We start from the raw sequence: 57,671 nt of genomic DNA on the forward strand, positions 1-57,671 counted from the left end.
CGCGATATCCAAAAGACGCTTGATATGTCGCCGATACATCGTCTCCTCCTATCCTTTCGCCCTGCTCCCGGCGGTCCGCTTTTTCGACAGGAATGATGCGGACATCTCCACCAAAACATGATTTCCTGGTATATCGAACATCTAACTCAACTAGAAGAAGCAGGGGCCTACGATAAACATATCCCCTTTTAAGATGTTCCACAACTCTAGAATCTCATCTAAGCTTGTAGACTGCAGGGCCCGTTCAAACTTCGTTGGGCGCATCGTGTTTAGACGTAACTCGCAATTTTTGCCCCGTGTTTCTTTTACTAAAAGGAATTTATAAAGCTTGAAAATCCTCCGATTCCCTTTAAATCGCTACTGGCAGGATATATAGGGTCCACAGTTTCACTCGGACCAACACCACGACAATCAGCAGAATTAGGACAACACTATCAATACATAGGCGGACAAAACAATATCAAAAAGCCCTTGTAAAAATTTCTAGTGCATTTTGACATACGTAAACTAGTACCAAGCTTTTTTAATCGCCTCCCCGTCGTCGCTGAGGAGCATCCCTCCGCCGGAAGAGGTGATGATCTTGTTCCCATTGAAGGAGACCGCGTTATAGGCCCCAAAGGTCCCCGTCATGCGGCCTCGATACGACGCGCCCAAGCTCTCGGCGGCGTCTTCGATCAGCACCGCGCCGTGTGCATCGCAGATCTCTCGGATCTCATCCAGCTTCGCCGGCGTGCCGTACAGGTTCGCGGCTATGACGCACCTGCAGTCCGGATATTTCCCGAAGGCCCGCTCCAGGGCCCGGGGGTCCATGTTCCAGGTCTCCCGCTCGCTCTCGATGAAGACCTGTTCCCCGCCCTCGTAGCTCACCGGGTTCACCGTCGCCGAGAAGGTCAGGTCCGAGCAGAACACCCGGTCCCCCCGGCCTACGCCCGCCAGCTTCACCGCCAGGTGCAATGCCGCCGTCCCTGCCGTCAGCGCCGCCGCGTGGCCTACGCCGATATACGCCGCCATCTCCTTTTCGAACTCATTGACGTTCTTCCCCAGGGGCGCTACCCAGTTGGTGTCGAACGCCTCCTTCACATACATCTGCTCCTCGCCGTGGATCGTCGGCGAGGACAAAAAGATCCTCCCGCTCATCAGAACGGCCTCCCTCCTCGATCAAGGTCTCTTCCGTGTCCTCATGCTCCCTCCAGGTCCTTCACCACGGCTTGTCCACAGGACAGATGGGTCCCCGCCGGGAGGACGACCCCCCGGTCGATGGTACAGCCGCTGCTGATGATGCTGCCGCAGCCCACGCTCACCCCGCTGCCCACGGTGGCCCGGGCACAGATCACGGTGCCATAGCCCAGCTTGGCACTGGGCGAGACCACGGCCGTGGGATGGACCAGCACCGGGAGCACGAACCCCGCCTGGGCCAGCTCCTCCAGCCAGCGCATACGCAGGGCCCGATCCCCGACGGCGGGGATGGCGGCCGGGTAAGTCTCCCTGTATTGGGCATACCCTTCACAGGGGCCGATCGCCAAGGGGTTCGACGGGTCGTCATCCAAGAACGCGACCTCCTGGAAGATCCGGAGGCACTCGGCCAGCTCCCGGACCTCTCGTCCGTGGCTCCCCGCACCCAGGATCAAGAGCCGCATCTCCCGGACCACGACGGAACGGCGGCGGGCTTCCTGCCTCTTCGCCGCGGCTTCCTCATAGGTCTTGCCGTAGCAATAGCCATAGACGATCCGCCCCCGGCTGTCCCGGCTCTTGGCATAACGCGCTTCGTAACGCCCGTCCGCCCGCAGCCGCACATTGTCCCCGGTCCGCATACCTGCCGCTCCTTCCTTTCGTGGTCAGTCGTGGTCGATTTGACTTGGTACTTGCCTGAAACTTTTGTTATATTAGCACGATCCCTATGCCGCCGCAAGAGTTTTTGCGAAATTCCAGAAACTTTTTTGCCGATCCTCCGGCATCCTACCACGATCGTCGTGGTCAAACTGGCAAAAAGAGGACGGAGGGGGGAGCCCCTTCCGTCCTCTCCTTGTTTATCCTGCTATCTGCGCGCTCCCGAAGACCGTGATGAAAAGCAGCGCCGCCGCACCCGTCAGGCCCTGCTCCCGGGCCGAGGCCACCTGATCTACGAACGCCTGGTTCGCTTCCGTCAGCCGGATCTCCTCATAACGGCCCTCGCTGAAGGACTCCAGGTCCGCCCGGAGGGCCAGGACGCCGTCCATGAAGACCTCCATGTCGTCCGCGGTCATCTTCGCCAGCACTTCCATCCGGTAGAAGTCGAACTGCTGGTTCCACGCGTCGGCGACGGACGCCTCCTGGAACACGCCCTCCCGGGAACAGGCGAACATCTCTTCATACTCGCCCTGGGGCAGGTAGTAATACTCCGCGAGGCCCGAGCAGGCGGTATAGGTGCCGGAGGCCCGCAGCTGCCCGGCGTAGAGCTCCATGTCCTGCGTATAGCGGCCATCATCCAGCAGCACCGCGTTGCCGACGAAATTCAGCTGCTCCTGCTCGTGGTCGAAGACGTCCATCTTCACCCATTTCCGGGTCTGCTCCATGAAGGTCGCCACGCTGTCCGTGGAAAAGCCCTCCATCTCCCGGGCGGCCATCCGGCGGCACTCCAGCAGCCCGCCGAAGACCAGCAGGTACATCCACATGAACAGCGCCGCGAAGAAGCCGCCCATCTGCACCAGCCGCTCCGAGGAGAGCGGCTTCGTATACAGCACCACCGGCAGCAGCAGCAGCAGCCACGCCATGCACTGGAAGGCCCGGATCGAGAAGTTGATCTCCATCAGGCCGTGGATCACCATCAGCGACCAGCAGCCCAGCAGCACCGACGCCAGGGGGTCCTTCGCCCGCAAGATCTGCCGGATCAGCAGCCACAACGATCCGCCCAGGAACGCCAGCCAAAACACCAGCCCGATCACGCCCATGTCGCACAGGACCTGGAGGATGTGGTTATGGAGGTAGAGGGACTCGTAGAAACAGGGCTGGAGCGAGGTCAGCCACGTCTCCGAGCTGCCCAGGCCGAAGCCGATCAAGGGACTGCGCTGGAAGAGCTTCCAACCGTCGATGTCATACTGCGCACGGAGGAGATAGCTGCTCCCGTAGAACAGGCCGTCCTGAAGACGGGAGGAGATCATCCCGGGGAGCAGCCGGTATTTCAGCGGGATCTTCGTCCCGTCCGAGAAGGACGCGGAACGGATCTCCTTGCCGGCCTCGCCGGAGAAGGAGACGTACAGCCGGAACGCATCCTCAGGGACCACGAAGGACGCCCCGTCCACCGGGCCGTTATACAGGCCGATGTTCGCGTCCGCGCGGATGGCCTGGACCCACGTGCGGTAATAGACGTCGACCTTGACGCCCTCGTCCCAATCCCCCTCGATCGTATGCTCCCCAGGGACCGGGGCCATGCCCCGGGTGATGCCGCCCTCCGAAAACGGATGGGGCACCGTCCAGGTCAGCGCCAGGACCACCACGCCGCACAACACCAGCACCAGCACCCCGCAGCCCGCCACGACCGCTTTCCCGTGGCCCCGCAGGACGCCGACCAGGCGCGTGTTCACCCCCTGCTCCAGCAGGAAGATCGCCGCGCCGCAGAGCACGCACATCACGTCCGGCAGGAAGGAGCCTTCCTCCATGTGGAGCAGGGCCACCGCACTGCACAGGACCATCCCTACCGCCGTGGCGCACAGCGTGAAGAACAGGCCCAGCCGGTCCTCCCGCTCCGCCGCCAGGTAGATCAGCGCCGCCAGGGCGAAGCACAAGATCGCGCCCCGGCTCACCGCCGTCAGGAACGCCACCGAGCAGATCCCCAGCAGGACACTCCCCAGCGCCTTCTCCCACAGCTTCTTCGACGTGCGCAGGAGATAGACGCAGACGAAGACCGCCACACCCATCATCACACCGGTGATGTTCGCGTCGTTATAGATGCCGTTGAGCCGCGCGCCCTGGCTGGCCTCCAGCGTTTCGGTGAAGTCCATCCCAAGGAGCTGCATCCCGCCGTTGAACGCCCCGAAGAGCTTCGCCGAACAGCCCATGTCCACGCAGATCAGGCCGATCAGCGCCAGCACCGCCGCAAGCCCCCAGAGCAGGCCCCGGACGTGCTTACGGTCGAAGCGGGCCAGGAAGATCACGGCCAGGGAAAAGGACGCGATGAACTTATTGAACTCCGCCACCGCGTACGCCCCCTGGGACGCGTAGACCGCCGCGAAGCCGTACATCAAGGCGAAGAGCAAAAAGCCCAGCAGAGGCACGCTCAGCCGCTCCCGGATCCGCCGGAGGGGCTCCCGCCCGATGGTCAAAACCACCGCCAGGAAGGGCAGGAGCACCGACATCCGCCCCGTCTGCACGGTCATGGCCAGAAAGAGCAGGACCGAATATAAGCACACCGCCGCGATGTCCCGGGGCCCCAGAGCGGGGGCCAGGGAGGCGGTCTCGATCTTTTCTTCACTCACGCTGTGTTCCTCCTGAAAATGTGACCCGAAAGGGCCGGATATGACCGATATTATACATCATATCCCCCGGGAAGGCAAGGCTTATCCTATGAATTTTCTGAGACGGACGAAGAAAGGAGGGCGCTTTCGCGCCCCCCTTTCAGGAGTCTTCGCTTAGGTCTTTGCCGCTGTCAGACTGATAAATCAGTCGTCGCGCTCGTTGACCTCGATCACGAACAGGTTGGTCACCAGGCCGTCGTCCAGGGTGTAGTAGACCTTGTTGACCTTGCTGGTCTTGATGTCGCTCAGCTCGACCGCCTCGATGCTGCCGCCGTCATCAGCCAGGAAGATGTTGACGTTGGAAGCAAGGGTCAGAGTCCGGCCATAGGTGTCGCCATTGGCGCCGACCTTGATCTCATCGGTAGAACCGGAGATCTTCTTGATGCCGGTCACAGGACCATAAGCGTGGACAGAGCTGTCAGCATACTCGAGCTTGGTGATGACATCATCGGTGTCGCTGATGTAGTTGTTGATGATCATCACGGCGCCCTGCTTACCCTTGGTCTTCTCACCAATGGTGAAGTTGAAGCCCTCGACAGAGGCGTGCATCGGGTTGCCGTCCTTGTCCGTCTTCTCCTCAATCTCAGCGTCGATCATGATGCTGGTGATCTCGCCGCGGACAACAGCGTCGTAAGTGTAATACTTGCGGCCGTCGGTCTCGAGGACAGTCTTGCTCACGGAAGCGCCGGTGATGAAGGTCACGTCACGGCTGACGTTCTTCACAACGCCGTCGGTGATGAAGACGATCTTGGCCACACCGCCGCGGATGTAAGCGAAGCCAACACCCTTTTCAACGGTGGGAGCGTTCTTGATGCCGGTGTAGACCTTCCAGTCGTAGGAGCTGCGGCCGTTGTCGACCTTCACGACGAAGATGGTGTTGCTGTCGGTGTAGACATCCGCGTCGTTGAACTCCAGAGAACGGCTGGTGATGGTAGCAAAGCCCTTCTTGGCATCATCAGCCTTATTAGACTTATCGCCGATCATGGAGATGAAGGTGTTGCGGACATCGCGATCAGCCACATACTCCGCCCACTCGGTCTGGCCGATACGGTTCAGGCGGACACTGCCGCTGTTGAGCTCAGAGACACGGACAACATCGCCGGCCCAGAACTCGAGGTTCATGACGTCACCATTGGCATCGGTCACGCTATTCAGCGTAGCCAGATTACCGGTAGACTTCTTGAACATCTCGCGAGAGGACGCAACGTTGGTGTAGTAGCTGCGGTCGAGGCTGACGGTGCGCTCAGAGCCGTCGGCGAACAGCAGCTGGACACGGTTGGTGGTCCAATCGAGCTGGTTAGAAGTAGAGTCATACTTCTGAGGAGCACGGGCATCCTGGTCATCCTGGCCGTCGTAGCTGCCGGTCAGGTCATCGAGGGTATGAGACACGATGGCGTTACGAGAGCCCTTGACCTCGCTGGTGATACGCTCGATCAGAGCATACTCCTTGGCGTTGAACTCGGCCTCTTCGATCCACAGAGCGTAGCCGAACTCGTCGAGGAACACGCGGTAGTTGGACTTGTTGGTCAGGCCAGTCTCGTCCAGGCCGTACTCGAAGTTGTACTCCTCGGCATACTTGTAGGTGGTGTCGCCCAGGGTCAGGTTCTTGCCAGCGGTGCGCTTGGACAGGCTGCCATCCACGGACTCGATCTTCTCCATGGTCTGGATGCTGTTGGCGCTGTTGGAGTAAGTATAGGCGACAACGTCGTCTTCCTTCAGGCCGGTGGTCTCGAACCAGTTGTTGTCGTCGTCCATGCCGACGGGGATGTGGTTATCCAGCGCGCCGTACTCGATCTCCACGAAATCGTCACGCTTAGAGGTGCCCTCGTTCACAGAGGTGACCTTGCCGCCGTAGACGGAGATGATGGCGATGATGACGTCGTTGGTCTTGTCGTTGCGATAGACCTCGGTGATGGTGCCGTTGCCGACCTTGCCCTCATCGGGCTCAGGCAGATCGCCGTCCTTGATCTTCTGCAGGGTCGCAGCAGACAGAGTGGTGGTGCCCTTCTCCAGATCCAGGTCATAAGCCATGGCGAAGTCGAAGCCCTCAGCCAGGTCGCCGGTCTCGACCTTGGTGTTGCGCTTGATGTCAACACGGCCGAAGTTGTCGCCGATCTCGATCTTGCCGGTATCCTCGTCATAGGAAATGCCGCTGTAGTTCACGCCGTTGACGAAGACGACGCCGTTGCCGTTGAAGGCCTGGTTGGTGGCAGTGTTCATCTCGAGGTCGTTGTAGATCTCGGTGATGGCGACGCCGCCCTCATAGGTCTTGATGGGATCCTCGGTGTAGGTGCCGATCTTCTCGCCGCGATAGGTCCAGGTGCTGGAGGGGCGGCCCAGATCGTCGACGCAGTACTGGCCATTCCAGCGGTCGTTCCACTTGAACTGGCCGTTGTTGCGGACCAGACGGGGGAAGTAACGCTCGCCGAACTGGATGATGGCGTAGTTGTCGTGAGAGGTAGCGCCCTGGCTGGTGGGCCGGGACTCGTTGATGATGTTCCAGTTGTTGGTGTTGGAAGCCTGGGTCTCAGACTGCACGCTCTTCGCGCCGTTGCTGCCGCCGATGGTGACCTCGACGCCGGCGACGGAAGCGGTGATCTTGCTGTCATACTCGACCAGGTCGGCCTTCAGGGTGTTGAAGGCGAACAGGCAGGCGGTCTGACGATCGACGCTGTTGGAGCCGGCAAAGCCCTCAGCGACGTCTTCCAGCAGGCCGATGCCGGTGGCGATCTTCAGGACGTTGATGGTCCAGTTCGCGCCGGTGAAGCCCTCGATCTTGCCGTCATAACCCAGGGCGCCCTCGAGCATCTTCAGGAAGGCATAGCCGGTCAGGGTGTTGCCGGGCTTGAAGGTGCCGTCGGGATAGCCGTTGATGATGCCCTGCTGCGCGCAGTAGGCGATCTGAGCGGCAAAGGTGTGGTTCGCCGGGACGTCCTTGAAGGGCGCGGCGGACGCGGTCATGTTGCTGGCAGCAGCGGGGCCGAGGATCATGTTGCAGATGATCTTGGCGGCCGCGCCGCGGGTCAGGACCGCAGTGGGCTTGAAGCTGCCGTCGGAATAACCGTCGACAACCCCGATCGCGGAGATCACGTCGATAGCTTCATTATAAGAAATGTCGCTGTCATCAGTGAAGTCCGTCGCTCCAGCGCTGAGCGTGACCAGAGACATGGTCATGATCAGAGCCAGGAGCAGAGAAAGGAACTTTCTCATGATGTGGTTTCCTCCTTTTGGATTTACCGTTCGCGAAGCCGCGGACGGCATTTTAGATTTGGAGCAGCTCCATCTTTCAGTTCGCCCGGTGCACATACCGTGGCTAGCCAATACCGTATCTGTACCGGCATCCCCTTCCGGCGGCGCTGTCCATGGATGCATCATAGCAAAGGCTCCGGCAAATTGCAAGCGTTTTTCGCGCTTGTAACAGGACTGTAACATTGCGGGAAAGACCTGGCGGGGGCCCCATCCCCTGGTATCGGGGCCTTCCCGGTGCCGATCCGGGCCCTATCCCTCCTCGAAGCAGGAGAAGGCCGGGTAGTACCGCAGGGGCACCGGCTCCCCCAGGGAGGCGGTGCGGTTCTTCAGGATCTTCAGCTCCAGCTCCCGGGGGTCCTTGCGCTTCTCCTCGTCGATGTTGAAGCTCCGGCCCCCCGCCCCCCGGGCCTGGAGGCCCAGCAGCACGTCCGCGCTGTAGTCGATGCCGCCGGACTCCTTGAACGCGGCCATGGTGGCTTCGGCGTTGTAATTCTCGCGGTTGAACGACGACACCGCCAGGATCGTCAGCTCCTCCTGGCGGCTGAGCTTCTTCAACGCGCAGACGGTCCGGTCCAGGTTCTGCTTGTCGGTGAAGTGCACGTCCGCCGGGGCCACGATCTGGAGGTAGTCCAGCAGCACCACGGGGCGGGCCCCGGTCTCGGTGATGTGCCGCCGGACCTCCCGGCGGATCTCGTCCATCCCGGTCTCGTGGTCCCCCTCCCGGAACCAGATGTGTCCGGCGTAGGCGGCGTAACGCCGCCGGGCGGCGTCCAGGTGGGCGCGCTCGTCCGGACTGTAGCGGGGATAGCGCCGCCCGTCCAGCACGCCCCGGACGGTCTTGGCCAGCCGCTTCCCCCGGCTCCGGTCCGCCAGGAAGGTCTCCCGGGAGATGGAGCGGGCCATCAGCTCGAAGGCGGACATCTCCAGGGTGAACACCAGCACGTCCCGCCCCTGCTCCGCCAGCTGGTCGGCGATCTGCATACAGAAGGCGGTCTTGCCCAGGGAGCTGATCGCCCCGATGACGTACAGCCCGTCGTACAGCCCGCCGTCCAGCGCCGCGTCCAGGCCGGGGAAGCCCGTCAGCAGGGCGGGCCGGGCCGCCCGCTCCTCGATATAGCGCCCCAGGGCCTCCAGCCGTCCGGCGGCGGACAGCTCCTCATACGGCGGGGGGCGCAGGGCCTCCCACTGGGCCAGGCAATCGTCCAGATAGCGGGCCGTCCCCTCCCGGTCCGCCAGGAGGGACTCGTTCAGGTCCTTCCCCGCCGGCACCGGCGGGCAGCGGTACAGCCAGGGGAACTCCTCCGTCAGGGCGGAGGCCCAGGCGTCCCCGGCGGCGTCCGCGTCCGTCAGGACCAGCACCGCCCCGGGCCGCTCCCGCCCGCGCAGGAGCTCCGCCGCCTTCTCCCGGTTCCCCGCGCCGTTCAGCGCGGCGGCGGGGTGGCCCAGCTCCTCGGCGCTGAGGGCGTCGAAGGTCCCCTCCGTCAGGAAGACGGGGCCCTCCCCCTCCAGCAGCTCCGGCTGGAACAGGGGCGAGGGGCGGCCCTTCTCGTTGAGGTAGCGCTTGCCCTCCACGGACCGCCGGACCACCCGCCCCCCGGCGCAGGGCAGGACCACGCAGCCCGCCTCCGGGTCGTAGCCCAGGGAGAAGCGGTCCACGGTCTGCGCCGACAGGCCCCGGCGGGCGAAGTAGTCCGTCTCCCCCCGGCGGGCGAAGCAGCGGGCGGCGTAGGACGGCGCGGACTGCTCCGAACGGAGCGGGAGGGCGGCGGGAGGCCCGCCCCGTCCGTAGAGCTGGGAGGCCCGGTCCAGCGCCTCCTTGGGCGAGGACAGCCCCTCGTCGATCGCCAGCAGGTCGAACAGGTCGTAGTCCGCCCCGCAGGCGAAGCAGTGGACTTTCTGCCGTTTGGCGTCGTATCCCATGGAGGGGTCCCGGTCCAGGTGCCGGGGGTCCAGGCAGCGGAAGCGCCGGGCGGGGTCGATGCCCTTGGCGCGGAGGTAGTCCACGATATGGGGCCGGAGGGAATCGAAGGTGTCGGACATGGCGTCACGCACTCAGGTCCATCTTCGGGACGATGGGGCGCAGGTGCTCGTCCAGGAGGAACACGCGGGAGTCCCCGTCCAGATCCGCCTGGAAGGAGGCGCCCCATTCGAGGGGGTAGACCTCCTCGATCTCACCCTCCGTGATCTGCTCCGCCGCCGCGCCGGGACCGTAGGAGACGGCGAAGACCGCCTTCGCCCTGGCCACGACCTCCCCGGGGAGGCGGACGAACCTGAGGACCGTCTTCCCGTCCGACATATCTATGATCTCTGTGCTGGGCACCAGGAGCTCGGAGGCGGGGACATAGAGCGTCAGGTACATCCCCTCGGTGCCGGGGACGTCCGTCCCTACGCCATGCGAGATCCGCTCCGGGTGCTCGATATAGTCCGGGTTCTCGGCGGGATCGTGGTAGAGGTAGACCCGGTAATCCCCGGCGGACAGGGGGTAGAGCCGGACGCTCCCGTCCTCGCCCGCGTCGCAGGGGACGAGGGCCTGGGTGGCCTTGCCGTCGGCGTCCGTGGCCAGCAGGGTCTCCGCCGCCTCCGGGTCGCAGCGCCAGCCGGCGGTGCCGGTGCTCCGGTCCACATCGAAACCGATGTTGTAGAACCAGCCGGTCGGGACGCCTCCCGGGAGGCCGTCCAGCTGGATGATCCAGTCGCCGGGACGGCCCCGCAGTTCCCCCTCCTGCGACTCGATGGGAGTGGGGGAGTACGCCAGGGGATGGTGCTCGCAGAAGATCTCCGCATCTTTGTCGAAGGTCAGGCAGTCCTTGAGGTCGTCCCCCACCAGGTAGATGGCGCCCTCCGCGGCCAGCTGGACGTCGCCTTCCGGGATGTATGCGCCGTCCTCACGGCTGTCTTCGCCCTCCCAGCGGTGGAGGACCACTTTGCCGCCGCCGTTGACGAGGAGATTGGAGGACCCCGCGTCCTTGTAGCCCCAGTCTCCGCCCGCGGTCTCCAGCCCCAGTACGGCGGTGGTCAGGGTGGCGTTGTTGGTCACGGTCAGGGACTGCCCGCCGAAGCACTGCGTGCGGCCCGTGACGAGGATGTCCCGCTGGATTTTGATCTCCTTGTTATCCGTACGGGGGGTGCCGAATTGCAGGAAGAGGATCTGGTTCTCGTCATCGGCCCCCGCGGTGGGGGTGTGCTTCCATCCTTCGGCGGTCAGGTCCGCCGCGGTCTCGATCGTGTCCTCCCAGCTGCCGCTGTATTCGATGTAGCATACGCGCTTGCCCGCGTACTCGTCCGGGGAGCCGTTGCTGTCCTTACTGTCGGCGGCGTGGTACTCGTACCAGCCCACGTAGCCCTCGGCGGCCTCCATCAGCAGGCCCATGTCGATCTCCATGCCGCTGCCGTCATAGTCCCGGCCGTAGATGTTGCGGACGCTCTGGGTGTCCGGGTTTTGGCGGTTCCCCTCGTGGACGGAGATGTGGAGCATGGTGACGCCCTGGCCGAAGATGAGCTGGTCCTCATCGGTGGTAGGGTCCGCGGGGAGGATGGTCTTCGTCCCCGCGTCCAGGGCGTCCTTCCCGCTCCCGAGGGCTTCGATGACGATCCTCCTCGAGAAGCGGATGGTCCGGACGTCTTCGTTTTCCAGTGCGGCCCGGAAGCCGGCGGCGTCCGTGACCGTCACCTCGGTCTCCGCCGCCAGGGCGGGGACGCTCAGCAGCAGGACCGCCAGCAGGGTCAGTGCGGCTTTTCGAAACAGTTTCATGCAGTTCTCCTTTTCCGTCGTCGTGTTGGAGCTTTATCTAAGGTGCCGGAGGGGGGTCGTACCCTCCGGCGCTAAGATATCTTAAGATATCATAAGGGGGGAGCGGGGCCCGGGAGCCCTAGAGAGGAGCGGCGGAGCGGCGGGGGGCTGCACGAAGCCAGGCCGCTGCCGCACGTGCTCGGGTCGGAAGGGCACGAGATGAGGTCGGACACGGCCGGGCCCTCCGGGGGATATCGCCCGTTTCGTGGAGGAGTTTTCCACGATCCCGGGGGTTTTCCGCCGGGGAGGCCCTCCGGAGGCGCGTTCCGGGGGGATCTGTGGATATTTTGCCGTCCCGCCTTCCACATCCTCCTCAAGGTTCCGATGTGTCCTCGTGCACCGCTTCCGGGAGTTCCGACTTCTTTTCGTGCTTTTTCTTCTTGGGATCCAGCTGCCGGGCGGACTTGGCCTTGTCCAGCTTCTGGACGTAATCGTGCACGGCGTCATCGATGCTGACGTTCAGCTGTCCCGCCAGGAAGGTGTTGATGTTGTTATAGTCCATGTCCACCTCCAGCGACCCGCCGGAGATGCGGTGGATCTCCTCCACGGCCTTGCGGAAGGGGCGGAGGATGGCCTCGTCGTAGTTGCGGTTCTTGACCTCCTCCTTGGTGGGCAGGCCGATGTACTGGATGACGTCCTCCACCCGCACGCGGAAGCTGCCGTCCTGGTCCATGGGGGCCTTCCGGGCCCGGTAGTAGAGGTAGAAGGCCATGCGGTAGGCGTTCTCGCCCAGCTGGCCCATCCAGTCGGGGATGAGCTGGTAATACTGGGTGAGGAAGTGGCGCACGTTCTCGGCGAAGGCGATGCGGACCTCGCCGGTGTATTTCTTGATCGCGGCCTCCGTGGCCAGGTGGGTGGTGTAGAAGGATTCGAAGTATTTCTTGAAGGACTCCGCCGTCAGCTTCATCCCGGTGATGGACTGCACGTCCTTCTTCAGCTGCCGGTAGGCGGCGTCCCGGCTCTTGAGCCCGGCCCATTCCATGTATTCGGTGATGTTGAACACGGCGGCGTTGTTCCGCCAGTTCTGGGCGTTGCCCCGCATGAGGGTGTAGATCAGCAGGCGGTGGGCGGTCCAGCTGAGGTTGCGGGTGTATTCCTGCACCGCCTCGAAGATCAGCGTCATCTCGTAATCCTTGTTGCGGTAGCGGATGTTCTGGTTGCCGTAGGCGTCGGGCTGGTCGTAGGTGACGGTGATGCCGTTGGAGGCGGGGTGGAACTCCCGGCCCCGCTTCATGTTGGCCCACACGCCGCAGATGAAGTACGTGGCGGGGCTGTTGCCCAGGATGTCGTACTCCGTGGCGTGGGCGGCGAGGGTGGTCTCGAAGATGTCCAGCAGAGCGGCGGCGAAGGCGGCGGTCTCCTCGTCGGGGTCCGCCGCGGCCTTCGCCAGGTCGGCGGGGCCGTCCAGGGGATGGCCGGCGAGGAACTCGTCCATCAGGGGATAGATCGCCTGGAAATCGAACTCCGCCAGCCGGCGCTTGAAGGTCCGGGGCTTCGTCTCCGCCAGGGGCTTGAGGCGGCGGTAGGTCTGGAGCATCTCCTGGAACTGGTCGCTCTCGAGGAAGCGGGCGGCCTCCGGGGCGGGCCGGGGCTCGAGGGCGGGCAGGTCTTGGGTCATAGCGGAGCCTCCTTATCGTGGAAGTATGATGATCCATGTTGAAGTATAGCACAAAGGGCCTGGAAAAGGAAGGGGTTTTTTCGGCGGCCTTGTGACGGCCCGGGAGATGTGATAAGATGAGGGGACTTCATTAGGAGGAGGCCGAGAGCATGATGGAGATGAGATGGATCGCGGCGGTCTGCGCGGCGATGCTGTGCCTGGCATTGGGTCCGGCGGCGGCTGCGGAGGCCGGAGGGATGCGCATCGTCGGCACGGGGATCGCGGTGGATGCCGTGTCCAATGAGGACGGGTGGGGGAGCCTGAGCCGGAGCGGCGAGGGCAGTCTTTTGGAAGGGGACTTGACCAAGATGCCCCAGGCGGCGCTGATCGGTCCGGACGGGGAGTTCCGGTTCCCCTGGCGGGAGACGTTCCTCAGTTTTTACCGCTCCGGCGGGATCGTCTCGCTGACGGAGAGCGGCCCGTATTCGGCTTGGGACTTGTATGACCCCAGCGAGTACCCGCCCCAGTATTTCAAGCTGGACGGGGCCCCGGCCTTTGCCTTCGACCCTCCGCCGGGCTTCTCGGAGACGACGGAAGAGGGCGGCATCGAGACGACGGTCACGGTGGACTGGCAGGGCGGGCCGGTGCGGGACGGGAACGTCCTGGTCCGCAAGACGATCGGCACCGAGTGGCGGGGACCGTGGTCCGGCGGGGCCGACCAGGGATATGTCTTCCAGTTCCTAGACGCTTCCGGCAAGGTGACGCATACGCTGCCGGAGCGGTTTTCGGAGATCCTCGGCGTCGGGGCGCTGGGCATAGGCACGCGGTACCGCTTCGGTTGGTTCGGCGAGGGGCTGGCCGCCTGCACAGAGGAACAGGAAGACGAGTACGGGGACTGGGGGACGGGACTGCTGGGTTACATGGACAGCCGGGGCAGGATGGAGATCCTCTTGGAGGACCGGGGCTATACGGCCGGATATCCGTTCAGCGAGGGCCTGGCCCAGGTGGCGGACGGACAGGGGAAGCGGGGCTTCATCGACCGTTCCGGCGCGCTGGTCATCCCCTGTGCCTATGATGGGGGGACCGGCTTCCATGACGGCCTCTGCGCCGTCCGGAAGGATGGGAAGTGGGGTTACATCGATGCCGGAGGCCGGGAGGTCCTCCCCTTCGTCTATGACGACGCCCCCGGCGCGGGGGACGGACTGGCCGCTGTGGGCTTGGACGGGAGATACGGCCTGATGGACTACGAGGGTGAGATCGTGGTCCCCCTGGAGTACGACGACATCACCAGCTATGAAGGCGGCGCAGCCTATGGGATACGGGACGGCCTCCTGTACATCTTCACCGGCTACGAGCCTGTTCCCGGGACGGAGGATTCTGTGAGCGCGGTCTTGGAGGGGAGCCGGGCCTTGGTGTCCGCCTCCTCCGCCGGCCCTGCCCGCCTGATGGCTGCCGCCTATGACGGAGCGGGCCGGCTGCTCGCCGTCGACGCATGGGACATCTCCGCTGGGGTGACACGGCGATCCTTTGCCCTTCCTGCGGGGACAGAGGAGATCCGGACCTTCCTCCTGGACCGGGACGCGCTGACGCCTCTGTGTTCCGCGTGGTCCGGGAGCGGCAGGCCCTCCGGCCGGACAAGACTCACGTGAGTTTTCCCCTCCCGGGGGCGGTCTCCCGCCGGGCGCAGACGGCGGGCCTTCCATCCGCCGCCCGGGCGCGGAGCCGCCGGAGGGGACGTACCGGACGCGGGAGGGCCCTCCCCGGCCCTCCTCCCAGGACGCTCCGCCTCTCCGCCCTGTTTCGACAGCCCGGCGGGCCGGAGGAAGCCCCCCCGGCCCGCTTCATGTCCTGGTCCCGCTGAGGATCTTCCGGACCTGCCGGACGCTGAGCTGATGCCGCGCGGCCAGCTCCCGGTAGTTCCCGCCGTCGAACCGGGCGCGGATGTCCCGGTCCCGGGGGCCCCGCTCCAGGGACTGGAGCTTGGGGACGTACAGCTCCTGCCCGCCCCGGAGCGCGGCCAGCCGGAGATAGGCGTCCAGCCCCAGGGCCGCGGCCAGGTCCCGCTGGTCCTCCGGGACGTCTTCCAGGCGGATGGTCTTCGTGTCGTTCATGATGCAGTCTCCTTTCGGTTTCCCGGTCCCCGGAGCCGGAGGGCGTTCCCGGCGGGCCGTCTTTCATAGGAGGGCCCCATCGCCGGGGCAGTTGCACGGGGGCGTGCTACGAGATCGTAAAGTTTTTTCCCAGGGGCGCGCCGCCTCTTGCTTTAGCGGGCGTTTTGTGTTATCTTAATGACTTGACACATTTCGGCGGATCCGACAGAGGAGGCTTTTGGAGGCAGAGATGGAAGCGTTTAGTACAGAATTTTGGCAGGCTTGCGGGAGGACCTTCCTCATGGCCATGGCGCCGGTGGTGGAGCTGCGGGGCGCGCTGCCCTTCGGCATGGCCCAGGGCCTGCCGGTGTGGGCGGCCTACGCGGCGTCGGTGCTGGGGAACCTGGTCCCGGTGCCCTTCATCCTGCTGCTGATCCGGCGGGTGTTCGCCCTGCTGCGGCGGTCCCGCTGGCTGGGGGGCAAGGTGGAGGCCCTGGAGCGCCGGGCGCACCTGAAGGGGCGCACCGTGCGGAAGTACCGTCTGCCGGGGCTGGTGCTGCTGGTGGCGGTGCCGCTTCCGGGGACGGGGGCCTGGACCGGGGCGCTGGTGGCGGACGTGCTGGATATCCGGATGCGCACGGCCCTGCCCGCGATCGTCCTGGGCGTGCTGATCGCCGGGGGCTTGGTCGCGGCGGCATCCTGCGGGGTGGCCAGCCTGCTGTGAGGCCATGACGGCATGACGAAGAGGAGAGGCTCCGCCATCCAGGCGGGGCCTCTTTTTGCAGCCCCCCGCCCTCTGCGCCCTCCCCTGCGGGCGGCGCGGGGAGCGGGGATACGACTCGTTTTCGTGCGCTCGCGCGGGAAGCGTCTCCGCGAGTTCCGACATGGAATCGTGCACCGCCGTTCCCCGTCCCGGCCCCGCCTCCCTGCGCCGGAGCGGCTCCGGAGGTGCAGACGCCCCCATCCGGTGGACAAGCCTCATGTGAGTTTTTGGACACGGAGCGCGGGACCGGCGGAGAGGGACAGCGGTCCGCCCGGACACTAAATCTAGCCCGGATGGTGCAAAAGCGACTACCATATGTTGCGGTCCGCCGGAGGGATCCGTCCGAAACGTCCGCTCCGCTCCCGCGCGGGACGGAGGCCGGGCCGGGGCCCTGCACGAAACGGAGTCGGGATCCCCGGCCCCTCTGCACGAGATCGAGTCGGACCCGCCCAAGGACCCGGCGGCGGGATCCGGCACGATCCGAGGGGGGACGGCGCACGAAACTAAGTCGGATGTCCCGGAGCGCCTGCACGAGATCGAGTCGGAAAAACGGCGGCAGGCCGAAGGAGGGGCGCACGAGATCGAGTCGGAACTCCCGGACCGGCCGCACGAGACCAAGTCGGACCGTCCGAAAGACGCTGCACGAAACGAAGTCGGGATTTGCCAGAGGCGGGGGTCCGGACGGACCGGCAGGTCCCGCGGCCCCCGTCCGGCCCTCCGGCAGGGCGGAGACGGCCTCCTCCCCCCGGTCCGGGACCGGGACCACCGGGAGCGCGGGAGGGGAGGAGGCCGGATCGTCCGGTCCTCCCTGTAAAGCATCTCCGGTTTACAAACACCGCCGGGGACGCCCGGGATGTCCCGAGATCTGCGCTTCGGCGTGGCTTTGGGGGCTTCGGCCCCTCCGGATGTGCGTCCGGCGGGACGGGAAGCCCCTCCGCCCGTGAGGGGGAGGGGCCGGGATATGCGGCAAGGGGATACGCTTGACAGCCGTCGGGGCCGGGGAGGCCGTCCGGGCCGTCCCCGGCCCGCCCGGAGGCCGTTTTTGGCGGGGCGGTCCCGAGCCTGCGGCCATGTGGGACGGGCGGGATCGGTAAACATAATATCCGCGCGAGAGGGGCCGCGCCCGGCCTCCATAAAAAAGGAGGACGCGGGGATCTCACCCCGCGTCCGTTCCTCCGGGAGGGTCACCCGCCCGGTCTCGATCCGGCCTCCCGACCGCCCCGGCGAAGGAGACGGCCTGCCACAGTCCCCAGGCCAGGGCCCCGCCCAGCACGGCCAGCCCTGCCGCCGCCGGGACCGCCGGGGCCCCGGCCAGGGCGGCGAACAGCGCCGCCGGGAGGACGGAGGCCGCTCCCCAGAGGAGCGCCTTCCCGCTCCCCGCCAGCCGCGCCGCCAGCCAGGCGAAGGCCCCCAGCAGCCCGCAGGCCGCCGCGGCCAGGGCGTCCTGTAAGATGGGCGTCAGGCCCGCCAGCAGACGGGCCTTCTCCCCGCCGTCCAGTCCGGCGAAGCCGGTGACGAAGGATTCGGCCAGGAAGGAGGACAGCGCCCCGGCGGGAGCGTGCCAGACCGCGGCCAGGGCGGCCGCCGCCGGGAGGGCCAGCAGGGCCCACGCGGCCCGGGTGCGCCTGCGCCCGCCCCAGCAGACCACCGCCAGCAGGCCCAGGGCGATGGCGGACCCGGTGAGATCCACCAGCGTGTCCCGCAGTTCGCCGCTGCGGCCGGGGACGAAGGTCTGGTGGAACTCGTCCAGCGCCGCCAGCACGGCGCACAGGGGCAGCACCAGCCGCCAGCCCTTGGCGGACAGGCGGGAGAGCGCGTAGAGCAGCAGCAGCGCCAGCACGAAGAAGAGGAACATGTGGGCGCATTTCCGGATGGGGAAGGACAGCAGCTCTTCCGCCATGGGATGGAGGGCCGGATCGGCGCTGAGGAAGGCCGGGGACACCGTGCCCAGCAGGCGCAGCGACAGCGACCCGGACTGCCCGCCGGAGCTCTCGGCCGTCTGGGACGAGAACCAGAAGATCAGCGCGTACCAGAGCCCCGCCGGCAGGAACCGGGCCAGACGCGGGACGAACGTAGCCGCCGGGCCGCGGCGGGGCGGCTGGCGGAGCGGATGGTTCAGCATGGGGATCCCTCCTAGACCGACTTTTTCCGACCCAGTATAGCACGATCCCCGCCGGAAGGGAAGGGCCGGTAAAAAATGGGGGTTTCCTTTTCCTGGGTCCTGTGGTATGATGAGTGAGATAATGGGTAGACTGTGCATCCGCGCGGAGATCCCAGAAGAAAGGGAAGTGATATCATAATGAAGAGAACGATCCGATACGCGGCGGCGCTGATCGCGCTTTGCCTGGCCGTGGTGTCCGCGGCCCCTCCCGCCCGCGCCGCCGGGACGGGGGATACGATCCATCTGGCAGATACGGGGGATCTCCGGCAGGCGGTAGCGAACGCGAAGGACGGGGATACCATCGTCCTGGACGGCTGGGGCGTAGTGGACTGCCCCGAGAGCGACGACGCGCCGTGGGTCATCGACAAGGCGGTGACCATCCAGGGCGGGCAGATGACCGTCCACGCCGGCGGCGTCATCCTGACCAAGGACGTGACCATCCGCGGGACGGTCTTAGCCTTCAGCACCTATGTGCGCAACGCGATCATGGCCAACGGGCATACCCTGACGCTGGAGGACGTGACCTGCGAGTCCGGCGCCAGGTCGGTGGACCTGTTCTGCGGCGGATTGTACGAGCCGGACGGCTTCGGCAGTACGCCGGGCCCGGAGGGGAAGCTCGTCATCCGGGGGAAGACGAGCCTCAAGGGCGACAGCGAGCCGGGGTCCCTGTATGCCGGCAACCTCTGCATGGGCGGGATGAACGCGGCGACCAGCACCGTGAACGGCCCGGCGAACGCCTTTGAGGGCTCCGCGTCGATCTTCATCGAGACGGACGACGGCGTCCTGGGCGGGATCTATGCCGGAGGGGCCCAGCGGAAGATCCCGACGGGCGCCATATCCGGGAAGGTGACCCTGCCCGATCCCAGCAAGTACACGGTCAAGGGGACGGTCCGCGTCCGCCTGCAGAACGGCGCCGTCCGTTATGTGGACGGCCGGGGGGCCGGGGCCGTCGATGTGACGTACACAGGGGACGAGAACCTCACAGACTATCTGACCCTGGGACATATCTCCAGCCTGACGGTGGAGAGCGGCTACGTGGCCCCGGAGCTGGGCAGCAGCCTCCGGGAGGGGGCGGCGGTGTCCGTCCGCGACGGCGGGACGCTGGGCATGGCCGGCTTCAGGGACGTGTCCGTCAGCAGCTTCACCGGCGGCGGGCGGATGGTACTGGACCTGGGGCAGACGCTGAGCGTCACGGGCGCCGTGACCGGGACCACGACGGTGGGGATCGGCGGCTTCTCTTACAGCGGCGGGTCCAGCAATCTGACGGTGAAGGGACACGTCTATATCCGCGCGCCCCAGGCCGCGGAGGGGGCGTTCCGGCTGGCCCCGCCGAACAGCCATCCGGACCTGGCCTTCGTTTGGGAAAACGGGGAGTGGACCGGCCCGGAGATCTCCGACTTGGTGCTGGTGGAGAGCGTCCGCTTCCGGGAGGAGCAGACGGCTGTGGACAGCGGGGAACAGTTCGTGTATCTGCCGGTGGAGGCCGTGTATGCGGCAGACAGCGCCGATATATCCGATCTGAATTACATCTTCCTGACGATCCGGGTGAACGGGGTCCCCGCCGTCCAGGACGAGGAGGGGTATTATAATTGTGCGGTCGGCACGGGAGGATTGAGCATGGCGATAGTCTACGGAGATGACGGGGGCGACGAACTGGAGATCGCCGCCGCAGACTTCGGCGCGATCCCCGACGGGACCTATGCCATCGAGATCGAGGTCCCCGGATCGAACACCGCCAGCGGCGGGAGCCTCAAGGCGTCGGCGAAGCTGATCGTCGGGGAGGGGTCCCCGGATCCCGGGCCCGCGTACAAGATCGACCGCGTGAGCGTGAAGGACGGATCGGTGGTGTGCACCGTCGGCGCGGCGGACGGCACAGCGGTGCTGGCCGCGGCGGCCTACACGGCGGACGGCAGGCTGCTCCGCGTCGGGACCGCGGCGGTCCCAGGGCCGGGGGACGTGCGCGTGCAGATGGATGTCTCCGGCGCGGACCATGTGAAGGCGTTTTTGCTGGACAGCCTGAGCGGTATGCGGCCGCTCTGCGAGAGCGTGCGCCAGGGCGTGTGAGGCGCTCCCGGCGGCAGACCTTGGCGTAGGATGGATCGGATAGACATAGATCGAGCCCTGGAGCATCTGCTCCAGGGCTCGATCTCATGCCCGCCCCAAAGACCGCGGATGCCGGACGATCGTCCGCCCCGCTCAGACCACCCGCCGGAGCAGGGGGATCTTGGAGAGCACGTATACGGCGCATACGCTGACGGCGGAGACGAACACGAAGCTGCCCGCGATCCGGAGGCCCGCCCCGGGGGCCAGGCCCAGGCGGCCCAGGGCCGCGCCGTACAGGTCCAGGATCAGGACGTGGATGAAGTAGATGCCGAAGGTCCGCCCGGACAGGGAGGCCGCCCGGCGCAGCGCCCAAGCGGGGATCCGCTCCGCGCACTCCTTCACCAGGAGGAACAGCGCCCCGGCGGACATGTAGTGCGTGATGGAATAGCCCTCATTGAAATACAGCACGATCTTCTCCGGGGAGGAGGTCAGGAAGTTCCCCACGATGCAGCCCCCCAGGCCCAGGAGCCCCACCGCGTATATGGCCATGCGGCCCCGCTTCGGGATCTGGCAGGAGCCCAGCAGATAGCCCAGCAGGACGAAGCCCGCGTAGCCCTCCACCAGGGCCCGGAAGGGGCTGAAGGTGACGGTCCGCTGGATGATGTTGAGGAAGCGGAAGATGGTCGGCTGGAGCAGGACGACGGTGAGGAAGGCCAGCTGCTCGCGCCGGGTGGAGTGGTCGAGGATCTTCTTGAGGAAGGGCATCAGCAGATAGAGCCCGGCGATCTGATAGATGAACCAGAGGTGATACTTGCTCCCCTGGCCGGTGAGCTCCCGGAGGAAGGGGAGGAGCCCGGGGGCCTGTCCGCCGGCGGCGCAGGTCTCGAAGTAATAGAGGACGTCCCAGAACAGGAAGGGCGGCAGCAGCTTGGAGAAGCGGTGGATGTAGAAGCCCCGGATGTCATCGGTCTTCCCGCTGGAGAGCAGGAGGAAGCCGCTGATCATGAAGAAGAGCGGCACGCCCATGCGGGCGAAGCCGTTGACGATGTCGCAGGCCAGCCAGGTCCTCGTCCCGAACAGCTCGGGGCGGACGATCTGCCCGGCGGTGCAGTGGAGGGCGATCACGAGGAAGATCGCCAGACAGCGCAGGACGTCGAGATATCCGCGCCGGGAGGCCGGGGGCCCTCCGGTCCCCGCCGGGCGATGCGTGAGCGTGTTCGTTCCCATAGATACCGTCTCCTTTCGCGGGGCCTGCCGCGGCCCCTGCGCCGGGGGCCCCAGCCCCCAGGCCGTTCATGCCGGGATCTCGCTCTGCCCCAGGGGCCTGCCGGAGGCGTCCAGGAAGAACAGCCGCCAGCCCGCGCCCAGGCGCTTTGAAAACTCGACCGACACGCCCGTGAGCGTCCCGGCGGCGGCGTCCGTCATCCGCCCGGTCCGGCTGTCATAGCGCGCCGCCAGCACCTGCCGGACCGCGCTCAGCCTGTCCGCCGGGCCGGCCAGGGTGACGGTCCCCGCCGTCCAGCCCGTCACGGCGAAGGGCCCACCCGGCCCCGCCGGGTCCGTCCGCTCCTCCAGCCAGCCGGGGTACAGCGTCAGGTCCTCCGTCACCGGCGTGCAGAAGAGGTAGGGGCTGGACGCCGCCTCGTCTAGGTACCAGCCGTTGAAGCGGGCCCCCGCCCGGACGGGGGCGGCGGGCTCCCTCGCCGGCTGTCCGTGGTCCACCGTCTGGGAGCTCCCGCCGGAGAAGCGCACCGTGTGGGGCACGGGGGACCAGAGGGCGTAGAGCGTGACGGCCCCGTCCACCCGGTCCCGGGCGAAGTCCCAGGGCCGGGTGCACGCAAGATCTTCGTACCAGCCGCCGAAGACATGGCCCGCCCGCTCCGGGGCCTGGGGCTCCTCCAGGCGCTCCCCCCGCAGGCGGGCCTGGGCCTCCACAGGGGAGCCGCCCCGGCTGTTGAAGGAGACGATCTCCAGCGTCCCGCTCTCGGGACAGCCGTAATGGAGCACCGCCTTGTCCAGGTCGTTGTTCGGGTGGATGTCGAGGGCCTCCCACTGCTCCCGGCTCCCGGCGTAGAAGATGTGGACGGGTCCTTCCCGGACCGACCCGATGTCGAAGGCCCACTCGCCGATCTGCCGCAGGCTCTCCGGCAGGACGATGGTCCGCAGGCGGCCGCACCGGTCGAAGGCGAACTTGCCGACGGTCTCCACGCCCTCCTCCAGCACGGCGGTCTCCAGGCGCTCGCACTGCTGGAAGGCGTAGCCGCCCAGGTCCCGCACCCCGCCGGGGACCCGGACCGACCGCAGGCCGGTCCCGGAGAAGGCGTGGGACCCGATGGCGTTCAGCGAGTCCGGGAGATCGAGCTCCTCCAGGGCGCCGCAGGACAAGAAAGCGTGGTCGCCGATGGATCCCAGCCCCTCCCGCAGGGAGACGCTGCGCAGGCTGTAGCAGCCTTCGAACGCGCTGCCGCCCAGCTCCGTGACCCCGGCGGGGACGGAGACGCTCTGTAAGCTCTCGCAGTCCTCGAACGCGCCGGAGCCGATGGAGCGCACCGTGGAGGGGATGTCGGCTTCCGCCAGGGCGAAGCAGCTCTCGAACGCCCGGCTCCCGATGGCCTCCAGCCCCTCGGGCAGGGAAGCGCGCATGGCCCAGGCGCACCCGCGGAAGGTGCTCTCTCCGATGCGGTCCGCCCCCGGGTCCACGACGATGGTCCGGATATAGCGCCGCAGATTGCTGTACCAGGGCGGACGGTAGTCCACCATGTCGTAATAGCCCGTGTCGCCGGTGCCGGAGAGGGTGAGGACGCCCTCCGTGTCCAGTTCCCAGGTCATGTCCGAGTTGCCGCGGATGCTCCCGCCCTCGTCCCGCAGGGAGAACGGCATCCATTCAGTCTTCAGCTGCAGGTCTTCGGTCACCGGCCAGCGGAAGTCCCAGAGGCGGGACCCGTCCTTCCAGCCGCCGAAGAGGTACAGGCTGGAGGGCCGGGAGGGCTCCGCCACCGGATCGCCGTGGGCCACGGTCACGGTCCTCCACAGGGTATCTTCAGAGGTGAAGTCCCCCGTCGGGACCGAGTTCACGAACTCCACGGTATACTCGTTCCGGGTCCACCCGGCATAGAGCGTCAGGCCCGCGGTCACGGGGTCCTGGAAGTCCCACAGCTGATAGGACCAGCACTCGGGGCCGGTGAACCAGCCGTCGAAGGCATAGCCCTCCCGCTCCGGGTCCTCCGGGCGTTCCGCCGCCTTCCCCTCCAGGACGGTCTGGGCCCTGACGGCGGTGCCGCCTTGGCTGTCGAAGGAGACCGGGAGCTCCTTCGGGGCCCAGTCCCAGTCGGCGTAGATGGTCAGATCCCCCGACAGCGGGCCGGGGGTCCAGGGGCGGGTGCACCTCTGGTCCGTGTACCAGCCCAGGAAGACCCGGTCCTCCCTGCGGGGATCGGCGGGCGGGACGGGGGTCTCGCCGGTGTAGTAGGTCACGCGCCCCGACGCGGCCCCGTCCTGGCAGTCGTAGGCCACCGTCACCTCGTCCAGCAGCCGCCAGTCCGCGTACAGGGTCAGGTCGGCGGTGACAGGGCGGCTGAGGTCGTAGGGCCGGGTGTGGGCGGCGTCGGTAAACCAGCCCTCGAAGGCGTATCCCCGGGGGGCGTCCGGGACGCGGCGGGACAGGGCCTCCCCGTCGGCCACCTGCTCGCTGGTCCGCCGCCCCAGGCTGACGAAGGTGACGGTCCGGGCCGGGAGCCACCCGGCATAGAGGGTCCGGTCCCCGGTGAGGGGCGTGGAGAGGTCGTAGGGCCGGGTGCAGGCCGCGTCGGTGAACCAGCCGTCCAGCACGAGGCCGGGGCGGACGATGCCCGCCGGCGCGGAGACCGTCCCGCCGACGAAGGCGTCCTGCCGCACCGCCGCGAGGCCGCCCCCGGGCACGAAGGTGACCGTGCAGGGCTCGCCGGCGGCCTCCACCAGCCACCCGATCTTCTCATAGCCGTCCGGGTAGGGCACGGTGATCCAGTTGCCGTACTGGTCCTGGCCCGGCCCGTACAGGGATACGGAATACTGGACCCAAAGCTGGGTGCGCCCGGGCTTTTTCGCCGTGAGGGTGCACCGGGAGCCGGAGTCGCTGAGGCTGAAGAGCTCATAGCCGCCCGGGTCCATCCACCAGGTATAGCTGTTCCCGTTGCCGGAAGAGCAGTAGAACGAACTGCTCTCCTTCACCGGGATGATGCGGTCCGGCGTCCGCCCCGCCGCCTCCGCCGGGACGGGCGGCAGCGTCAGGCACAGCGCCAGGACCGCCAGGAAGGACAGGGCCCGCCGGATCTGGGAGTGTTCCATCGAGATCCCCCTCTCTTTTACAGGCTTATCATAGTCCTTTTCGCGCCCCATTGCAAGGGAAGATCTCCCTGGGACAGACCAAGGGCCCCGGCCATAGGCCGGGGCCCTCAGAGTGTCGAAAAAAAGGGAGGGCCGATCCGACGGGAAGGGAGAGTGTGTGCGGGAGACCCAGGAAGGGTCTCCTGCACCGTTCGGATCATAAGTTTTCAGAACGTTTGTAACGTCCTGAAAACTTGCCCAGCCTGTCGAAAAGGCATTTTCGACAGGCTGGGCCCCGGCCGCATGGCCGGGGCCCCAGTACGTTCGTCCACTCACTCCAGGATATAGACCATGCAGGCCCTGCGCCCGAAGTTGATGCACTCCTGATAGGTGTCGAAATAGAGGTCGATGCGGTTGCCCCGCACGCCGGTGTCCTCCGCCACGGCCTGGCCGTAGATGATGCCGCCATTGGCGACGATATAGAGCTTGGTGCCCAGGGGGATCACCCGGCGGTCCACCGCCACCACGCCCTCCCGGACGGGGGTGCCGCTGGCGGTGCGGGTGCCCACGCCGCCGTGCCCGGCGGTGTAGGCGGTGGCGGTCATGGAGATGGCCTTGGAGAAGCGCAGGGTCTCGCCGGTGGAGAGGGTCAGCGTGCCGCTCTCCTCCGCGGAGCCGGCGTCCCGGCTGACGGAGACGCTGGAAGCCTGGGCGGGCCGGGAGGCGGAGGGCTTGACGGGGACGTCGGCGGTGCCGTACTCGATGATCTCGTCCACAGGCTCGCTGTCCAGCACCTCCGCCAGCTGGCGGCTGAGCTCTCCGCCGTTGGACCAGACGACCTCGTAGACGCCGCCCTTCTCGCCGATGGAGCCCACCTGCACCACGTCCTCCTCGCCCTTGCGCATGGCGGGGTTCGCCCGGCGAATGGTCTGATAGGGCGTCTGCACGGCGTCCCGCTCGTAATAGACCAGGTCCGGGGCGAGGGTGATGTCGATGGAGCCCCTGGAGATCTGGACCAGGACGCCCTCGAGGGGGCTGGGATCGATGCCCAGGCGGCGGAGGATGACGGTGATGGGCTCCAGCTTGGAGGTATCGGTGAAGGACTGGCCCTTGTAGTGGACGGTCAGCTCCTGCCGGGCGGCGGTGGCCAGGTCCCGGGTGCGTCCGTTCTGGACGATCTTCAGCGGATAGCCGATGAGGTCCGGCTCCGGGCCGGAGCCGTCGATGAGGATGGGATCGTCCTCCACCCGGGAGACGATGTAGGTGATGCCGCTCCAGGGGGAGGCTTCCTCCGCGGAAGCCCGGGGCAGCAGGGTGCACGCCAGCGCCGCCGCCAGCAGGAGGGCCGCGGCCCGCCGCATACGGGAGAGGGAGAGGTACATGATGGACGCCTCGCTTTCAGACCCCGGCCTCAGCGGGGGTGGAAACAAAATGTTACTTTTTTAAAGACCGCCGGATAATGAAAACAAGTATACAATATCGTCCCACATTTGTCAAGTTTTTCCCGTCCGCGCGGGGGATAGATCCCCACTTTCTGCCTTTTTCGACAGGGCCCGCTGGAAAGATCTTCTTGTCAAGCAACGATCCGGAAACAAAATAAGCGGTTGAAATCCCCGGATACACGTGGTAAAATGGCGGAGATCGGCAGGACCGGGACATGGGGGGACGCGGCGGTGATGAAGAAGTATCTGGACGCATACCGGGAGCAGATCTCCTATCTTTTTTTCGGCGTTTTGACCATGCTCATCAACTATGGGCTGTTCTGGGCGCTGGACCGGCTCTTCCAGGGGCGCCGCGTGCTCCTGGCGAACCTGCTGACGTTCGCCGCCGCCACGGCCTTCGCCTATGTCACGAACAAATGGTTCGTGTTCCGGAGCAGGCAGTGGGGGCTGCGGTCCGTGGTGCCGGAGGCCGCGGCGTTCGTGGCCTCGCGGCTTTTTTCGTTCGCGGTGGAAGAGGCCGGGCTGTACGTCAGCGCCTATGTGCTCTCCCTGGGCCGGTACCGTTGGTGCGGGGTGGACGGCGTGATGCTGTCCAAGATCGCGCTCTCCCTGGCCGCCACGGTGCTGAATTATTTTTTCAGTAAGTTCTGGGTGTTCTCCGCCCGAAAAAGAAAGAAGTGACCAGCGTTGCGCGTGTTATTGATCCTCCCCGCCTATAACGAGGAGGGCGCGATCGAAGGGACGGTAAAAAAGATCCTGGACGCTCCGCCGATAGAGGGCCTGGAGGTGGACTACATCGTCATCAACGACGGCTCCACCGACGGGACGGAGCGCGTGTGCCGGCGGAGCGGCATCAAGTGCCTCTCCCTGGTGCGGAACCTGGGCATCGGGGGCGCGGTGCAGACCGGATACCTGTACGCGGCGAGGAACGGGTATGACATCGCCGTGCAGTTCGACGGGGACGGCCAGCATGACATCCGGTCCCTGGGGGCCCTGGTCGCGCCGATCCTGGAGGGGCGCTGCGACTTCGTGGTGGGCTCCCGCTTTTTGGAGGGGTCCGGCGCCTTCCGCTCCACCCGGCTCCGCCGGGCGGGCATCCGGTATCTCTCCTGGGTGCTCTGCCTGGTCACGGGCCAGAAGGTGGCGGACGTGACCTCGGGCTATCGCGCGGCCGACCGGGCGGCCCTGCTGTACCTGGCGGAAAATTACCCGGTGGATTATCCGGAGCCGGAGTCGCTGGTCCACCTTTATAAACGGGGCCTGCGCGTCGGGGAGGTCCCGGTGAACATGTTCGAGCGCACCGCCGGCCGCTCGTCGATCCATGGCCTGCGGTCGGCGTACTACATGATCAAGATGACGCTGGCGATCTTGTTCGCCGCGGCGAAGAAGGAGGAGGGGCCGAGATGACCGGGATGAGCACGCTTTTGCGGGCGGAGATGATCGCCGTCGCCCTGCTGGCGGTGTATATCATCGTGCACAACGTGAACCGGAAGAAGCTGCGCATCCAGTATTCCTTCGTCTGGCTGCTGATCGCGCTGTCCATGCTGGGGGCGGCGCTGTTCCCCGGGGCGGTGTCGTGGCTGTGCGGCGTGCTGGGCCTGGAGACGCCGTCGAACCTGATCTACCTGGTGGCCATCCTGGTGCTGATGCTGATCTCCTTTTTCCAGACGATGCTCCTCTCCAGGCAGGCCGACCAGATCAAGCGTCTGATCCAGATCGTCTCGATCGAGAAATTTATCGCGGAAGGGGAGGGCGCAGGCCATGAGGAAGAGGGGAGCGGGCATTGAGGCGCCGGCCTCCGGGCACCTGGGCGCGCTGATCGTGCTGGCGCTTTTGCTGGCGGTGCATCTGGCGGCGCTTTGGTCCCTGGGGCCGGAGTATACCCTGAACAGCGACGACCTGTCCTATATCAAGAGCGGGATCCGCTTCGCCCAGACCGGCACGATCACGATGCACACGGAGTATCCCAGCGCCCAGATCATGCCCGGGATGACCGTGCTGATCGCGGCGGTGTACCGGCTCGTGGGGGACGGCGCGGCGCTTTGGATCGTGCTCAAGTGCCTGTGGGCCCTGATGGGGGTGCTGACGGCCTGGTTCGTGTACCGCTGCGTCCGCGTCTTCGCGCCGGGCTGGTGCGGCGTGCTGGCGATGCTGCCGCTGTTCCGGGCGGACTTCCTATGGATGGACAGCCTGATCCTCACCGAGACCCCGTTCATGCTGGCGCTGACGGCCATGGTCTACTGCACGCTGATGATGTGGAAGAGGCCGGGCTGGCGCTATTTCTGGGGGGCGGCGGCGTGCTATATGGCCGCGCTCATGCTGAAGGCGAACATCGCGCTCTATCCGCTGTTCGCCCTGGCCTTCCTGCTGGCCCAGGGGTACGACCGCAGGCGGCTGTTCCGCCAGTGCGTGGTGCTGGCGTGCGTGGTGCTGTGCTTCGTCGTGCCCTGGAGCATCCGGAACTATGCGCAGTTCCATGCCTTCATCCCGCTGACCTACGGCGCGGGGAACCCCACGCTGCTGGGGACCTATCAGGGGGTGGGGTACCCCTCGGACGAGGAGCTGGACTACGAGACCAACGTGGACCGGGTCGTCGAAGAGCGCTGTGCCCGGTACTATGGCGCGGACGGCGAGGTGGAGCCCCGCTTCCAGAAATACGTGTCGTTGGAGCGGGACGGGGTGAAGGCCGCCTACCGCCAGAGGGCCTGGGCGGAGAAGGACCTGCCGGGGATGCTGTATTCCTATCTGGTCCTCAAGCCCAAGATGATGATCTTCAGCAGCTTCTATTGGGAGCGGGTGTTCGATATCAGCGGGCGGTGGATGTTCCTCCTGCAAAAGATCGACGCGGTGCTCTGCGTCCTGGCGGCGGCGCTGTCGCTTTGCAGGAAGCGGTGGAGGAAGCCGGTGCTGTTCCTGTCGGCCCTCTACCTGGGCAACCTTTATATCTACGCCATGACCTTCGCCTTCGACCGCTACAACGCCTCGCTGATGAGCCTGCGCTTCATCCTGATCGGGATCGGGCTGGGGCTTGCGGCGGAGCTCTTCAGGGAGCGTATCGCGGCGGAGTGATCCGGGCGGTGGGGGCACGGCAAATGACAAAGATCCTTGGCCCCTTATGATATCATGATATCACGGGACTGGCGGACGGCAGACCGAGCCTGCCAGACGGACATAGGGATGAGAGGGAAGGAAGATGTGCGCATGAAAAAGAGGCTGATATTTTTGACGATGGCCCTTGTCCTCTGCCTGGGGCTGTCTATTTCCGCGCAAGCGGCGGAGGAAACGTCCGGAAGCTTCGGCAAAGATGTGGTTTGGAGTTTTGACACAGCCACAGGGAAGCTTGTTATCAGCGGCACGAGTGTGATGGACGGATGGAACTTTGCTCGAGATAATCCTTGGGAGCATCTTAAGGACCGCATAACAGAGGTCGTGATCGAAGAGGGGATAACAAGCGTCGGATATAATGCGTTTGAGGGTTGTGGGGATCTTACTGCTGTCACGATCCCAGACAGTGTCAAGGTGATAAATGAGTATGCCTTTGCGAGGTGCACAAATTTGCAAGCTGTTACAATCCCAAATGGAGTCGAAACGATAGGCAAATATGCTTTTGCGAGATGCGTGAATTTGCAGACGATCGATATCCCATCTAGTGTGACGTCTATAGAGGTTTCCGCCTTCATCGGCTGTTCTTCTTTGGTGAGTATCTTGCCTTCAGCTGAGAACACCGTTTATGCTGCTTATGGGGATGGAGCTTTATACTCAAAAGATTTGCAGGTTTTTTTGCGTGTACCTGACGGCTTGACAGGAACTTTTACCGTTCCGCACGGTGTACAGGAGATTGGAAATAATGCGTTTTGCAACAACCAAAATTTGTCGGCTGTGATACTTCCGGAGAGCATTACGAAAATTGGGACGGGCGCATTTACAGGAAGCGAAATAAGCTCTGTCAATATCCCGAAAAATGTGACGGAGATCGGTCACTCTGCGTTCATGTACTGTGACCAATTGAAAAGGATATGCATCCCTGCGAGTGTCACTCATATAGAGGATTCCGCGTTCTATTCCTCTTCTATCAATCAGAAAAGGGAGATCTGTTTTTTCGGCAATGCGCCGGCCTTTGGAAAGACCTGCTTCAATAACTCGACTTTTACCGCTTACTATCCGGCAAATGACCCGAGTTGGTCAGATGATGTGATGCTTGACTATGGAGGAAAGGTCACATGGATCCCGTGGGGACCCAATACGGGAGAAGTGCTGACTACCTGGACCGCTAAGGATGGAGAAACATCCGTATCTATCTTCGACCCGGAAGGGTCGCTCAAACATGAGGCGGTGGCGGTGGTCTTCGCTGCCGTCTATGGCGGTGAGCGGGCGATAGAGATTGTCCCCGGCGTGCTAAGTGGAGAGGCCGCTGCGTTCAATAAAGAATTAGGGGTGGGATCGAAAATTTTCTTCCTCAGACCAGAAAGCCTGAGACCTGTTTGCCGGGCGGCTGTTTTAATATAGCGGACATTTTTCCTGCGGACCTATTTTGCAAAAGATCCCTATAGCGAGGCCCCCGGCATACGCTGGGGGCCCGTCCGTCTTTTATCCGCGCCTGAACGCGCCCGGCCCCGCCGGGCCGCCCCGCTCCCGGTCCCGGGCCGCCCCGGCCCAGGAGATCCTTGCAATTCCAGGACATCCATGGTATAGTCGGTACAAACGAGGGGGCCCCGCGCTCCCCGCGATCGAAAACGGAGGCCGCATATGCGGCCTCAGCACTGCGATGCAGTGCTGAGGATAAAGGAGCCTGTCGGACCCGTCCCCGGCCGGGACGGCCGCGGGGCGGGATGAGGATGGAAGGAGCGGGATGATGATGCTGAAAAGATGCTTGCTGGCGGCGGGCCTGTGCCTGTGCCTGGCCCTGGGGCTCCGGGTCCCGGCGGAGGCGGCGGAGACCGCGGCCTCCGGCACGTGCGGGGCGGAGGGGGCCAACGTCACCTGGGTCCTGGACACGGAGGGGACGCTGACCCTCAGCGGGACAGGGAAGATGGCGGACTACGTGTCCACATCCGGAGGCGGACCGCCGTGGGATGATCGAAAGTCCAGCGTCAAGAAGATCGTGATCGGCGAGGGCGTCACTGGGGTGGGGAGCTGGGCGTTCATGTCCTGCACTGCCCTGACGGAGCTGACGATCCCCCAGGGCGTCACCAGTATCGGGGAGGCCGCGTTTTATGGCTGCACGGCCCTGACGAAGGTCACGATCCCCGGCAGTGTGACCAGTATGGGGAATTCTGTCTTCGGCAGCTGTGGAGGGCTGAGGACCGCGGGTCCCGCGGGCGGGGGATATGGCATCGAGTTCGGCTGGAAGGAGGCCATCCCGGCGAACGCGTTCACGGACTGCGCCAGCCTGACGGAGGTGACGATCCCTGAGGGCGTCACCGGCATCGGGGAGAACGCGTTCATGTTTTGCAATACCCTGACGAAGGTGGCGATCCCCCAGAGCGTCGCCGGCATTGGGTCTCAAGCGTTCATGTCCTGCACCGGCCTGACGGAGCTGGTGATCCCCCAGGGCGTCACCGGCATCGGGGAGAGCGCGTTCCGGTCCTGCACGGCCCTGGAGAAGGTGACGATCCCCGGCAGTGTGACCAGTATGGGGGATAATGCCTTCGGCGGCTGTGAAAAGCTGAAGACTGCGGGCCCCGCAGGCGGGGGATCTGGATACGACATCGAGTTCGGCTGGACGGAGGCCGTCCCGGCGTATGCGTTCGCGAACTGCGCCAGCCTGACGGAGGTGACGATCCCTGAGGGCATCACCGGCATCGGGGAGTACGCGTTCGCGAGCTGCGCCAGCCTGACGAAGGCGGCGATCCCCCAGGGCGTCGCCAGCATCGGGGGGAGCGCGTTCAGCGACTGCACCGCGCTGACGAAGGTGACGATCCCCGCCAGCGTGACCAGCGTGGGGGATACGGTCTTCCAAAACTGTGGAGGGCTGAAGACCGCGGGCCCCGCGGGCGGGGGATACAACATCGAGTTCGGCTGGACGGAGGCCATCCCGGCGGGGGCGTTCATGAACTGCTATAGCCTGACGGCGGTGACGATCCCCCAGGGCGTCACCAGCATCGGAGACAGGGCGTTCCAAAACTGCAGCCTGACCGGCGTGACGATCCCCGCCGGCGTCACCGCCATCGGGGCGAGTACGTTTTCTGGCTGCTCCTCCCTGAAAGAGATCGCGATCCCCGAGGGCGTGACCGGCATAGGGGACAACGCATTTAACTTTTGCATGTCCCTGACGGAGGCGGTGATCCCCGCCAGCGTCACCAGGATAGGGGAAGCCGCGTTCGATTTGTGCGGGCTGGAGCGGATCTCCTTCGGCGGCGGCCGGCGGCAGTGGGGAGCGCTGGCGGCCGCCCAGGATATCGGCGTGGAAGAGGACGTGGACATCACTTATGGCGTGGAGAGCTATACCGTCTCCTACGTCCCCGACGGCGGGACCGGGGAGAAGGCCCCCGAGCTGTTCGACCGCGGCGACCTCCTGACCCTCCCCGGGGCGGACGCCTTCGCGGCCCCGGTGGGGAGGAGCTTCAAAGCCTGGCGGGTGGACGGTGTGGAGCGCGCCCCCGGCGAAACGCAGACCGTCACCAAGGACATGACCGTGACGGCGGTCTGGAGGACCTCCGGCCCCGTGACCGCGGCGCTGTCCGCGGACGGGCGGCAGGCGGAGCTCACCGCCCCGGCGGACGTGCTCCGGGCCGGAGCGGAGGTGTTCGCCGCCCGCTACAGCGACGGGCGGCTGGCGGAGTGCGTCACGGTGTCCCTCCCCGCTGGGGGGGAGACCGCGGCCTTCCCCAAGCGGCTGGACAAGGGCTGGAGGCTCTTCCTCCTGTCCCCCGGGACGAAGGTGCCCCTGTGCGGCGAAGTGAGATGGGCATGACCCGATAAACGAAGCAGGCCCCGGCGCGGAACCTTCCGCGCCGGGGCCTGTTCCCATCCGTCCGTCACCGGCCGGGGACGGTGGGACCGGGCGGAGCGGGTCCTCCCGCCCCGCCCGGGGGCTCACAGGCTGTCCCGCAGGGCCTCCACCGCCCGGCGGAGCTCCTCCAGGTTGATGAGGCAGGTCTCCAGCTTCTTCCTGGCCGTCTCGTGGTCCGCCTCCGCCTCCAGCTCCAGCGTCCGGATCAGGGCGGTGGAACGGCGGATGGACCGCCCGAAGGACTCCACGGTCCGCAGGGGGGAGGGGGCGGCCTTGGGCGGCGGGGGCGGCAGCTCCGCCGCCTTGGCCCAGGCGATGGCCCGGTGGACCAGGGCGGGGAAGTCGGACTTGTTCTCCGCCTTCTCCACGAAGGCCTCCACGGCGGGATAGAGGTGCTGGTTCTTCTTCCGGGCCAGCTCATAGGCGTCGGTCATGGTCATGCTCCCGGCCTCGGCCCAGGCGGTCAGGGTCTCGTCCAGGTTCAAAAGGTCCAGGTACCGCTCCACCGTGGCCCGGCTCAGCTCGCACTGGTCGGCCATCAGCTCCGCCTGTTCCTTCACGTTCTCGGGGAGCCGCCCCTCCTGGCGCAGGACCTCCCGCAGGGTCTCCAGCTGCCGGGCCATGTCGAAGGGGGAGAGGTTCCGGCGGTGGAGGTTGGCCCCCATCAGGGCCCGGAGCTCGGCCAGCTTGTCGGGGTAGTCCCGGACCTTGCAGGGGACGGCGGCCTTCCCCAGCTTCCGGGCGGCGGCCACCCGGCGGTGCCCGCTGACGATGCGCCAGCGGCCCTCCCCGGCGGGGGTGACCACGATGTCCTCCAAAAAGCCGTCCTTCTCCACGGAGGCCAGGGTGGCGCGGAACTGCTCGTCCTCGGCCATGGAGAAGCGGTTGAGGGGGTTGTCCTCCAGGGCCTCCACCGGGAGGGAGCGGACCAGCTCGCCGTTGACGGCGGAAGCGTTCTCGGCGGTCTTCTGGAGGGTGGAAAAGATCGAGGCGGTCTTCTTCGCCATGGCTCAGCCCTCCATCCTTGCCAGCATCTCGTCCGCCAGGGCGGCATAATCCAGGGCGGCGGTGCAGCGGGGGGAGTACTGCCGCAGGGGCAGCAGGGCGATGGGGGCCTTCTTCACGTCGATGTTCTTGCGGATGTAGGCGGTGAAGGCCAGCTCCGGCAGGAGGGCGGGGAGGTTGGCGATCATCTCCCGGTCCAGGCTGGACCCGGTCTCCACGGCGGTCATGAAGATGCCCAGGACCCGGATATCGGGGTTGCCGCCGGCCCGGACCTCCCGGACGGTCTCCAGCATCACGTCATAGCCCTCGATGGAGTTCTTGTCCACCTTGATGGGGATGAGGACGTACTGGACGGCCATGAGCACGTTGATGTTGAACAGGGACTCCAGGGAGGGGGAGCAGTCGAAGAACACGTGGTGGTAAGTATCCGGGATCTGGGGCAGGAGGCGGCGGAGCACGGTGTCCCGGCCGAAGCGCAGCTCCTGCATGGCCAGGAGGGCCGGGGCCAGCAGGCCGCCCCCCCGGATGAGGTCCAGCCCCTCCACGGAGGTATGGCAGATCGTCTCCGCCAGGGAGGGGCACTTCCCGGTGATCACGTCCGCCAGCGTGGCGGGGGGCGTCTGGGTGAGCTGGAGGTTGCTGGTGGCGTTGCCCTGGGTGTCGGTGTCGACGAGCAGGACCCGCTCCCCCCGCTGGGCCAGCTCCCCGGCGAGGTTGATGGCGGAGGTGGTCTTCCCGGTGCCGCCCTTTTGGTTCATGATGGCGATGGTGTTCATGCGTCGGCCTCCTTCCGTTCCAGGGCCTCGATGCTGGCCACCTGCTCCAGCACGCTGTCCAGGATGAGCTGGCTCATGCTCATGTGGAGCTTGGCGGCGGTCATCTTGATGCGCGCGCGTTCGTCCTCGGTGGCGTAGACCAGCAGTTTCACCTTTTTTTCAGCCTCCATCGGCAGATCCTCCTATGTTTCGACATTTTGACATCATCACATGATACTCAGTATGACATCATAATGTCCCGCCGTCAAGGGGAAATTTGGCGGAGGGGGGAGGAGGGGCGCCCAAGATGTTCCTGACAGACGGCTCCGCCCTGCCGCTGTCCCCGGCGCTGTGAGGCGGGGGCCCCGCCGGAGCGCCCGCCCATGAGGCCATGAGCCCCATAAAGACGCGGAAGGCCCGGGGGAGCTCCCCCGGGCCTTCGCTGGTGGTCGGTGCGCTTTTATGAGAGAGGAGGGATAGAGGGATCAGGCGATGCCGTAGTGGCTGCAAAAGCGATACAGGAACACCGCGAAGTGCGCCCGGGAAGCGGTCCCGGTGGGGTTGAGCAGTCCGGCGGAGGTGCCGCCGACGATGCCGTTGCCCACGCCCCAGGCCATGGCCTCCCGCGCGTAAGAGGCCACGCTGCCCGCATCGGGGAAGCCGGAGATGGACTTGCCGCCGGTGACGGCGTATCCCTTCAGCAGGGCGTAGCGGTAGAGCATGGCGATCATCTGCTGGCGGGTCATGGTGTTGGTGGGGTTGGACCCGTCGGACACGCCGTTGGCGACGGCCCAGGTCCGGGCTTCGGCCATGTTGGCGGGATAGGTCCCGTTCAGGCGGCCCAGCACCATCCACAGCTGCTGGCGGGTGACCATGCGGTCGGGGCTGAACACGCCGTTGCCGTAGCCCTGCATGATGCCCTTCCCGGCGGCCCAGGAGATCTCCTTATAGGCCCAGAAGCTGGGATCGACGTCGGTGAAGGAGGGGATGGCCTCCGGGATGAGGCCGGCTTCCCCGCTGGGGTCCGTGTCCTTGACCCTGGGGGTGGTGGAGGTGGGGCCGCTGCTGCTGCCGCCTCCGCCGCTGGGACGGCCGCTGTCGCGCTCCTTCCACTGGGCGTAGATGGTGGCGTCCGCGTCGAAGGTGGAGCGGCTGGTGATCTCCGTGCCGCCGTCCTCCTCCGTGTACCAGCCGAGGAAGCGGTAGCCGGACCGGGCGGCGTCGGGCAGGGCGCCGATGGCCTTGCCCTTCTCCACGGTCTTGACGATGCTGTCCTTACCGTCGATCTTGCCGCCGTTGGCGTCCAGGGTGACCTGGACGGTCTCGGCCTCGGGAGGGATGACGGCCTTCTTGTCGAAGGTCACCACGACCTTGGCGTCGGCCTCGGGCGTGACGGTGTAGACGCCCTCGTCGGCGGTGAGGGCCTTGCCGTCCAGGGTGACGGAGGTCAGCTCGCTGTCCCCGGCGGGGACGGCGGTGAACTGCAGGGACTCGCCCTCTTCCACGACGATCTCCGCCTTGTCGGCGATGGCCTTGCCGTCGGCCTGGTCGGTGACGGCGCCGGAACCGGTGCCGCCGATGGTGAAGGTGATGGTGTACTCGGCCTTGTCCTCAGGGATGGTGTACTCAAGGTAGTCCTTCCCGTTGAACTGGACGCCGGGGACCCGCAGGCGCAGGACATTGCCCGCTTCAAGGACAGGGATCGTTGCGTCGTTGTAAGTCTTTGTAAAGGTGCCATCCTCCTGGGTGCGGAAGTTGAACGTTTTTACGATGGCGTACTCAGATTCGGCCGCGTCCTTATCGGACTTGACCAGAAGAGAGCACATGTAGTAGGTAGCGCGGCTGCCCAGGCCGGTCAGGCTCAGGGAGACCTCATTGGAGCCAGCCTCCGCGCGGATGGCGGAAGCGGGCTCGGCGGCGAAAACGCTGCCCAGCATCGTAAAGCAGAGAATGACGCTCAACAAAAGCGCAGAGATACGTTTTGTCATTTGTCTTCTCCTTACGTTTTACTCGTCGACTTCAATGTCGGCAGGGATACCGATGATGTTTTCCGCATCAACGTTGGGAGTGCCGTCGGCATTGACAGCGGGATCGCCGATCACGGCCCAGAGGTTGGCGAGCTCAGCGGCGGGAGCGGTCACACTGGCGTCATAAGTGCTCTCGCCCATCTCCGCAGCCTTGGGAGAGCTCCACACATAGTTGAAGCTGCCGGTGCTGCTCTTCAGGGCCGTGACGAGGGTCTCGTCCTGCTCCAGCGCGAAGGTGTGGCGGTTGCCTTCACCCTTGTTCGTCATGGTCACAGGGTCGATGCTGGCGTTCGCGGGATCGACGACGACGAAGTCGGAGAAGTGACGGGTGAAGAAGGTGAAAGCGCCGTTGGAAGGAGCATCCTGCCGTACACGGAAGAGTTTGCCGCTATCATTGCGGTAAGCGACGATGGGGTTCGTGACGGTAGTAGTGACATTGATCGTCACAGCCACGGGGACGTCGAACGTATCGACCTTGCCCAGGCTGAGGCTGACGCCGCCCAAAATAGTGGTGGTCGTCGTCATCTTGGTCATGGTCAGTGTGACAGTCTGCTGTCCGAGGACAGAGGTGGGCAGAGCCACGACGGCGACCTCGGTGGTGACCGTCACGGTCTTGATAGCGTCCGCTTGTGCAGCGGCGGACAGCAGTTCGCTGGGAAGACTGACGTTCACCGTGGTGGCGTTCTCGGTATTGACAGTCACCTTCACGGTGCCTTCCTCCGCGCCGGCTTCCACCATGGAGGCGGCTTCATCTTCACTTATCTCCACATTGGCGGTAGCCTCGCCGCCGCTGACTTCGGCGGAAACGATTTTCTCGTTGTCCTCGGCCACGGCCACCACATCGGTCAGAGTGCCGACGTACACATCGCCGGTGGCGTAATAGTGGAAGGTATCCACTTCGCCGGTCGTGACCTTCTTGAAGGAGTAGTAGCTGATGGGATCGGTCTCGCCGTCCTTGGTGACGGTGATCTCGCCGTTCTCATCCTCCGTCACCGTGACGGCTTCGCCGCCGAGCTTCGCCGTCCACGACGCGGCGAGCGCGGACAGGGGCAGCAGGCTGATGACCATGCAGAGGGTCAAGAGTGCTGCGGTGAGTTTCTTTTTCATCTGGTTGATATTCCTCCTGCTAGTATTTGCGGGGTGCAGTAGTTTCTGTTTCCTCCTCCTTCCCTCCTCATCTCCGCCAAGGCGGGGATGCCAAAAAGTACACCTTTTGGAAGGACGGCCCGTTCAGGGCGGTCCCCCCTCCGGGAGCGGGGATATGTAAAATATTTTGCCCAAATCCGTTGCAATCGGGAAATCGGTATGCTATTATTAAGAAACGGTGGCAAACTGTCAAAAGGTGTACTTTTTGATACCAAAAAAGTACCGTTTTTATGCCGTCTCAGAGGGGGAGGCGGGGCCCTCCCGCCCGGTATTCCCGCAGGCGGCGGTAAAAGGTGGAGCGGCTCATGCCGCTGCGCCGCAGGGCCTCGTCGAAGGGGAGGCGCTGTTCCTCCCAGGCCGAGGCCAGGAGGGCGAAGTCCTCGGCGGCCTCCAGCGGGGGCCGCCCGAAGCGCACGCCCCGGCTCTTCGCGGCGGCGATGCCCTGCTCCTGGCGGCGGTGGATGCTCTCCCGTTCGTTTTGGGCCACGAAGGAGAGGATCTGCAGCACCAGGTCCGCGATGAAGGTCCCCATCAGGTCCTTGCCGTTCCGGGTGTCCAAAAGCGGCATGTCCAGCACGCAGATGTCCGCGCCGATCTCCCGGGTCAGGATGCGCCACTGGGTCTGGATCTCCTCATAGTCCCGCCCCAGGCGGTCGATGCTCATGACATAGAGGACGTCCCCGGGGCGCAGCCGCTCCAGCAGGGCCCGGTACTGCGGGCGGTCGAAGTCCTTGCCGGACTGCTTGTCCAGATAGATTTGCTCCACGCCCCGTTCCCGCAGGGCGATCGTCTGCCGGTCTTCGTTCTGGTCCGCGCTGGATACGCGGACATAGCCATAATGTTCCATGATTCCTCCCCGTGCGCCGCTCCCGGCGGCGTTCGTTTTTCCTGTCCGGCGGGCGGCCTGTCCGCTCCCGTCTGCCTCCTATTATAATATGTGCGGTTTTCGGCGGCGGGAGGAGCGCGCGGGGGTTGAAAAACGCCGGGGGATATAGTATCCTGTTCCCAGGATGCCCGTATTTTGGGAACGCCTGGAGGATCTTCCGCGTGATACGGGCGATCAGGGATGAGGAGGGCACTGAGGATGAAAAAGATACGGTTCGGACTGCCGCTGCTGGTGCTGTGCGCGGCGCTCTTCCTGTCGGGCACGGCCCGGGCGGCGGAGCATTCGGGGACGTGGCCGGACTATGAACTCAAGCCTGGATACGGCGGCACCTGGACGCTGGACGGCGAGGGGACGCTGACCTTCGAGGGGAAGGGCGTGATCCCTCCGGAGGAGGCCAACGGCTGGGCGGAGTGGCTCTCGTACCGGGACGAGGTCAAGGAGATCCGGATCGGCTCCGGGGTCACGGAGCTCACCTACCATGTGTTCGCGGAGTTCAAAAACCTCCAGTCGGTGGAGATCCCGGACACCGTCACCGCCATCCTGGACGGCGCGTTCCGGGACTGCACCAGCCTCACCTCGGTGACGATCCCCGCAAGCGTTGAGACCCTCTCCGTCGCCAGAGAGGATGACGGCGGCGTGCATTTCGGCTCGTTCGGAGGCTGCACCGGCCTGCGGACGGCGGACGTCGCCGCCAAGGCGGTGGGCCCGCGGGCCTTCTTCCACTGCTCCTCGCTGGAGACGGTGACCCTGCGGGAGGGCGTGGCTTCCCTGGGGAAGGAGGCGCTTTATGACTGCGGCCTCACGTCCCTGACCCTCCCCGCCAGCCTGACGGCCATCGAGCCCGGCGCGGTGGCGAAGGCCCCCGGGCTGAAGGGGATCGAGACCGCCGCCGGGAACCCGGCGTACCGGTCCGTGGACGGCGTGGTGTTCAGTAAGGACGGGACCGCGCTGGTGCTCTATCCCTCCGGGAGGGAGGGGGCCTACGACATCCCGGCGGGGACGGAGTCCGTCGCGGGCTCGGCGTTCCGCGAGTGCGCGGGCCTGACCGGGCTGAGTGTCCCGGAGGGCCTGGTATCCGTGGGGGACTATGCCTTCACCAAATGCGAGGCCCTGCCGGAGGCGGTGCTGCCCGCCTCGGCTGAGACGGTGGGGGAGTACGCCTTCGCCGGCTGTCCCAAGCTGTCCCGGCTGGAGCTGGGCGGCGTGGAGTCCATCGGGAAGCGGGCCTTCGGGGCCTGCGGGGCCCTGGCGGCGGTGACGCTGCCGGAGGGCCTGCGAAGCGCCGGGGCGGAGGCGTTTTTCGACTGCAGCAAGCTGACCTCCGTGACCATCCCCGGGAGCCTGCGGGAGGTCCCGGCGAGCATGTTCGGCTCCTGCTTCCGCCTGGCCTCGGTGACGCTGGAGGACGGCGTGGAGCAGGTCGGGAGCTCCGCGTTCTCCAACTGCCGCCTGCAGATGGTGACGATCCCCCGGAGCGTGAAGCAGATCGGGGACGGCGCCTTCAAGGTGAGCAGCGCCGCCACCGACGCCCGGGAGCGGACGGTATATTACGCCGGGACCGAGGCGGAGTGGGGCCAGATCGGGATGGGCGCCGACCCGTTCACAGATCCGTTCCGAATCGTCTATGAGAGCGGCGGGCCGGAGGAGCCGGTGCTGGCTTCCGCCGGCTTGACGGTGGCGAACGATCCGACGAAGGACAGCCTGCGCCTGCTCCTCACGCTGGAGCTGGACAACATCGGCGCCGCGGGGGACGTCGCCGTCTGCGCCGCCTACTATGAGAGCGGGCGGATGGTGGGCTTCCGGGAGGCGCGGCTCCGGGTGGAGCCGGGCAAGGGGACCTACCATGTGGACCCGCTGGTGTTCCAGGGGGTGACGCCGGGGATGGTGGACAGCTCCAGGGTGTTCATCCTGGACGGCGGGCGTGCGCCCCTGGCGAAGCTCGTGTGAGCGAAACAAAGGACCTGCGGAGGACGGCCGTCCCCCGCAGGTCTCCCTTTTTTGAGATGGGCGCACCGGGTCCGGCGGGAGGGGCGGTCCTCTCCCGCCGGTCCTTCGCGGCGTGTGTTCGGACCGTCCCGGGGCCCCGGTCCGCCCCGGGCGGGGCGGACCTCGGGCATAGAAATATTTTGAAATTTCCCGAAAGGACTTTTCAACCTCCAAAGATCGTGGTATAGTGTCGAAAAGAAATGGCTCCGGCCGCTTTTGCAAGGGGATGCTGTTTGCCGCCGTCCTCATGCTGTGAAAGGTAGGACTATGCCGTGATAAATCGTTTTCGGAACCTGTTCCTGTTCCTCTGCGACGCCGTGATCCTGGTCGCGATCACGTTCATCCTCTCGGAGTTCTCCCTGCGATACTCCCTTTCGGACGCCGTGGGCACCGGGAACCTCATCCCGCACCTGCTGCTGCTCTATGGATGCACCGTCATCTTCCAGCTGATGTTCCATACATACGACAGCCTCTGGCGCTACGCCGAGAGCCGGGAGTACCTCTCTTTGCTCATGGCCGCGGTCTGCGGCTTTTTCGCCTATGAGGTCGTCACCCGGTTCGTGCTGAACATCGGCGTCATCTTCTTCCTGCTCCTGGCGGCCATCGCCTCGCTGTGGGTGCTGGGGATGCTGAGCATCCGGTTCATCTACCGCGTGGGGCGCGGGCACCTGCATTACCGCCGGGGCTCCCACCAGATCCGGATGGCCATCGTGGGCGCCGGCGCGGCCGGCGTGCAGCTGCTGGAGGAGGTCCAGAACAACCAGGACAGCCCCTACAACGTCCAGTGCTTTTTCGACGACGACCCCTCGAAGCAGGGCAGACGCCTGCGGGGCGTCCCCGTCAAGGGCCGGATCAAAGACATCCCCCAGCGCCTGAAGGCCATGAGCATCCAGGAGATCGTGGTGGCGATCCCCTCCATCTCCGAGGACCGGAGGCACGAGATCCTGCGCCAGCTCTCCACCCTGGACAAGGTGAAGATCCGCGTCCTGCCCAGCACGCTGGACATGCTCAACCAGCAGCCCATCCGCACCCAGATGCGGGACATCCAGATCGAGGACCTGCTGGGCCGGGACCCCATCCACCTGGACCCCGCGCCGGTGGACCGCTTCCTGGGCGGCAAGACGGTGCTGGTGACGGGGGGCGGCGGCTCTATCGGGTCGGAGCTGTGCCGCCAGATCGTGAAGCACGACCCCAAGAAGCTGGTCGTCGTGGACATCTACGAGAACAACGCCTACGACATCCAGCAGGAACTGCTGTATAAGTACGGCGGGCGCCTGGACCTGTCGGTGGAGATCGCCTCCATCCGGGACCGGGAGCGCCTGCGCCAGCTCTTCGCCAAGTACCGCCCCGACGTGGTCTTCCACGCCGCCGCCCATAAGCACGTCCCCCTGATGGAGACGAGTCCTATGGAGGCCGTGCGGAACAACATCTTCGGCACATGGAACCTGGTCCGGGCGGCGGATGAGTTCGGCGTCGCCAAGTTCATCCAGATCTCCACGGACAAGGCGGTGAACCCCACCAACATCATGGGGGCCAGCAAGCGGATGTGCGAGATGATCGTCCAATCCATGAAGGGGAGGAGCGACACCGCCTTCGCCGCCGTGCGCTTCGGCAACGTGCTGGGCTCCAACGGTTCCGTGGTGCCGCTGTTCAAGCGGCAGATCGCCGGGGGCGGGCCCGTCACCATCACGGACAAGCGGATCATCCGCTATTTCATGACCATCCCGGAGGCCGCCCAGCTGGTGCTCCAGGCGGGGGCCATGGCCCGGCAGAACGAGCTGTACGTGCTGGACATGGGCCGTCCGGTGAAGATCCTGGAGCTGGCGGAGAACCTGATCCGCCTGTCCGGGTACACGCCGTACCGGGACATCGACATCGTGGAGACCGGGCTCCGGCCCGGCGAGAAGCTCTATGAGGAGCTGCTGATCGCCAGCCGGGACATCGAGAAGACGGAGAACAACCAGATCTTCATCGAGCGCCAGCCCGCCATCACCCCGGAGGAGCTGGAGAGCAAGCTGGCCCTCCTGTCCGCCGCCCTGGAAAAGAGCGAGCCGGACGCCATCCGGGAGGCGCTGCACGAGGTGGTGCCGACCTTCCACGAGCCCGACGAGGTGAACCGCAGCCAGGGCAAGGAGGTCCGCATCCCGGAGCAGCAGAGCGCGAAAGTCCTGCCCTTCAAGCCGAAGCGCCGCCGCACTGCGGCCCGCTGAAGCGCACCGCTCCAAGAGGGACAAGCCCCTGTACTTCACAGCGCCCCGGCCAAAGGCCGGGGCGCTGTCCCTTTGCCGGACCGCGTCCGGCGGGAGGGGGGACGGGATCTGCCCACACATACGATCGAACAAAATCAAATTTTTGTTCAAAAAAGGGAGGGGATCCGACCGGATGCGCGCAAAAGGGCCTTCGGCCTCATGTGAGTCTCGTCCATGAGGCCGAAGGCCGCTCTTCGTCCCGTCCATCAGTGGTCTGCGCCCCGCTCGTGTCGGGGCCGCGGGCCTGGCCGGGATTGGATGCTTTGTCGGCGGGCGGCGGATCCGCCGTCCTGCCGGGAGGCCGTCTCCCGGATCCGGGCGGTCAGCCCGCCCAGTTCTCCCGCAGCACGGCCGCCACGCGCTCCGTCAGCTCCCGGCAGGCCGCTTCCGTTTCCGCTTCCACCATGACCCGGATCACCGGCTCCGTGCCGGACTCCCGGACCAGGATGCGCCCCGTGCCGCCCAGCTCTTCCTCCACGGCCTTCACCGCCGCCTGGACCGCCGGGTCCGCCTGGGCGGCGGCTTTATCCGTCACCCGGACGTTGATCAGCACCTGGGGATAGACCGTCATGCCTTCTTTCAGGCGGCTCAGGGGGAGCTTCTTCGCCTGCATGACCTCCATCAGCTTCAGCGAGGTCAAGATCCCGTCGCCGGTGCGGGCGTACTTGGAGAAGATGATATGCCCGGACTGTTCGCCGCCGATGCGGCACCCGTGCTCTACCATATACTCATAGACGTATTTGTCGCCCACGGCGGTCTTGGCGTAGCCGATGCCCTTGGCGTCCAGGGCCTTGTAAAGGCCGAAGTTGCTCATCACGGTGGTCACCACCGTGTTGGTCAGCAGCTTGCCCCGCTCCGCCATGTAGGAGGCATAGATATACATGATCTGGTCGCCGTCGATCAGTTCGCCGTTCTCGTCCACCGCGAGGCACCGGTCCGCGTCGCCGTCGTAGGCGAAGCCCACGTCCATCCGGTTCTCCTTCACGAACCGCTGCAGGCCCTCGATATGGGTGGACCCGGCGTCCCGGTTGATGTTCAGGCCGTCGGGACGGTCGTTGATGGGATAGACCTCCGCGCCGAGGGCGCGGAAGACGCTGGGCGCGATGGCCCAGGAGCTGCCGTTGGCGCAGTCCAGGGCCACTTTCTTGCCCTTGAAGGAGTGCAGGGCCAGGGAGATCAGATAGCCGGTGTAGCGGTTGCGCCCCGCGCTGTGGTCGATGACGGAGCCCACGGCTTCGCCCTCCGCCATGGGGAGCTCCTTCCAGACCTGGCCGTCCATCTCCAGATGGCCGTCCAGATAGTCCTCCGCCAGGGCGATGGTGCCCTCGTCCATCTTCTCGCCCTCCCGGTTCAGCAGCTTGATCCCGTTGTCCCCGTAAGGGTTGTGGCTGGCGGAGATCATCACGCCGCAGTCGAACCCGTCCGCCCGGACGGCGTAGGACACGGAGGGCGTGGTGGTGACGTGGAGCAGGTACACGTCCGCCCCGGAGGCCGCCAGCCCGGCGCTGACGGCGTACTCCAGCATATAGCTGGAACGGCGGGTATCCTTGCCCACCACGATCTGGGCCCTGCGGCCCCTGCCGTAATACCAGCCCAGGAAACGCCCGATCTGATAGGCGTGGTCGGTGGTCAGCCCCTGCCCGGCGCGGCCCCGGAAGCCGTCTGTCCCAAAATACTTGCCCATAGGTTCACTCCTCCTGTTCCTTCGGCGCGATGACGCCGCCGGTCTTGTAGATGCTCTGTGCCGGGACGGCGCCCCGGACGCAGGACGTGGGATATATGTTGGTATGCCGGCCGATCACCGTGCCGGGGTTCAGCACGCTGTTGCAGCCGACCTCCACGAAGTCCCCCAGGATGGCCCCGACCTTCTTCCGGCCCGTCTCGATGCGCTCCCCGCCGCTGCGGATCGCGACCAGCGTCTTGTCGGACTTCACGTTGGAGGTGATGGATCCGGCCCCCATGTGGGACTTGTAGCCCAGGATGGAGTCCCCCACATAATTATAATGAGGCGTCTGCACCCCGTCGAACAGGATGACGTTTTTCAGCTCCACGGAGTTGCCCACCACGCAGCCCGCGCCCACCAGGGCGGAGCCCCGGATGAAGGCGCAGTGGCGGACCTCGGTCTCCGGGCCGATGATGCAGGGACTGCCCAGGAAGGCCGTGGGGGCCACCTTCGCCGTTCTATGCACCCAGACCCCGGGCTCCCTCTGCTCGTATCCCTCGGGCTCCAACTGGGGCCCCAATGTCAAGATGAACTCCTTTATCCCGTCCAGCGCTTCCCAGGGGAAAGCGAAGCCTGCCAGCCATCCTCCCGCCAGGCTGTGGGAGAGGTCCAGCAGAGCTCTTGTCGTGATGTCCATGACGACCATCCTTTCCGGCACTGTTATGCCGAGAGAAGTATATCACAAAATTTGGGGCAGTAAAAGGGCCGATCCTATTTTTTGTGGTTTTTTCAACTTTTTGCGCGGGGCCCCTCTTTTTTTCATGGTCCCCGTAGACTTCCTCCCGGGCTCGTGGTATAATGAACTCGATCATCGACACCGCGCGGCGGTGAAAAGGAGGAAGATATGAAAATGAAGCATTTTGCGGCGCTGCTGCTGGTGCTGCTGCTGGCGCTGGGGACGTCGGCCCAGGTCCTGGCGGATGAGCCGGATGCGGAGGGGGAGCTCCGCGATGAGCCTCCGAAGGAAGGCGTTTTCCAGGAAGGGTCCTTCAGCGGCCCCCAGACCATCCCCGGTGAGCCCATGGCGGTCGCGGAGAGCTGGGAAGAGGATCTGAAGGCCATGATACTGGAAGGCTGGACGGCCCGCAAAAAGGAAGTGGATATCAGCTCTCTGCGTATCCCCAAAAGCGAATTAAACCGGTATTGGGATGTCCTCCATACCCTTCAAAACGACCATCCCGAGCTTTTCTATGTCGGCATCGACTCCGTATGGAACAATGGCACTATATTTGTACGACAGGACCTTACCTACCGCACGATCGAAGGCGGTCTTGATAAGGCCATCTCCGATTTCAACGCGGCGGCAAACGAGGCGTTGTCCCAGATCCGGGGGCTTACCGACCCTGTGGAGAAGGCTCTGGTCCTCCACGACTGGCTGGTCTTGAACTGTGAGTATAACTGGTATGTTGGCTTCCATCAGTCGGCGAGTGCCGGCAATACCGGCGATGCCTACGTCGACAGTGGGATGCCTTGGACCGCCTACGGCGCGATGGCGAAGGGAGACGCCGTCTGCGCGGGCTATGCGCTGGCCTATAAGTACCTCCTGGGTCAGGCCGGTATCCCCTGCGTGTACATTTCATCGAGCGAGATGAACCATGCCTGGAACGGCGTGCAGATCAATGGGAACTGGTATCAGGTCGACGCCACTTGGGACGATCCCGTATTGAATCGGGAGGGCCGCGTCGGGCATGGATATTTCCTGCTTTCGGACGAGACCTTCGGTACCACTGGCAAACACTACGGCTGGGATAAGATCGTGACATGCAACAGCAAAATTTATGAGTCCGACTATGTGTTCGTTGGCAACGATTATCCCGTTTATTGTCGGAACGGCAATTTCTATTATATCAAGCCGGAGACCGCCTCCAATTATAGCTGTATCAGCGTTTACAGGACGGCCAGCCTCAGCAGTGGCGGGACCCGTCTCGCCAACGGCCTGGGGCTCAGCAACAACGCGGTCGTCCTGTGGGTCGACAGCCGCTTGTATGTACTGCCCGGTCCGTTCAGCAATCAGGTCAATGAAAAGGTCCTCCTGGTCTATGACCTGGACAACGGCGTGACCGCCCAGGCGGGGCGCTTCACCCATTCCCCCGCCGCCTCGCCGGACGGCCTCGCCTCGGCTGGCAGCGACGACTATCCCGGCCTGCGCTATAACGCCCAGACCAACGAGATCGAAGCGGTCTCCTGCACCCGCCGCCAGACCGTCTACAGCGTCCCCGCCGTGTCCCTGCCCGGCAGCTGGTCCGACGCGTCGACCGGCAGCGCCGCCGCGGCCGTCATCGGCGGATCCGACGAAGCGGCGGCTGTCCTGTGGGGGGTCAACGCCCCCGGCGGCCTGACCCTCTGGGCGGCGTACTACGACGGGAACGGCAAGATGGTGAGCGCCCAGGTGGCCGGCAGGGATGAGATCGTCCCGGCCAATATCTCCAACGTGCGGCCCAAGATGGTCCTCGCCTATCTGGACGCGCCCCGCAGCTATGCCAGCGCCAAGCTCATGCTGCTGACGGAGGAGCAGACCCCCATCTGCGCCGCCGCTTCCTGAGCGGCCCGGATCGGATGCTTTGATATAGGATGGAACGCGCCCCGGCATCCTTGCCGGGGCGCGTTAGAGTGTCGAAAAAGCAGAGGAGACTTCATCGACGGGAAGGAAGAGAGTTACGAGAGGAACCCAGGAAGGGTTCCTTTCGTTTTCAATAAAAAAGTTTTCAGGACTTTTTTGAAAGTTCTGAAAACTTGCTCAGCCTGTCGAAAAGACTTTTTCGACAGGCTGACGCGCCCCGGCATCCTTGCCGGGGCGCGTCTTCGTGTCCATGGTCCGCCTGTGCCCGGGGCCCGCGGGTCAGCCGACCTCCTTCGGGACGGTCAGGGGCAGGAGCGTCCGGCTGTCCAGGAAAAAGAGCTTCGCCGTCTGGCCGCTCAGGCTGAACGCCTGTTCCGTCCGCCCCCCTGCGGGGAGCTGGACCGGGAGGCTCTGCACGGCGCTCAGCCGCCCGTCCCGGTACGCCGCCGCGTACAGCGTGCCGGAGACCGCCGAGACGACGGAGTTGTCCACCGCGGCCGTGAAGGAGATCTTGCCGGAGGCGGTGCTGACGCCGCCGGCCCCCAGCCGCACCGGGTCCGCCTCCCGCACGGAGACGGCGCACCGGGCCGCGATCCCGTTCTCCATCCGGGCCGTGATCTCCGCCGTGCCGACGGCCCTGCCGGTGACGATGCCGTTCCCGGTGACGGAGGCGACGCTCTCGTCGTCGGAGCTCCAGGTCACCAGCTTGTTGGCCGTGTCCTCCGGGAGGATGGACGCGTTTATCTTCCGCCGCTCCCCTTCCTGGATGGACAGGGAGCTGTCCGAGAGCGTGAGGGTGGTGTCGCTGTCGGGGACGCTGTAGACGCTTGCGTATACCGAGCGGTATTTGTAGTCGGTCAGGGCCCCCGCGGCGTCCTTCACGTTGGTCACGGTGATCTCGTATACGCTACCGGGAGACAGCGAGATGTTTTTGTCGTGATAGCTGATCTGAGACGAACTGGCCTGGGTCAGGCCCCGCGCGTCCGTTTCCCCCATATCGCCGGAGAACTGGAAGGTCTCGCCGGTGTTCAGGCAGTGGAACACGACGCCGCTGTCCTCGGTCAGCGTGTATCCGTTGTAGAAGCGCACGGTATACATGTCGTTGCTCCCGCCGGAGGTCGCCTGCGACATCATCACGCCCTTGGAGGGCCAGCACACGGTGTCCACATTGGGAGAAAGCGCGGAGCCGAATTTGAACTTATGGACCGACTGCCCGCCGGAATCACCGAGCCCCACCTCCGTGAACCTCGGGTCGAGCAGGTTATAGCGGTGTCCGCACGAGACCGGGTCGCCCATGCCGTCATCCAGCGCGTTGATGATCGAGGTCAGCACGTTCCCGTTGAACAGGTTCTCCCCATGATCGTCCTGCGCCTTTTGGTAATATGCATCGGAGACTCCTGCCGGCTGGGGAGGATGGTGGGGGCTGGGATTGGAGATCCCGGCCTTTTTGAGATAGGTCGTCAGCGCGGCCTTGCACTGAGCCCCGTCGCTGAGCTCCGGAGAGTAGGTGAGCTCGTTCAGGCCCGCGCCGACCCGGACAGCGTTCAAGAATTTGACCGCGGCCTGGATGCGGTCGGGATCCACCGCGCCCTGGTCCAGAGGAGTCTGGGTGTCCTGGGGCTGCCGCGTGTAATAGCTCCCGGCCTGGTTCCACTGCGCCGTGCTCTCCGCGTAGAGCGCTTTCATCCTCTCGAGCCGCGCCTGTTCCTCCGCCGTCAGGGGGACGTCGCTGCCCGTCTCGAAGTAGGATCTCCTCAGCGCGGCGACGATGATGGAGCCCCGATAGACATCGAACACGATATAGCTCTCGTCCGGGAGAAGGTAGTTTCTGGCATAGGCGGCGAAGGTCAAGGGATTGGGATTGAAGTAGTGATACCTGGGGTCCCCCCCGCCGCTGCCATAGGTGATGAAGTCGATCGCCTCCCGCCTGCCCGTCTTCGTGAGGTGATCGCACAGGTTGCCGCCGTTCTCCATCAGCTGCCGGTTCATATAGAAGGTGCGGCTGTCGAACCCCAGATCGGAGCTCCTCCCAAAATAAGCGTTGACGGCGTTCCACATCGCGGCCGCGTGCTGAGAGATGCCCTCGGCATACTGGGCGTCGTCCTGGTAAGCCGCGGCAGCGCCCGTCCGGGCGGCGCTGATCTCGTCCCAGGTCATGGTGGCGTAATCCTCGTTCAGAGCGGCGACCGCGCAGATCGCCTGACTGGACCTGGACTGGTAGCAATAGGTGACGAGGGTGCCGCCCCTGCGCTCCTCGCCGAAGTCCCCGGCGGCCGACCGGAAATCACAGCCGACCACGGAATAGAGGGCGATCCTCCCATCCGCCTTGGTCTCGAAGTAAAAATAGTCTCGATAGCCGTCTCCATAGAAACTGTAAGCGTTCCCGCCGTAGCGGGAGACCGTCTCGATCTTCGGCTCTCCCAGCGCGGCCTTCACGTCCGCGATGGTGGAATCCGGATAGAACGTGACCGATCTCCCCGACGACAGTGTTGCCGCCAGCATGACGCTGCCCGCCGCCATCGCCGCCGTGGGCAGGAGCCCCAGGACCATCACCCAGGCCAAAAGCCAGCAAGCGGTCCGTTTCAACATGCGCATAGCCTGACATCTCCTTTTATGCGTCCCGGACGGTCCGCTCGCCGCCCGGGGAGGTCTTCATGAAAGACAGCGCCCCTTGCGGGGCGCTGTCGGTCATTTGCGGGTCGCGCGGATCAGGCGCCGTACTTCAGGCAGAAGCGATAGAGGAACGTCGCGAAATGCGCGCGGGTGGCAGTGCCCTGGGGATTCAGACGGCCATCGGTGGTGCCGCCGACGATGCCGTTGCCGACCGCCCAAGACATAGCGGCCTGGGCGTAGCCGGAGACACGGCCGGCGTCAGCGTAACCGCTGAGGGACGCGCCGCCGGTGGTGGCGTAGCCCTTCAGCTGGGCGTAACGATAGAGCATCGTCACCAGCTGCTGGCGGGTCAGGGAACCGCCGGGGTTCGTGCCGTCGGAGATGCCGGAGCTGATGGACCAGGCGCGGGCCTCGGCCATGTTGGCCGGCTTGTTGCCGCTCAGACGGTCCAGGACCATCCACAGCTGCTGACGGTTGGTCAGGCCCTCGGGATGGAAGTTCCCGTCGGACATGCCGTTCATCACGCCGCGGGCATAGGCCCAGCCGATGTAGTTGGCGGCCCAGTAAGTGCTGGACACGTCCTTGGGCAGGTTGTTCAGGAACAGCTTGTCAGCATCCAGGGTGAAGCTCAGGTTGCTGCCGGTGCCGCGGTTGTTGGTCGTGCCGGTAGAGCCGCTGGAGCTGGAGCTGCCGCGCATCCGGATGGTCAGGGTGACCGAGCTGCCGGCGTTCGCGCTGAGCGGGAGAGAACCGCTGAACGTATAGGTCTTGGAGTCGCCGCTGTTCAGCTTCCTCGCCAGGGACTTCAGCTGATCGAGCAGGTCGCTGGGCCAGCCGACGTTGACACGGATCGAGGTGCCGTCCTCATAGGAGATGCGCACGGTGCCGGAGATGCCCAGATCGGAGAGGCTCTTGGCGTCCAGGATCTCGTCGGTGTAGAGGGTGTGGGAAAGGTCGGAGGTGACGGTGCCCTCGCCGGCGGCGGGGATCGTCACGAGGAACGCGGGAGCGGCGGGAGAAGAGACGTTGTCGCCCGCAGCCTCAGCATAGGTGGGGACGAAGAGATAGGTCCCGCCGGCGTAGTTGTACTTCTGGCCGTCCGCCAGCTTCCAGCCGGTGACGGTCAGCTCGACGTCGCTGCCGTCGATGGTGACGGTGATCTTCTTCTGACCGCCGAACGCCTTGAAGATGGCGTCCGCCAGGGCCTTCGCGCTGTCGGCGATGGCGTTGCCGTTCTCCACGGTGACCTTGACCGTGGCGGAACCGGTGCCGCTGGTGATGTCGCCGATGGTCTCGATGTCCTTCGTGGGCATCGTCGTCGTGGAGGCGGCGCTCTTGGGCAGGATGGTCAGCTTGCCGGCCTTGACCGTGACGGCATAGTCGTCCTGGTCATACTTGTTCCCGCCGGCGCGGTTGATCGCGTAGACGCCCACAGGGCTGCCCTTCCTCGCCTCGCCGTCCGCCTCGACGGTGAACCCGTCTTCGGCGACGACCAGGACGCTGCCGGTCACGACCTTGTTGAACTCGTAGTAGTTGATCTCGTCCTGATAGTAGCGCTCGAAGTCGTCCATCTGGACTTCGATGGGCTTCTTGGCGATGGTGGCGGTGCGGGCGGCGGATTCGGCCACCGTATACACGCCGTCGTCAGACTTGAAGACGAGGGTGAAGTTCTGGGAGCCGGACCGAGGCTTCTCGTCCGCTTCCTGCACGGTGAACTTGCCGGGGACGTTCGTGCCGTTGAGGCTGGCGGAACCGCCGCTGACCTTCACGATCTCGCCCCAGGTCTGGCCGTAGACGCCGCCGTCGGCCGTGACGGTGGGCCAGGTGATGTCGATGTCCTTCACCGTGAGGGTGAGGGTCTTAGTGACCTCTCCCACAGCGGCGGTGAGGGTGAGCGTAGAGTCCACCACAGCGGTGTCGCTGACGGTGACCACACTGCTCGCCACCGTCACGCCCTCAGCCGTGCCGGAGCTGGTCCAGGTGACATCCCCTTCGAAGGGATCGCCGTACTGGTCCAGGACCTTGGCGGTGTAGGTGTAGGTGTTGGTCTTGCCCGCGGTGGGCTTGATCAGGGTGGCCGCGTCGCCCTCGATCTCCGTGCCGTTCTGGGAGATCACGATGCTCGTAGCCACAGCCGCCGCGCGGCTGACCGTCAGGGTGGCGGTCTTCGTTCCGGCGCCGATGGTGTACGTGCCGGCCTTCGCGTCCTTCGCCACGGTGACAGTGCCCTTGTCGACCGTCACGCCCGCATCAGCGGGAGAGACCGTCCAGGCCACAGTGCTGCTGATGTTGGTACCCGCCTTGGAAGTGGCCGTCGCCGTCGCGGTAGCGCCGTTCGTGCCGTCGACCGTGACGCTCGCCGGGTCGATCGCAACGGTCTCCACAGTCGGCGCCGCGCCGTTGGTGATGCTGACGGTGGCCGCGTTGGCGGTGACCGTATGCGCTTCATTCTCGCCGGTCTCGATAGACACTTCCGAGAAGGTCAGCTGAGTGTCCTGGTTCTCGACGCCGTCCTTGAGCTGGAACGTCAGCGTCGCGATCGGCATGGTGGACGTGAAGGTCTTACCACCCGCTCCGTCCGTGGGGCCCAGGTTGAAGGAGCCGTCTTCGTTCGCTTTGGAGACGTTCGGGGCCACGACCATGCTGAAGCCCGTCTTGTCCTCCGCACCGACGAAGGTCAGGAGGTCCTTGTCGAAGCCCACGGTGATCGCGGCGACGGCGGCGTTGAAGCTGCCGCTGCCCTTGGCGACCACGTCCACTTTGTACTGCTGGCCGGACCAAGCTCCATTCTCAGCAGAGAGGGTCAGGGCCGTGCCAGCCGCCGATGCCGGGATCACGACAAGGGAGCACACGATGGACAGGGCCAGGAACAGGGACACGAGTTTCTTCCATCTGTTGTTCAACGTTATCACCTCAATTTCTCATGATTAGGATTCTGCCGGGAACTTTGTGATATTTCCTGTGAAGAGGCGCACGATGTAGAGCGCGTCCACAGAATTTACCCTCGAGTTGCCGTCTACATCTGCGGCATACGTCTGATCCGCGGTGAACGTATAGTTGCCCGCGAAGTTCCGCAGCACATAGAGCGCATCTACAGAGTTCACTTTCCCATTGCCGTCCACGTCTCCTAAGGTGACGGCCGGCTTCGTCGAGTAATATCCAAAGGTCCCGACTTTCTCTACCTGATTGCTCCCGATCCCGCTGGAGGCATTGCTGGAAAGCCAGACGTGATACGTGCTGCCGCTGGTAAGGCTCATGGGATAGATCTTGAAGCCCTGGCCGCCGGTCTTCTGGTCGATGTAGACCAGATTGCTCTGCGAAGGCGTGGCGCTGTCCTTCGTCACGAACACCACATATTCGCTGCCGCTTGCCGCGCCGGTATAGCTCAAGTCCAGGATATCACGGTTGCTCGCGTCGACCGTGGCGGTGATGTCGTTGGCGGTCATGCTCACATCCTTGATCCCTTCCTCCTCCGCCGCGAAGGCGGCGGTGCTCATCAACACGGACAGACCCAGCACCAGGAGCGCACAGGTGATCCATTTTTTCATCGTCATTCCTCCTTTCTCAAAGAATACCACGATCCAGACAGCGAGTCAGGATGACGGCCAGCTGGGCGCGGGTCACGGCCTCCCCCGGGCCCAGCCGATCCTGGCTGTCGCCGGAGATGATCTCGTGATAGACGCCCCAGTATACCGCCGGTCTGGCCCAGCTCGCGATCTGGCCGCTGTCCTGGAAGGCCCCGTCGTATACGCTGTAAAACAGGGTCTCCAGCCCCGCCTGTCCTCCGGCATAGCCAAAGAGCAGCTTCATCGCCGCCTGACGGGTCAGGACAGCGTTAGGGGTGAACGTATCGGGCCCGGTGCCGCTGAGCAGTCCCTCAGCGCAGGCCCAGGCGGCGGCAGTGCGGACCTCGTCCCCCTGGTCCGCCAGGTCGGCGAAGGGCGAGGCTTGGTCCGCCTCGGGCCTCCCCGCCATGCGCCAGAGGATGAGGGCCATCTGCTTGCGGCTGACGCGCTCGTCGGGGCGGAAGGTCCCGTCCCCATAGCCGCCCAGCAGGCCCCTTGCCGCCGCCTTCCGGATGTCCTCCGCGTCCGCCCGGCCCGCCGTGTCGGGGAAGTCCGGGAGGACGGAGACGCCGGAAACGGAGAGCGGGAGCTCTCCGCCCTCCCCGTCCAGGAGGAGCGCGTCCGTCAAGGCGAAACGGGGACTTTCCAGCCCCTGCTTCGCCGTGAACTCGAAATTGCCCAGGACGCCGCCGCCCTGGATGGGATCGGCGGACGCCGCCGCCAGGACCGCGCCCTTCGGCGCGCCGGGGTTCCCGGAGGCGAGGGCCCCCGCCAGCAGGGGGCCGGAGGCCGCGCCCGTGCAGTCCATGGCCGTATCGTCGAAAGAGAGGACGAACTGGGCGGCACAGAACCCGGTGTTCTCGGACAGCTCCACCGAGACGGTGAACGTCTCTCCGGCGGGGACGGGGCCCTGCGGGCCGGTGACGGACAGCTCCGCCGCCAGGGCGCCGGGGGCACAGAACAGCGCCGCCCCTGTCAGGACCAGGGCCGCGATCAGGTGTTTCAAGCCTTCGTCTCTCTCCTTTCTACATGATTTTGACCATTCTACCATACATCCGTACCGGCTTCAAGCACTTTCCAAAAATTTTACCGATCTGTAACATAGCCTATCCTTTCCAAAATTTCCAGGATCTATTTACAAAATTTTTACGTCCCTGCCATTGACAGGTGGGTTAGCGAAAACTATAATGAGCGACAGATTGTCAGAAAGTGACACCCTGACGCTTTGGATGCTTCATATCTTATAGGAGGGGATGCTATGCCCAGCGAGACGTTCCTCCGCCTGCCGGAGGAGAAGCGGACCCGCTTCATCAACGCGGCGTGGGAGGAGTTCACGTCCACCCGCTTCGCGGACGCGTCCATCAATCAGATCATCAAACGGGCGAAGATCCCCAGGGGGAGCTTTTACCAGTACTTCCTGGACAAGGACGACCTGTTCGCCTACCTCCTGGAGGAGGTGCGCAACCACGTCAAGGAGGAGTACCGCCGGGTATTGGAGGAAAACGGCGGGGACATCTTCCAGGCCCAGCTGGACTGCTTCGACCGTCTGGCCGCGGGGGACAAGATCCTGGACCCGGTGCTGTCGCGGTGCATGAAGTTCCTGGAGAACAACCAGGGCGTGGACATCCAGAAGCTCCTCCCCACCCGCCCGGGCCAGCGGCTCTTGGACGGGCTGTGGGACGTGATGGACCGCTCCGGCCTCCGGGAGCAGGACGAGGAGTACGGCCGGGCCGTGTTCAGCCTGCTGATGGCCGCCCTGGGCAGCGCCTGCATGGACGCCATGCTCTGCCCGGAGGACCGGCCCTCCTGCCGGCGGGAGCTGGTGACGAAGCTGGAGATCGTCCGGCACGGGAGCATGAAAACGCCGTGAGGCGCGTGAACTTTTCCTTGACCTTCCCCCTGGTGGAAGGTGTACACTTACCGGAAAGCACGGGCGGGACGCGCCGTCCATACATCATAGATGAGAGCACGACCCTACATCACATCTCGACCGAAGGAGGCAGTCATGAAGAAGAAGATCGCCGCGCTGCTGCTGGCGCTGGCCCTGCCGCTGGTCCCCTCCGCCCTGGCGGACGAGGCCGGAGGCGCCGCGCCGGAGCCGCCCGGGGGAGCCGTCCAGGACGGAGCGGCCGAACAGGTCCGGGAGGACGCGGTCCCCGGCCCGGACGCGGATCCGGAGACCGGCTATGAGCCCGACGCCCTGGGGCAGGTCAGCTTCCCCAACGTGGAACAGCGCATCCGGGAGAACAACCTCCAGATCCTGGCCCTAAATGAGCAGATCGCGGCCCTGGAGGAGATCGACTACGAAAAGCAGCTCGACAAGCTCCGCCGGGCCCTGAACAGCCTGGCGGGGGCGCAGTGGACGATGCTGGAGATGGGCCAGGGGTCCTCTTACGCCTACGAGCAGATGAACCAGTCCTACAGCGCCCTGCGCAGGCAGTTCGACGCCATCTGGGACGGCGACCTCCAGGAGGACAACGCCGGCGTGATCCGGCAGCTGGAGAACCTGGAGGACCAGATCGCCCTGGGCGGCGAGACGATGTACATGGCCCTGCTGTCCATGGAGGCCCAGCTGAACGGCCTGGAGCGCCAGCTGGCCGCGCTGGACCGCCAGCTGGAGGAGCTGCGCCTGCGCCACGAGCTGGGGCAGATCTCCACCCTCCAGCTCACCGGGGCGGAGGCGGGCCGGACCTCCCTGGTCAGCGGCATGGAGACGCTGAAGATGAACATCCATTTGTACAAGGCCCAGCTGGAGACGCTGCTGGGGGCGGAGCAGACCGGCGAGATCCGGCTGGGCGGCGTGCCCCAGGTGACGGCGGCGCAGCTCTCGGCCATGGACATGGAGAAGGACCTGGCGTCCGCCAAGGAGGCCAGCTACGAGCTCTTCGACGCGAAGCGGACCCTGAAGGACACCCAGGACGCCTATCACGGCATCGGTGACTACACCCCCACCCTCGACGCCGAGCACGGCTGGCCCGCCGCGAAATATACATATAACAATACCGTCCAGAATTACGAGATGAAGTTCCGCACCCTCTTCGCCCAGGTGAAAGATCACAAACAGGTCCTGGAGGCGTCGAAGGTGACGCTGGAGAGCAAGGAGGCGTCCTTTGCCGCGTCGGAGCTGAAATACCAGCAGGGGAACATTTCCCGCAACACCCTTCTGACCGCCCAGGACGAGGTCACCGCCGCGAAAGAGGCCGTCCTCTCCGCCGAGAACGATCTTTTCACCGCCTACAACAACTACTGTTGGGCCGTGGAGACCGGGATCTTGAACTGATGGGGACGCACGGATCGATACGATATCAGCCCAGGAGGAGCTATATGAAGAAAAAAAGAATTTTGGCCGCGGGGCTCGCCGCCCTGCTCGCGCTGTCCCTCGCCGCCTGCGGCGGCGGGACGGAGGAGGCCCCGGAGGAGGAGGCCCCCGATCCCGGCGTCGCCGTCCAGGTGGAGACCATCGGGGCGGACACCATCTACACGGAGAACACCGTCTCCGGCCAGATCGTCACCGAGGAGCAGACCACCGTCATGGTGGCGGTGAACGCCAAGTGTGAGAAGGTCTACTTCGAGACCGGGGACGAGATCCAGGCGGGCCAGGCCATCTGCAAGGTGGATCTGGACAGCACCCTGACCTCTTACGGCGCGGTGGACATCAGCTACCAGTCCGCCATCCAGAGCTATAACGACCAGTCCGCCATCTTCGAAAAGCAGATCGCCCTGCTGGAGAAGAACGTCAGCGACCTCCGGCAGCTCTTCGAGATCGGCGCGGCCTCCCAGGCGGAGATCGACCAGGCGGAGCTGCAATTGCAGACCACCATCGCCCAGCGCAGCTCCACCCTCGCCCAGCTGGAGGCGGGGATGCAGAACTACAAGTCCAACCTGGAGCAGCTCTCCAGCTCCCTGGAGAACATCGACGGCCGGGGCAACATCCTCGCCCCCGCCTCCGGCACCATCCTGACGCTGAACGCCGTGGAGGGCGGCTTCGTCTCCACCGCCGCGCCGGTGGCCGTCATCGACGGCGTGGACCAGCTGAAGCTGACCGTCCAGGTCTCCGAGGCCCTGGCCCCCAAGCTGGCGGCGGGCGACACCGCCGACGTCACCGTCAGCGCCGTGGGCCAGACCTTCGAGACCACGATCCGCTCCGTGGACCGCTCCGCCAACCTCCAGACGAAGCTTTACGCCGTGACGCTGAGCCTCCCGGCGGACCTGGAGGGCCTGACGGCGGGCATGTTCGCCGACGTGACCTTCCACACCGACGTTTCCGAGGATACCA

41 protein-coding genes (1 of these 41 running past the window's edge) are annotated in these 57,671 nt (G+C 65.2%); 15 read left to right on the forward strand and 26 right to left on the reverse strand.

Going from position 1 to position 57,671, the window contains the following annotated elements:
• The 9 genes from QZ332_RS01965 to QZ332_RS02000 all read right to left on the reverse strand — a co-directional run.
• A partial coding sequence (locus QZ332_RS01965) for a hypothetical protein (RefSeq protein ID WP_295761679.1) occupies window positions 1–202 on the reverse strand: 202 nt, incomplete at its 3' end.
• A complete protein-coding gene (locus QZ332_RS13785) occupies window positions 151–336 on the reverse strand; it encodes a sugar transferase (protein ID WP_363323980.1) in 186 nt (61 codons plus the stop codon). The genes QZ332_RS01965 and QZ332_RS13785, both read right to left, overlap by 52 nt.
• Before the next feature lie 171 nt (window positions 337–507).
• A complete protein-coding gene (locus QZ332_RS01970; RefSeq protein ID WP_363323977.1) occupies window positions 508–1,137 on the reverse strand; it encodes an aminotransferase class I/II-fold pyridoxal phosphate-dependent enzyme in 630 nt (209 codons plus the stop codon).
• A 41-nt stretch (window positions 1,138–1,178) separates the two neighbouring features.
• Entirely contained in the window at window positions 1,179–1,811 is a 633-nt protein-coding gene (locus QZ332_RS01975) for a hypothetical protein (protein ID WP_295761680.1), read from the reverse strand.
• Window positions 1,812–2,027: 216 nt separating this feature from the next.
• Window positions 2,028–4,451 (reverse strand): O-antigen ligase, encoded by a 2,424-nt coding sequence (locus QZ332_RS01980; protein ID WP_295761682.1) that lies wholly within the window; start codon window positions 4,449–4,451, stop codon window positions 2,028–2,030.
• Window positions 4,452–4,634: 183 nt separating this feature from the next.
• Window positions 4,635–7,700 (reverse strand): S-layer homology domain-containing protein, encoded by a 3,066-nt coding sequence (locus QZ332_RS01985; protein WP_295761684.1) that lies wholly within the window; start codon window positions 7,698–7,700, stop codon window positions 4,635–4,637.
• Between the two features lie 288 nt (window positions 7,701–7,988).
• On the reverse strand, window positions 7,989–9,791 hold the full coding sequence (locus QZ332_RS01990; protein ID WP_295761685.1) for a DnaB-like helicase C-terminal domain-containing protein: 1,803 nt from the start codon (window positions 9,789–9,791) through the stop codon (window positions 7,989–7,991).
• Window positions 9,784–11,490, reverse strand: a complete 1,707-nt coding sequence (locus QZ332_RS01995; protein WP_295761687.1) for a hypothetical protein — start codon at window positions 11,488–11,490, stop codon at window positions 9,784–9,786. The genes QZ332_RS01990 and QZ332_RS01995 overlap by 8 nt, the downstream gene beginning before the upstream one ends.
• Window positions 11,491–11,842: 352 nt before the next feature.
• A complete protein-coding gene (locus QZ332_RS02000; protein ID WP_295761689.1) occupies window positions 11,843–13,147 on the reverse strand; it encodes a RepB family plasmid replication initiator protein in 1,305 nt (434 codons plus the stop codon).
• 149 nt (window positions 13,148–13,296) lie between these two features.
• Here QZ332_RS02000 and QZ332_RS02005 point away from each other — a divergent pair, with 149 nt between their 5' ends.
• A complete protein-coding gene (locus tag QZ332_RS02005; RefSeq protein WP_295761691.1) occupies window positions 13,297–14,775 on the forward strand; it encodes a WG repeat-containing protein in 1,479 nt (492 codons plus the stop codon).
• A 192-nt stretch (window positions 14,776–14,967) separates the two neighbouring features.
• Here the strand turns inward: QZ332_RS02005 and QZ332_RS02010 are convergent, their stop codons facing one another.
• The gene (locus QZ332_RS02010) at window positions 14,968–15,237 is read right to left on the reverse strand and encodes a Mor transcription activator family protein (RefSeq protein WP_295761692.1); all 270 of its coding nucleotides are present in this window, start codon (window positions 15,235–15,237) and stop codon (window positions 14,968–14,970) included.
• A gap of 280 nt (window positions 15,238–15,517) precedes the next feature.
• On the opposite strand from QZ332_RS02010, the gene QZ332_RS02015 reads away from it, so the two are divergent.
• Window positions 15,518–15,940 (forward strand): small multi-drug export protein, encoded by a 423-nt coding sequence (locus tag QZ332_RS02015; RefSeq protein ID WP_326165621.1) that lies wholly within the window; start codon window positions 15,518–15,520, stop codon window positions 15,938–15,940.
• Window positions 15,941–17,135: 1,195 nt separating this feature from the next.
• Here the strand turns inward: QZ332_RS02015 and QZ332_RS02020 are convergent.
• Window positions 17,136–18,101, reverse strand: coding sequence for a VanZ family protein (locus QZ332_RS02020; RefSeq protein ID WP_295761694.1), 966 nt, complete (start codon window positions 18,099–18,101; stop codon window positions 17,136–17,138).
• A 177-nt stretch (window positions 18,102–18,278) separates the two neighbouring features.
• Here QZ332_RS02020 and QZ332_RS02025 point away from each other — a divergent pair, with 177 nt between their 5' ends.
• Entirely contained in the window at window positions 18,279–20,204 is a 1,926-nt protein-coding gene (locus tag QZ332_RS02025; RefSeq protein ID WP_295761696.1) for a hypothetical protein, read from the forward strand.
• A gap of 132 nt (window positions 20,205–20,336) precedes the next feature.
• Here the strand turns inward: QZ332_RS02025 and QZ332_RS02030 are convergent, their stop codons facing one another.
• The 3 genes from QZ332_RS02030 to QZ332_RS02040 form a co-directional block, all read right to left on the reverse strand.
• Complete coding sequence (locus QZ332_RS02030; protein ID WP_295761698.1) at window positions 20,337–21,410, reverse strand: acyltransferase; 1,074 nt, start codon at window positions 21,408–21,410, stop codon at window positions 20,337–20,339.
• A gap of 66 nt (window positions 21,411–21,476) precedes the next feature.
• Window positions 21,477–24,506, reverse strand: coding sequence for an InlB B-repeat-containing protein (locus tag QZ332_RS02035; protein ID WP_295761700.1), 3,030 nt, complete (start codon window positions 24,504–24,506; stop codon window positions 21,477–21,479).
• Between the two features lie 311 nt (window positions 24,507–24,817).
• Window positions 24,818–25,846 carry a 3D domain-containing protein gene (locus QZ332_RS02040; RefSeq protein ID WP_295761702.1) on the reverse strand — a complete coding sequence of 343 codons (1,029 nt, stop codon included), beginning with the start codon at window positions 25,844–25,846 and terminating at the stop codon, window positions 24,818–24,820.
• Between the two features lie 270 nt (window positions 25,847–26,116).
• Between QZ332_RS02040 and QZ332_RS02045 the strand changes: the two genes are divergently transcribed.
• The 6 genes from QZ332_RS02045 (at window position 26,117) to QZ332_RS02070 (ending at window position 32,840) form a co-directional block, all read left to right on the forward strand.
• Entirely contained in the window at window positions 26,117–26,608 is a 492-nt protein-coding gene (locus tag QZ332_RS02045) for a GtrA family protein (RefSeq protein WP_295761704.1), read from the forward strand.
• A gap of 12 nt (window positions 26,609–26,620) precedes the next feature.
• Complete coding sequence (locus tag QZ332_RS02050) at window positions 26,621–27,334, forward strand: glycosyltransferase family 2 protein (RefSeq protein WP_295761830.1); 714 nt, start codon at window positions 26,621–26,623, stop codon at window positions 27,332–27,334.
• Window positions 27,331–27,714: a DUF2304 domain-containing protein gene (locus tag QZ332_RS02055; protein WP_295761706.1), complete on the forward strand. Its 384-nt coding sequence runs from the start codon at window positions 27,331–27,333 to the stop codon at window positions 27,712–27,714. Before QZ332_RS02050 ends, QZ332_RS02055 begins: the two co-directional genes overlap by 4 nt.
• Complete coding sequence (locus tag QZ332_RS02060) at window positions 27,689–28,996, forward strand: glycosyltransferase family 39 protein (RefSeq protein ID WP_295761708.1); 1,308 nt, start codon at window positions 27,689–27,691, stop codon at window positions 28,994–28,996. Before QZ332_RS02055 ends, QZ332_RS02060 begins: the two co-directional genes overlap by 26 nt.
• Window positions 28,997–29,128: 132 nt before the next feature.
• Complete coding sequence (locus QZ332_RS02065; RefSeq protein WP_295761710.1) at window positions 29,129–30,433, forward strand: leucine-rich repeat domain-containing protein; 1,305 nt, start codon at window positions 29,129–29,131, stop codon at window positions 30,431–30,433.
• Window positions 30,434–30,782: 349 nt separating this feature from the next.
• Window positions 30,783–32,840, forward strand: coding sequence for a leucine-rich repeat protein (locus QZ332_RS02070; protein WP_295761712.1), 2,058 nt, complete (start codon window positions 30,783–30,785; stop codon window positions 32,838–32,840).
• 122 nt (window positions 32,841–32,962) lie between these two features.
• On the opposite strand, the gene QZ332_RS02075 is transcribed toward QZ332_RS02070, so the two are convergent.
• From QZ332_RS02075 to QZ332_RS02100, 6 genes are all read right to left on the reverse strand, one after another.
• Complete coding sequence (locus QZ332_RS02075) at window positions 32,963–33,886, reverse strand: ParB/RepB/Spo0J family partition protein (protein ID WP_295761714.1); 924 nt, start codon at window positions 33,884–33,886, stop codon at window positions 32,963–32,965.
• Window positions 33,887–33,889: 3 nt separating this feature from the next.
• Window positions 33,890–34,660 carry a ParA family protein gene (locus QZ332_RS02080; RefSeq protein WP_295761716.1) on the reverse strand — a complete coding sequence of 257 codons (771 nt, stop codon included), beginning with the start codon at window positions 34,658–34,660 and terminating at the stop codon, window positions 33,890–33,892.
• Window positions 34,657–34,830 (reverse strand): hypothetical protein, encoded by a 174-nt coding sequence (locus tag QZ332_RS02085; RefSeq protein WP_295761718.1) that lies wholly within the window; start codon window positions 34,828–34,830, stop codon window positions 34,657–34,659. Before QZ332_RS02085 ends, QZ332_RS02080 begins: the two co-directional genes overlap by 4 nt.
• 294 nt (window positions 34,831–35,124) lie before the next feature.
• The gene (locus tag QZ332_RS02090; RefSeq protein ID WP_295761720.1) at window positions 35,125–36,627 is read right to left on the reverse strand and encodes an S-layer homology domain-containing protein; all 1,503 of its coding nucleotides are present in this window, start codon (window positions 36,625–36,627) and stop codon (window positions 35,125–35,127) included.
• Between the two features lie 18 nt (window positions 36,628–36,645).
• Window positions 36,646–37,773 (reverse strand): hypothetical protein, encoded by a 1,128-nt coding sequence (locus QZ332_RS02095; protein WP_295761722.1) that lies wholly within the window; start codon window positions 37,771–37,773, stop codon window positions 36,646–36,648.
• 277 nt (window positions 37,774–38,050) lie between these two features.
• Complete coding sequence (locus QZ332_RS02100) at window positions 38,051–38,662, reverse strand: recombinase family protein (protein WP_295761832.1); 612 nt, start codon at window positions 38,660–38,662, stop codon at window positions 38,051–38,053.
• 234 nt (window positions 38,663–38,896) lie between these two features.
• Between QZ332_RS02100 and QZ332_RS02105 the strand changes: the two genes are divergently transcribed.
• Together QZ332_RS02105 and QZ332_RS02110 are read left to right on the forward strand one after the other, a co-directional pair.
• On the forward strand, window positions 38,897–40,645 hold the full coding sequence (locus tag QZ332_RS02105; protein WP_295761724.1) for a leucine-rich repeat domain-containing protein: 1,749 nt from the start codon (window positions 38,897–38,899) through the stop codon (window positions 40,643–40,645).
• A 311-nt stretch (window positions 40,646–40,956) separates the two neighbouring features.
• Entirely contained in the window at window positions 40,957–42,894 is a 1,938-nt protein-coding gene (locus QZ332_RS02110) for a nucleoside-diphosphate sugar epimerase/dehydratase (RefSeq protein WP_295761726.1), read from the forward strand.
• Between the two features lie 361 nt (window positions 42,895–43,255).
• Here QZ332_RS02110 and glmM read toward each other — a convergent pair whose 3' ends face one another.
• Window positions 43,256–44,617: a phosphoglucosamine mutase gene (gene glmM, locus QZ332_RS02115; protein WP_295761728.1), complete on the reverse strand. Its 1,362-nt coding sequence runs from the start codon at window positions 44,615–44,617 to the stop codon at window positions 43,256–43,258.
• 4 nt (window positions 44,618–44,621) lie between these two features.
• On the reverse strand, window positions 44,622–45,293 hold the full coding sequence (locus QZ332_RS02120) for a UDP-N-acetylglucosamine pyrophosphorylase (RefSeq protein ID WP_295761730.1): 672 nt from the start codon (window positions 45,291–45,293) through the stop codon (window positions 44,622–44,624).
• A gap of 207 nt (window positions 45,294–45,500) precedes the next feature.
• Here QZ332_RS02120 and QZ332_RS02125 point away from each other — a divergent pair, with 207 nt between their 5' ends.
• Window positions 45,501–47,198: a transglutaminase domain-containing protein gene (locus QZ332_RS02125; protein ID WP_295761732.1), complete on the forward strand. Its 1,698-nt coding sequence runs from the start codon at window positions 45,501–45,503 to the stop codon at window positions 47,196–47,198.
• Window positions 47,199–47,495: 297 nt separating this feature from the next.
• Here QZ332_RS02125 and QZ332_RS02130 read toward each other — a convergent pair whose 3' ends face one another.
• The 4 genes from QZ332_RS02130 to QZ332_RS02145 form a co-directional block, all read right to left on the reverse strand.
• Window positions 47,496–49,811 carry an Ig-like domain-containing protein gene (locus tag QZ332_RS02130; RefSeq protein ID WP_295761734.1) on the reverse strand — a complete coding sequence of 772 codons (2,316 nt, stop codon included), beginning with the start codon at window positions 49,809–49,811 and terminating at the stop codon, window positions 47,496–47,498.
• A gap of 113 nt (window positions 49,812–49,924) precedes the next feature.
• A complete protein-coding gene (locus QZ332_RS02135) occupies window positions 49,925–52,732 on the reverse strand; it encodes an S-layer homology domain-containing protein (protein WP_295761736.1) in 2,808 nt (935 codons plus the stop codon).
• Window positions 52,733–52,756: 24 nt separating this feature from the next.
• Window positions 52,757–53,377: a dockerin type I repeat-containing protein gene (locus tag QZ332_RS02140; RefSeq protein WP_295761738.1), complete on the reverse strand. Its 621-nt coding sequence runs from the start codon at window positions 53,375–53,377 to the stop codon at window positions 52,757–52,759.
• A 16-nt stretch (window positions 53,378–53,393) separates the two neighbouring features.
• The gene (locus QZ332_RS02145) at window positions 53,394–54,401 is read right to left on the reverse strand and encodes an S-layer homology domain-containing protein (protein WP_295761740.1); all 1,008 of its coding nucleotides are present in this window, start codon (window positions 54,399–54,401) and stop codon (window positions 53,394–53,396) included.
• Between the two features lie 252 nt (window positions 54,402–54,653).
• Between QZ332_RS02145 and QZ332_RS02150 the strand changes: the two genes are divergently transcribed.
• The 3 genes from QZ332_RS02150 to QZ332_RS02160 all read left to right on the forward strand — a co-directional run.
• Window positions 54,654–55,265: a TetR/AcrR family transcriptional regulator gene (locus QZ332_RS02150; protein WP_295761742.1), complete on the forward strand. Its 612-nt coding sequence runs from the start codon at window positions 54,654–54,656 to the stop codon at window positions 55,263–55,265.
• 135 nt (window positions 55,266–55,400) lie between these two features.
• Window positions 55,401–56,675 (forward strand): TolC family protein, encoded by a 1,275-nt coding sequence (locus tag QZ332_RS02155; protein WP_295761744.1) that lies wholly within the window; start codon window positions 55,401–55,403, stop codon window positions 56,673–56,675.
• Window positions 56,676–56,719: 44 nt separating this feature from the next.
• On the forward strand, window positions 56,720–57,671 hold the 5' portion of the coding sequence (locus QZ332_RS02160) for an efflux RND transporter periplasmic adaptor subunit (RefSeq protein ID WP_295761747.1). It continues 305 nt past the right edge of the window; 952 of the gene's 1,257 nt are visible here — the first part of the coding sequence; the start codon lies at window positions 56,720–56,722; its stop codon lies off the right edge, out of view.

Origin of the sequence: uncultured Oscillibacter sp., assembly GCF_910584465.1 — a bacterium.
Classification (GTDB): domain Bacteria; phylum Bacillota; class Clostridia; order Oscillospirales; family Oscillospiraceae; genus Oscillibacter.

Coding starts and splice junctions, on each gene's coding strand:
- QZ332_RS01970 (WP_363323977.1), bottom strand. CDS start 1,137: ATGAGCGGGAGGATCTTTTTGTCCTCGCCGACGATCCACGGCGAGGAG.
- QZ332_RS01975 (WP_295761680.1), bottom strand. CDS start 1,811: ATGCGGACCGGGGACAATGTGCGGCTGCGGGCGGACGGGCGTTACGAA.
- QZ332_RS01985 (WP_295761684.1), bottom strand. CDS start 7,700: ATGAGAAAGTTCCTTTCTCTGCTCCTGGCTCTGATCATGACCATGTCT.
- QZ332_RS01995 (WP_295761687.1), bottom strand. CDS start 11,490: ATGAAACTGTTTCGAAAAGCCGCACTGACCCTGCTGGCGGTCCTGCTG.
- QZ332_RS02000 (WP_295761689.1), bottom strand. CDS start 13,147: ATGACCCAAGACCTGCCCGCCCTCGAGCCCCGGCCCGCCCCGGAGGCC.
- QZ332_RS02005 (WP_295761691.1), top strand. CDS start 13,297: ATGATGGAGATGAGATGGATCGCGGCGGTCTGCGCGGCGATGCTGTGC.
- QZ332_RS02010 (WP_295761692.1), bottom strand. CDS start 15,237: ATGAACGACACGAAGACCATCCGCCTGGAAGACGTCCCGGAGGACCAG.
- QZ332_RS02015 (WP_326165621.1), top strand. CDS start 15,518: ATGGCCATGGCGCCGGTGGTGGAGCTGCGGGGCGCGCTGCCCTTCGGC.
- QZ332_RS02020 (WP_295761694.1), bottom strand. CDS start 18,101: ATGCTGAACCATCCGCTCCGCCAGCCGCCCCGCCGCGGCCCGGCGGCT.
- QZ332_RS02025 (WP_295761696.1), top strand. CDS start 18,279: ATGAAGAGAACGATCCGATACGCGGCGGCGCTGATCGCGCTTTGCCTG.
- QZ332_RS02030 (WP_295761698.1), bottom strand. CDS start 21,410: ATGGGAACGAACACGCTCACGCATCGCCCGGCGGGGACCGGAGGGCCC.
- QZ332_RS02035 (WP_295761700.1), bottom strand. CDS start 24,506: ATGGAACACTCCCAGATCCGGCGGGCCCTGTCCTTCCTGGCGGTCCTG.
- QZ332_RS02040 (WP_295761702.1), bottom strand. CDS start 25,846: ATGCGGCGGGCCGCGGCCCTCCTGCTGGCGGCGGCGCTGGCGTGCACC.
- QZ332_RS02045 (WP_295761704.1), top strand. CDS start 26,117: ATGGCGGAGATCGGCAGGACCGGGACATGGGGGGACGCGGCGGTGATG.
- QZ332_RS02055 (WP_295761706.1), top strand. CDS start 27,331: ATGACCGGGATGAGCACGCTTTTGCGGGCGGAGATGATCGCCGTCGCC.
- QZ332_RS02060 (WP_295761708.1), top strand. CDS start 27,689: ATGAGGAAGAGGGGAGCGGGCATTGAGGCGCCGGCCTCCGGGCACCTG.
- QZ332_RS02065 (WP_295761710.1), top strand. CDS start 29,129: ATGAAAAAGAGGCTGATATTTTTGACGATGGCCCTTGTCCTCTGCCTG.
- QZ332_RS02070 (WP_295761712.1), top strand. CDS start 30,783: ATGCTGAAAAGATGCTTGCTGGCGGCGGGCCTGTGCCTGTGCCTGGCC.
- QZ332_RS02075 (WP_295761714.1), bottom strand. CDS start 33,886: ATGGCGAAGAAGACCGCCTCGATCTTTTCCACCCTCCAGAAGACCGCC.
- QZ332_RS02080 (WP_295761716.1), bottom strand. CDS start 34,660: ATGAACACCATCGCCATCATGAACCAAAAGGGCGGCACCGGGAAGACC.
- QZ332_RS02085 (WP_295761718.1), bottom strand. CDS start 34,830: ATGGAGGCTGAAAAAAAGGTGAAACTGCTGGTCTACGCCACCGAGGAC.
- QZ332_RS02090 (WP_295761720.1), bottom strand. CDS start 36,627: ATGACAAAACGTATCTCTGCGCTTTTGTTGAGCGTCATTCTCTGCTTT.
- QZ332_RS02095 (WP_295761722.1), bottom strand. CDS start 37,773: ATGAAAAAGAAACTCACCGCAGCACTCTTGACCCTCTGCATGGTCATC.
- QZ332_RS02105 (WP_295761724.1), top strand. CDS start 38,897: ATGAAAAAGATACGGTTCGGACTGCCGCTGCTGGTGCTGTGCGCGGCG.
- glmM (WP_295761728.1), bottom strand. CDS start 44,617: ATGGGCAAGTATTTTGGGACAGACGGCTTCCGGGGCCGCGCCGGGCAG.
- QZ332_RS02120 (WP_295761730.1), bottom strand. CDS start 45,293: ATGGACATCACGACAAGAGCTCTGCTGGACCTCTCCCACAGCCTGGCG.
- QZ332_RS02125 (WP_295761732.1), top strand. CDS start 45,501: ATGAAAATGAAGCATTTTGCGGCGCTGCTGCTGGTGCTGCTGCTGGCG.
- QZ332_RS02130 (WP_295761734.1), bottom strand. CDS start 49,811: ATGCGCATGTTGAAACGGACCGCTTGCTGGCTTTTGGCCTGGGTGATG.
- QZ332_RS02140 (WP_295761738.1), bottom strand. CDS start 53,377: ATGAAAAAATGGATCACCTGTGCGCTCCTGGTGCTGGGTCTGTCCGTG.
- QZ332_RS02150 (WP_295761742.1), top strand. CDS start 54,654: ATGCCCAGCGAGACGTTCCTCCGCCTGCCGGAGGAGAAGCGGACCCGC.
- QZ332_RS02155 (WP_295761744.1), top strand. CDS start 55,401: ATGAAGAAGAAGATCGCCGCGCTGCTGCTGGCGCTGGCCCTGCCGCTG.